Annotated in this window: 46 protein-coding genes and 1 other RNA gene (2 of these 47 cut by a window edge); 25 read left to right on the top strand and 22 right to left on the bottom strand. The window is 31.9% G+C overall.

Features of this window, described 5'->3' with window-relative positions:
- The 5 genes from ATE84_RS18170 to ATE84_RS18190 all read right to left on the bottom strand — a co-directional run.
- A protein-coding gene (locus ATE84_RS18170) for an acetate/propionate family kinase (protein WP_101449312.1) crosses the window boundary here: on the bottom strand, positions 1–615 show its 5' portion. 570 nt of this gene lie to the left of the window's left edge; the window shows 615 of its 1,185 coding nt (coding positions 1–615); its start codon is at positions 613–615; its stop codon lies off the left edge, out of view.
- Positions 616–664: 49 nt separating this feature from the next.
- A complete protein-coding gene (gene pta / locus ATE84_RS18175; RefSeq protein WP_101449313.1) occupies positions 665–2,758 on the bottom strand; it encodes a phosphate acetyltransferase in 2,094 nt (697 codons plus the stop codon).
- A 271-nt stretch (positions 2,759–3,029) separates the two neighbouring features.
- On the bottom strand, positions 3,030–3,587 hold the full coding sequence (locus ATE84_RS18180) for a porin family protein (protein ID WP_101449314.1): 558 nt from the start codon (positions 3,585–3,587) through the stop codon (positions 3,030–3,032).
- 58 nt (positions 3,588–3,645) lie between these two features.
- Entirely contained in the window at positions 3,646–4,728 is a 1,083-nt protein-coding gene (locus ATE84_RS18185) for a hypothetical protein (RefSeq protein WP_101449315.1), read from the bottom strand.
- Positions 4,728–5,123, bottom strand: coding sequence for a lipocalin family protein (locus ATE84_RS18190; RefSeq protein WP_101449316.1), 396 nt, complete (start codon positions 5,121–5,123; stop codon positions 4,728–4,730). Before ATE84_RS18190 ends, ATE84_RS18185 begins: the two co-directional genes overlap by 1 nt.
- A 193-nt stretch (positions 5,124–5,316) precedes the next feature.
- Between ATE84_RS18190 and ATE84_RS18195 the strand changes: the two genes are divergently transcribed.
- Both ATE84_RS18195 and ATE84_RS18200 read left to right on the top strand, forming a co-directional pair.
- Positions 5,317–6,189 (top strand): GyrI-like domain-containing protein, encoded by an 873-nt coding sequence (locus tag ATE84_RS18195; protein ID WP_101449317.1) that lies wholly within the window; start codon positions 5,317–5,319, stop codon positions 6,187–6,189.
- Between the two features lie 67 nt (positions 6,190–6,256).
- Positions 6,257–7,333, top strand: a complete 1,077-nt coding sequence (locus ATE84_RS18200) for a DUF418 domain-containing protein (protein ID WP_101449318.1) — start codon at positions 6,257–6,259, stop codon at positions 7,331–7,333.
- Positions 7,334–7,405: 72 nt separating this feature from the next.
- Here the strand turns inward: ATE84_RS18200 and ATE84_RS18205 are convergent, their stop codons facing one another.
- Positions 7,406–8,506, bottom strand: a complete 1,101-nt coding sequence (locus ATE84_RS18205) for a DUF2911 domain-containing protein (protein ID WP_101449319.1) — start codon at positions 8,504–8,506, stop codon at positions 7,406–7,408.
- Positions 8,507–8,642: 136 nt separating this feature from the next.
- Positions 8,643–9,875, bottom strand: a complete 1,233-nt coding sequence (locus tag ATE84_RS18210; protein WP_101449320.1) for a peroxiredoxin — start codon at positions 9,873–9,875, stop codon at positions 8,643–8,645.
- Positions 9,876–10,005: 130 nt separating this feature from the next.
- Here ATE84_RS18210 and pheT point away from each other — a divergent pair, with 130 nt between their 5' ends.
- The gene (gene pheT / locus ATE84_RS18215) at positions 10,006–12,432 is read left to right on the top strand and encodes a phenylalanine--tRNA ligase subunit beta (RefSeq protein WP_101449321.1); all 2,427 of its coding nucleotides are present in this window, start codon (positions 10,006–10,008) and stop codon (positions 12,430–12,432) included.
- A 95-nt stretch (positions 12,433–12,527) separates the two neighbouring features.
- Here the strand turns inward: pheT and ATE84_RS18220 are convergent, their stop codons facing one another.
- On the bottom strand, positions 12,528–13,817 hold the full coding sequence (locus ATE84_RS18220) for a tetratricopeptide repeat protein (protein WP_101449322.1): 1,290 nt from the start codon (positions 13,815–13,817) through the stop codon (positions 12,528–12,530).
- A gap of 28 nt (positions 13,818–13,845) precedes the next feature.
- Positions 13,846–16,389: a DNA gyrase subunit A gene (gyrA, locus tag ATE84_RS18225; RefSeq protein WP_101449323.1), complete on the bottom strand. Its 2,544-nt coding sequence runs from the start codon at positions 16,387–16,389 to the stop codon at positions 13,846–13,848.
- A 363-nt stretch (positions 16,390–16,752) separates the two neighbouring features.
- On the opposite strand from gyrA, the gene ATE84_RS18230 reads away from it, so the two are divergent.
- Positions 16,753–19,311: an ATP-dependent Clp protease ATP-binding subunit gene (locus tag ATE84_RS18230; RefSeq protein WP_101449324.1), complete on the top strand. Its 2,559-nt coding sequence runs from the start codon at positions 16,753–16,755 to the stop codon at positions 19,309–19,311.
- A gap of 280 nt (positions 19,312–19,591) precedes the next feature.
- A complete protein-coding gene (locus ATE84_RS18235; protein WP_101449325.1) occupies positions 19,592–19,969 on the top strand; it encodes a hypothetical protein in 378 nt (125 codons plus the stop codon).
- Positions 19,970–20,220: 251 nt separating this feature from the next.
- On the opposite strand, the gene rny is transcribed toward ATE84_RS18235, so the two are convergent.
- From rny to glf, 5 genes are all read right to left on the bottom strand, one after another.
- The gene (gene rny, locus ATE84_RS18240; protein WP_101449326.1) at positions 20,221–21,789 is read right to left on the bottom strand and encodes a ribonuclease Y; all 1,569 of its coding nucleotides are present in this window, start codon (positions 21,787–21,789) and stop codon (positions 20,221–20,223) included.
- A gap of 56 nt (positions 21,790–21,845) precedes the next feature.
- Positions 21,846–21,952: non-coding RNA, 6S RNA (gene ssrS / locus ATE84_RS18245), on the bottom strand.
- Between the two features lie 52 nt (positions 21,953–22,004).
- Positions 22,005–22,295: a cell division protein ZapA gene (locus tag ATE84_RS18250; protein WP_025667461.1), complete on the bottom strand. Its 291-nt coding sequence runs from the start codon at positions 22,293–22,295 to the stop codon at positions 22,005–22,007.
- A 7-nt stretch (positions 22,296–22,302) separates the two neighbouring features.
- Entirely contained in the window at positions 22,303–22,593 is a 291-nt protein-coding gene (locus tag ATE84_RS18255) for a hypothetical protein (RefSeq protein ID WP_101449327.1), read from the bottom strand.
- 89 nt (positions 22,594–22,682) lie between these two features.
- Positions 22,683–23,804 carry a UDP-galactopyranose mutase gene (gene glf, locus ATE84_RS18260; RefSeq protein WP_101449328.1) on the bottom strand — a complete coding sequence of 374 codons (1,122 nt, stop codon included), beginning with the start codon at positions 23,802–23,804 and terminating at the stop codon, positions 22,683–22,685.
- 178 nt (positions 23,805–23,982) lie between these two features.
- Between glf and ATE84_RS18265 the strand changes: the two genes are divergently transcribed.
- The 3 genes from ATE84_RS18265 (at position 23,983) to ATE84_RS18275 (ending at position 29,264) form a co-directional block, all read left to right on the top strand.
- On the top strand, positions 23,983–25,026 hold the full coding sequence (locus ATE84_RS18265; RefSeq protein WP_101449329.1) for a beta-1,6-galactofuranosyltransferase: 1,044 nt from the start codon (positions 23,983–23,985) through the stop codon (positions 25,024–25,026).
- 67 nt (positions 25,027–25,093) lie between these two features.
- A complete protein-coding gene (locus tag ATE84_RS18270; RefSeq protein WP_101449330.1) occupies positions 25,094–26,782 on the top strand; it encodes a M23 family metallopeptidase in 1,689 nt (562 codons plus the stop codon).
- Between the two features lie 13 nt (positions 26,783–26,795).
- A complete protein-coding gene (locus ATE84_RS18275) occupies positions 26,796–29,264 on the top strand; it encodes a carboxypeptidase-like regulatory domain-containing protein (RefSeq protein WP_101449331.1) in 2,469 nt (822 codons plus the stop codon).
- A 7-nt stretch (positions 29,265–29,271) separates the two neighbouring features.
- On the opposite strand, the gene ATE84_RS18280 is transcribed toward ATE84_RS18275, so the two are convergent.
- Positions 29,272–30,420, bottom strand: a complete 1,149-nt coding sequence (locus tag ATE84_RS18280) for a cysteine desulfurase family protein (RefSeq protein WP_101449332.1) — start codon at positions 30,418–30,420, stop codon at positions 29,272–29,274.
- A gap of 178 nt (positions 30,421–30,598) precedes the next feature.
- On the opposite strand from ATE84_RS18280, the gene ATE84_RS18285 reads away from it, so the two are divergent.
- Complete coding sequence (locus ATE84_RS18285) at positions 30,599–31,504, top strand: hypothetical protein (RefSeq protein ID WP_101449333.1); 906 nt, start codon at positions 30,599–30,601, stop codon at positions 31,502–31,504.
- Positions 31,505–31,520: 16 nt separating this feature from the next.
- The gene (locus ATE84_RS18290; protein ID WP_101449334.1) at positions 31,521–32,051 is read left to right on the top strand and encodes a hypothetical protein; all 531 of its coding nucleotides are present in this window, start codon (positions 31,521–31,523) and stop codon (positions 32,049–32,051) included.
- Here the strand turns inward: ATE84_RS18290 and ATE84_RS18295 are convergent, their stop codons facing one another.
- Positions 32,052–32,600 (bottom strand): DNA mismatch repair protein MutS, encoded by a 549-nt coding sequence (locus tag ATE84_RS18295; protein ID WP_101449335.1) that lies wholly within the window; start codon positions 32,598–32,600, stop codon positions 32,052–32,054. It lies immediately after the preceding gene.
- Between the two features lie 2 nt (positions 32,601–32,602).
- Complete coding sequence (locus tag ATE84_RS18300) at positions 32,603–32,815, bottom strand: hypothetical protein (protein WP_101449336.1); 213 nt, start codon at positions 32,813–32,815, stop codon at positions 32,603–32,605.
- Between the two features lie 295 nt (positions 32,816–33,110).
- Here ATE84_RS18300 and ATE84_RS18305 point away from each other — a divergent pair, with 295 nt between their 5' ends.
- From ATE84_RS18305 to ATE84_RS18320, 4 genes are all read left to right on the top strand, one after another.
- Positions 33,111–33,329: a DUF2752 domain-containing protein gene (locus tag ATE84_RS18305; protein ID WP_369828534.1), complete on the top strand. Its 219-nt coding sequence runs from the start codon at positions 33,111–33,113 to the stop codon at positions 33,327–33,329.
- 12 nt (positions 33,330–33,341) lie between these two features.
- On the top strand, positions 33,342–33,665 hold the full coding sequence (locus ATE84_RS18310; protein WP_101449338.1) for a CCC motif membrane protein: 324 nt from the start codon (positions 33,342–33,344) through the stop codon (positions 33,663–33,665).
- 86 nt (positions 33,666–33,751) lie between these two features.
- Positions 33,752–34,042 carry a DUF2752 domain-containing protein gene (locus tag ATE84_RS26815; protein WP_158237292.1) on the top strand — a complete coding sequence of 97 codons (291 nt, stop codon included), beginning with the start codon at positions 33,752–33,754 and terminating at the stop codon, positions 34,040–34,042.
- A gap of 8 nt (positions 34,043–34,050) precedes the next feature.
- A complete protein-coding gene (locus tag ATE84_RS18320) occupies positions 34,051–34,359 on the top strand; it encodes a CCC motif membrane protein (protein ID WP_101449340.1) in 309 nt (102 codons plus the stop codon).
- Between the two features lie 70 nt (positions 34,360–34,429).
- Here the strand turns inward: ATE84_RS18320 and rocD are convergent, their stop codons facing one another.
- The 3 genes from rocD to ATE84_RS18335 form a co-directional block, all read right to left on the bottom strand.
- Positions 34,430–35,674 (bottom strand): ornithine--oxo-acid transaminase, encoded by a 1,245-nt coding sequence (gene rocD / locus ATE84_RS18325; protein WP_101449341.1) that lies wholly within the window; start codon positions 35,672–35,674, stop codon positions 34,430–34,432.
- 119 nt (positions 35,675–35,793) lie between these two features.
- The gene (locus ATE84_RS18330; RefSeq protein ID WP_101449342.1) at positions 35,794–36,177 is read right to left on the bottom strand and encodes a DUF6768 family protein; all 384 of its coding nucleotides are present in this window, start codon (positions 36,175–36,177) and stop codon (positions 35,794–35,796) included.
- Positions 36,170–36,724 carry an RNA polymerase sigma factor gene (locus ATE84_RS18335; RefSeq protein WP_101449343.1) on the bottom strand — a complete coding sequence of 185 codons (555 nt, stop codon included), beginning with the start codon at positions 36,722–36,724 and terminating at the stop codon, positions 36,170–36,172. The genes ATE84_RS18330 and ATE84_RS18335 overlap by 8 nt, the downstream gene beginning before the upstream one ends.
- Before the next feature lie 116 nt (positions 36,725–36,840).
- On the opposite strand from ATE84_RS18335, the gene rlmD reads away from it, so the two are divergent.
- The 5 genes from rlmD to ATE84_RS18360 all read left to right on the top strand — a co-directional run bounded on the left by rlmD (position 36,841) and on the right by ATE84_RS18360 (position 40,986).
- Positions 36,841–38,250 (top strand): 23S rRNA (uracil(1939)-C(5))-methyltransferase RlmD, encoded by a 1,410-nt coding sequence (gene rlmD, locus ATE84_RS18340; RefSeq protein WP_101449344.1) that lies wholly within the window; start codon positions 36,841–36,843, stop codon positions 38,248–38,250.
- 410 nt (positions 38,251–38,660) lie between these two features.
- Positions 38,661–38,969 carry a hypothetical protein gene (locus tag ATE84_RS18345; protein WP_101449345.1) on the top strand — a complete coding sequence of 103 codons (309 nt, stop codon included), beginning with the start codon at positions 38,661–38,663 and terminating at the stop codon, positions 38,967–38,969.
- A gap of 44 nt (positions 38,970–39,013) precedes the next feature.
- Positions 39,014–39,421, top strand: coding sequence for a hypothetical protein (locus ATE84_RS18350; protein WP_101449346.1), 408 nt, complete (start codon positions 39,014–39,016; stop codon positions 39,419–39,421).
- 364 nt (positions 39,422–39,785) lie between these two features.
- The gene (locus ATE84_RS18355) at positions 39,786–40,310 is read left to right on the top strand and encodes a DUF6452 family protein (protein ID WP_101449347.1); all 525 of its coding nucleotides are present in this window, start codon (positions 39,786–39,788) and stop codon (positions 40,308–40,310) included.
- On the top strand, positions 40,276–40,986 hold the full coding sequence (locus tag ATE84_RS18360) for a DUF6048 family protein (RefSeq protein ID WP_101449348.1): 711 nt from the start codon (positions 40,276–40,278) through the stop codon (positions 40,984–40,986). The genes ATE84_RS18355 and ATE84_RS18360 overlap by 35 nt, the downstream gene beginning before the upstream one ends.
- Positions 40,987–41,115: 129 nt before the next feature.
- Here the strand turns inward: ATE84_RS18360 and ATE84_RS18365 are convergent, their stop codons facing one another.
- Complete coding sequence (locus tag ATE84_RS18365; protein WP_101449349.1) at positions 41,116–41,523, bottom strand: MerC domain-containing protein; 408 nt, start codon at positions 41,521–41,523, stop codon at positions 41,116–41,118.
- A 227-nt stretch (positions 41,524–41,750) separates the two neighbouring features.
- On the opposite strand from ATE84_RS18365, the gene ATE84_RS18370 reads away from it, so the two are divergent.
- Positions 41,751–42,131, top strand: coding sequence for a Fur family transcriptional regulator (locus ATE84_RS18370; RefSeq protein ID WP_101449350.1), 381 nt, complete (start codon positions 41,751–41,753; stop codon positions 42,129–42,131).
- Positions 42,132–42,134: 3 nt separating this feature from the next.
- Here ATE84_RS18370 and ATE84_RS18375 read toward each other — a convergent pair whose 3' ends face one another.
- Entirely contained in the window at positions 42,135–43,292 is a 1,158-nt protein-coding gene (locus ATE84_RS18375) for a class I SAM-dependent RNA methyltransferase (protein WP_233195841.1), read from the bottom strand.
- 106 nt (positions 43,293–43,398) lie between these two features.
- Between ATE84_RS18375 and ATE84_RS18380 the strand changes: the two genes are divergently transcribed.
- The 5 genes from ATE84_RS18380 to ATE84_RS18400 form a co-directional block, all read left to right on the top strand.
- Positions 43,399–44,130, top strand: coding sequence for a class I SAM-dependent methyltransferase (locus tag ATE84_RS18380; protein WP_101449352.1), 732 nt, complete (start codon positions 43,399–43,401; stop codon positions 44,128–44,130).
- Positions 44,130–44,807 (top strand): ZIP family metal transporter, encoded by a 678-nt coding sequence (locus tag ATE84_RS18385; protein WP_199176894.1) that lies wholly within the window; start codon positions 44,130–44,132, stop codon positions 44,805–44,807. Before ATE84_RS18380 ends, ATE84_RS18385 begins: the two co-directional genes overlap by 1 nt.
- The gene (locus tag ATE84_RS18390) at positions 44,807–45,235 is read left to right on the top strand and encodes a DUF4268 domain-containing protein (protein ID WP_101449354.1); all 429 of its coding nucleotides are present in this window, start codon (positions 44,807–44,809) and stop codon (positions 45,233–45,235) included. The genes ATE84_RS18385 and ATE84_RS18390 overlap by 1 nt, the downstream gene beginning before the upstream one ends.
- A gap of 186 nt (positions 45,236–45,421) precedes the next feature.
- Positions 45,422–46,420 carry an IS1595 family transposase gene (locus ATE84_RS18395; RefSeq protein WP_101444842.1) on the top strand — a complete coding sequence of 333 codons (999 nt, stop codon included), beginning with the start codon at positions 45,422–45,424 and terminating at the stop codon, positions 46,418–46,420.
- A 297-nt stretch (positions 46,421–46,717) separates the two neighbouring features.
- Positions 46,718–47,488 carry the 5' portion of an ATP-binding protein gene (locus ATE84_RS18400; protein WP_158237293.1) on the top strand. 1,356 nt of this gene lie beyond the right edge of the window, so 771 of the gene's 2,127 nt are visible here — the first part of the coding sequence; it begins with the start codon at positions 46,718–46,720; its stop codon lies beyond the right edge, outside the window.

The raw sequence follows: 47,488 nt of genomic DNA on the forward strand, positions 1-47,488 counted from the left end.
GTGGATTGTAATAATTCTGGATTTTTCTTTTCCTAAAAATTCTGTAGCTTTTTCTGAAACGTATTTATGACTGGTACCGTGAAAACCATATACTCTGATATTATGCTCATCCAAAAATTTATTCGGAATAGCATATTTATGAGCTTCTACAGGAATGGTTTGATGAAAAGCTGTATCAAATACGGCTACTTGTTGTGCGTCAGAAAAAATTTCTTCGGCAACCAAAATTCCTTCCAAATTTGCAGGATTATGTAATGGTGCTAACGCAGAAAGTTTTTTGATTTTTTGTTTTACTTCTTCTGTTATTTCAACTGTTTCTGCAAACGTACTTCCTCCATGAACCACTCTATGACCAACACTATGAATTTCTGATGCCGATCGAATCACTCCTACTTCATCATCCATCAAATAACTGGCAATTAATTGCAAACCATCTTTATGAGTATTCACACTCACCGTTTTTTCAATTTTGTTTACCTCAGATGCATAGGAGATTTTAGCATTTTCTAGGCCTATCCGTTCTACTAGACCTGAACAAATCACTTTTGCATCGGGCATAGTAAATAATTGAAATTTTATAGATGAACTTCCAGAGTTTAGTACAAGTATTTGCATATTTTTTTTAGAGTTTAGAGTATAAAATCAGGCATTTCTTCACTTTGTTTTATAATCCCTGAGCCTGAATTGCCGTTATAATTACAGTATTGTATACATCATCAACAGTACATCCTCTACTTAAATCATTTACAGGTTTATTCAACCCTTGTAACATTGGGCCAATGGCTAATGCTCCTGTTTCTCGTTGAATAGCTTTATAGGTATTATTTCCCGTATTTAAATCAGGAAATATCAAAACACTTGCTTGACCCGCTACTTCAGAATTTGGTAACTTACTTTGTCCCACTTCTAAATCTACTGCTGCATCATATTGTATAGGCCCTTCAATTTTTAGATCAGGGTGTTTTTCTTTTACAATAGCAGTTGCTTCCCTAACAATTTCTACATCTTCTCCTTTACCAGAGGTTCCTGATGAATATGATAACATTGCTACTTTTGGTTCAATCCCAAACGCTGCTGCAGATTCTGAAGAAGAAATTGCTATTTCTGCCAATTGTTCTGCATTAGGATTCGGATTAATTGCGCAATCACCAAAAACTGATACTCGATCTTCTAAGCACATAAAAAATACAGAAGAAACAACTTTTACTCCTGGTTTGGTCTTTATAAATTGTAAAGCTGGTCTAATTGTATGTTGTGTTGTATGCACCGCTCCCGAAACCATTCCGTCTGCGTGACCTTTATATATCATCATTGTACCAAAATAGGACACATCTGCCATCATATCTTTAGCCATATCCAGGTTAACATTTTTGTGCTTTCTTAACTCATAAAATGTTTGTACATAATCGTCATAATAAGGGGATTCTGTGGGTAAAACAATCTGTATTTTATCAAAATCTATTTGAATATCCAGCTTTGTGGCTTTGTTCTTTATTTTCTTTTCACTTCCGATTAAAGTAATATCTACAACTCCTGAAGCTAACAGTCTGGAGGTAGCTCTTAATATTCTTTCATCTGATCCTTCTGGAAGAACAATATGCTTTTTATGTTTTAGAGCACGCTTTAATAAATTATATTGAAACATTCGTGGGGTTAACCCTTCTGACTTAAATGTTATCAGTTTATCTGCTAATTGATCTTCATTAACATATTTTTCGAATATGCTAATTGAGGTGTTTATCTTTTGTAAATTATCTAGATAAATTTTGGATTTAATTGCTCCTATTTCATTGGTAATAGCAAATGTACCACTAGGCACTGATATAATAGGGAAAGACAAAGAGACACCTTCTATTAATTTTAGTATTGGTGGTTCGGGAATAATTCCTCCGGTAAGTATAATTCCAGAAATTTTCGGATAATTATTAGAAATATTTGCTTGCAATACCCCTAAAATAATATCTGCACGATCTCCCGGAGTAATTACAAGACTGTTATCCTTAAGATGAGTAAGATAGTTGCGTAATTGCATTGCTCCCACTCCAAAGTTCCCAGCCTGGTTATTAAGATATTCTTTCCCAAACAATACATTTCCTTCCAATTTATTTACAATCTCTTTGATCGTAGGATTAATTAGAGAATTGACTTTTGGAATAATAATACGGTCGACAGTATTTCCAAAGTTTTTTTCAAAACTACTTTCTAATTGTTTTTCACAACTTTGGGTAACCTTATTTGCTACCATAGCCAAAACTTCTACATCTTTACTATTAAAAGTATCATATGCCAGTTTTAAATTACTAACAATTTCATCATTTTGCTTATCAATTCCACTTGCAACAATAACAGCTGGGATACCCAGGTTTTTAGCAATAATGACATTAATATCAAACTCAATGATATTACCTTCATCAGAAAAATCAGTACCTTCTACTAGTATAAAATCGAATCTTTCTTCAAGGTTTTTGTACTTCCTTATAATCTCATCTATAATCTCTCCTGATTTACCCTGATTGTATTTTTGAAGCACTTCACTTCTTGTATACGCATAGGCTTTTTTGAAGTTAATATCTAGCTCAAAATGCGATATTACAGTATTGATATGGTTATCAACTTCTCCTTCTTTAGGGTCGTCAATAATTGGTCTAAAATACCCTACTCTGGCTACTTTACCCAGAAGCATACGCATCATACCTAAAACAACAATAGATTTACCACTATTAGGTTCTATAGTAGCAATATAAACGGCTTTACTCATGTATAACAATTTGGTTAGTGCAAAGATACGCTAATACCGTAATTTAACATAAGATCAATGTATAATAAAACTTCTTTCTATCATAGTCATACAATATTAACAATTCAATTTCCATTTCAGCAAAAAAGGTTTAGAATTACGCTAAACCTTTTATCATATCATATAACTTTTTGACATCTTAATTCATGTCTTTTTTGTTTTTAAATTCTTTATACCATAAATGATATAATATATTCTACTGCTAATTTGATCAATACAATCATTATAAATGTCATAATTTATAAGCTAAACCAGCTTGAAACACTGAATTTTTAAATGATGTAGTACTCACTTTAGTGATATCAACTAACCCCAGATTATATCTAATTCCAACTTCTAAATTATCAGTTAGTGAGTATCCTATACCCAAAGCTACTCCGTAATCGATTTTCTTAAAATTACTCTTTACAAAACCTGCTCCTTTACCACTTAACAAATATCCTACATGAGGTCCTGCTTCAAGGTTTAATTTTTTAATTGGATAGAATTTGATCATTGCCGGTAATACATTGATATAATTTAATTTAATTTTACCAGAACTAATCTTTGATTTTGCTCCTTGGGCAGAATAAAGTATTTCGGATCTAATTGCCAATTTTTCGGATAACCTATATTGAGAAAAGACTCCTCCCATTATCCCTATTTTAAAATTAGAAGATGCATTCCTAAATTCGGTTAGATTAGCCCCAGCTTTAATTCCGAATTCTATCCCTTTTTGTTTTTCCTGTGCACTTATAGTTATTATCCCCAATAACACTGTGCATAACATTAATCTAATTGTTTTCTTCATTTTGATTTATTTGTTTGTTTAAATTGAATACATTACTGTTCTGAAATCAGTTTTCAGATTAAAAATTAACTCCAAGTTCGAGCTCAAATCCAAAGTTTCTGGTATATACCTTAGAAGTTTGTATTTGCTGAAACACACCAGCTCCAATGACGATACCATAATCTTTCCATGGGATAATTTTCAACCCTTGTCTCGAACTTATTCCGATAAGGAAATTGTGTTGTTTTTTGTTGTTTGTTTTTTTTGCGATTTCAAGCCCTAAAGGCACTTCTAAACTTATATTGGCATATATTCCTGGCATTATTTTTAAATACCCGTCAAAACCACCTCCAATACTAAAGGCATCTACAGATGTGTAGTTTTTATTAAGTAGTGAACTTCGTTTTATACTGTATCTGTCATAAGATATTACAAAAGGTATGATGAATTTTTTATCACTATCTGCAAATCCTATATAACTTATCTTCCACCCTTCCTTATGCTTGCTGTATATTTTTTTATATATCAACATGTTAAACCATTTCCCTAATCGTTCTGGATGTTTGGATTTAGATTTCTCATAAAAAATATCTTCTACGTTTGTTTGTATACCTCTTGATGTAGATTCTGGTCTGTTCCTTTTTTTATAATGATTCATAAAACTTAGGGTACAATATTCTAATGCAGCTCTGATTCTTTTTTCATAGGTTTCAAATATTTTTGATTCATCAGATATAGAAAAAGTTTCTTCTTCATAATGCCGTACAGCATGAAGTTCTTTCAGTTTATCATTTTCTTTTTCATAAAATACCAAGTCTATATACACCCTGGTCGTTATATGACTTACACTACTCTGAGATTGTTGAATTTCTAAATTCTCAACTTTTATATATATTGGTTTTGTATCCTTAGTATGCAAAAAAGAAGTTTTCATAAAATCCAGAATAGCCCTTGGTGCATTTGGGTGTAACTGAAAAATGACTTTTTCTCCAAGTCTATTAGTCCCTAGTCCCAAATTTTTTTCTTTTCTGACATCAAAAACCTGTTCTATATGTATCGATAAATTTTCTGTATGAAAAGGAATTGTTTTTAAGGCTATGCTTTCCTGAGACAATACTATAGAAGACAAGAAAAACATTGATACACTCCAGATATGTTTCATTATAAATTTGATTTATAACAAATTTCTACCTCCCTAATCTCCTTAATATCAAAACACAACGCTAAAACCTCAGGTGTTAAAGTACGGATGTATGCCTTTACCTTTTCTCTTTTATCATCAGTCATCATTATATAGTTTCCATTGGTATTTAACATCCAAACACCACTCTCCTTTTTTCCTTCAGACATAGAGATAAAGGTCATATCCTTTTTAAAAAGGATATAGTCATTTTTTTCTTTTTTGGATGGTGGGTATTTCTCAACTCCAATCTTATAAGTATCCAAATACCATTTTTTTATAAGATCATCCTTATCTACGGTTTGTGCATTGACATTATAAACCGAAAAAGTGAATAGTACTACTACAAAAATTGTTATTCTTATTTTGTTGTTCATGTCTTACTTTTTAATTTTAATCAAAATTAGTAAGCATGAATAGTATGTCGTTTGTCCTGTTAAGACAAAAAAACATGACCACTATATGGGTTTAAAATTCTTGTTTTATTGCATGAGTAACATCCCTAATTGTCCTAAAAAGACAACTTTAAAACTACTATTTCGTAGTACCTTTCCTATAAAATGATAAAACATGGAAAATCCAACGCAACTGGAACGTTATAAAAAACTGATTCTCTTTATAGAAGAAAAATTTAAAAATGAGATCAGTAAAAAAGATATCGAAGACATATCGTTTTATTCTTATCGAAATATAAACAGAATATTTCTTGCACTACATCACGAGACTATAGGTCAATATATAAAAAGAATAAAATTAGAAAAGGCTGCAGAGTATCTAAAATTTTCATCTGAGAATATCTCTGATATCGCATATGAAATTGGATATAGTGACATTGCTGCTTTTAGTAAAGCCTTTAAAAAACAGTTTAATTGTTCTCCTTCCTCTTTTCGAAATTCGAACAAAATTAAACAACACATTACCCAAAAAGCCATTTTCTCATTAGAAAACACTCAGGAGCAAGTTCTTAATTATGAGCTTGAAGAAATTCCTGATTTTGATATTTTATATCTAACCTATCAAGGATCTTATGAAAATATTAGTGGTATAGAAAAAACCTGGAAACAATTAATTTCATACGCATCAAAACACGATCTATTAAAGGAAGAAACAATTATATTAGGAGAAATATTAGATGATGATGAAATCACAGACACTTTACATTGTCGGTATAATGCTGGGATTGTTTTAGAAAAGGAAATAGATTTTCCTTTAAAAGGGTTATTTAAAACGAAACACATAGCTCAACAAAAATATGCCAAATTTATACATAAAGGTAGTCATGAGAGCACTTCAGATACTTACAATTTAATCTATGGGTACTGGATAACCGAAGTACAATTAGAGTTTGAAGACAAACCTACTTTAGAGTTTTATCTTAATGATGAAGCTGATACCCCAGAAAAGGAACTCCTTACCGAGATTTATATTCCTGTAAAGCACTAATTGTCTGTATTGAACAACAAGGCTTTTAATCTACTCATCGATATTTGTTCTTAAAAAAAAGAGTGCTATGCAAAAAAGAATTATTGGAATTGATGTAGCGCGAGCATTGGCAATCTTTGGAATGATTATCGTTAATTTTAAAATGGCATTTGGAAATCATGGTACCCCATTCTTAAATACTATTTTAGGAATATTAGATGGTAAAGCAGCTGCAACCTTTGTTGTTCTGGCGGGTGTAGGGATTTCATTAATGACAAAAGGTGCATTACATCGTAATAATGCAGATGAACTAAACCGAAATAAATACAAACTTCTCAAAAGAGCTCTATTTCTTTTCTTAATAGGTATATCCTATTCTACAATATGGCAAGCAGATATTTTACACTTTTACGGGATATATATATTACTTGCAATATTCTTAATAAAAAGTAATCCAAAAACACTATTATCTATCGCTATAGGAATGATCATATTATACCCTATACTTATGATATTATGGGATTATGATAATGGATGGGACTATATAAAAATGACTTATACAAATTTATGGACTGTAAAAGGTTTTTTTAAAAACCTTTTTTTTAATGGTTTCCACCCTGTTATTCCATGGAGTGCATTTATGATTATTGGGATGTGGTTCGGCAAAATGGAATTAAGCAACACTACAATCGTTATAAAAGCATTATGGGGTAGTCTTACCATATTTATAACCGTACAAATATTATCTTATTTTTCTATTTTATTCTTTTCTATGGGAAACCAGGAAATGATTACAGAATTAACTCCAATTCTTGGAACAGATCCTATGCCACCATTACCTTTATATATGATTTCTGGGAGTAGTTTAGCTATATTTCTTATTTCATCTTGTATTCTAATTTCAAAGAAATATGAAAATACTACTTTCATACATACTTTAAAAAGCACCGGGCAACTTGCCTTAACGTTTTATATTGCGCATGTTATAATAGGAATGGGAGTTATAGAACTAGTTAGTCCCATAAAAATGGGAGAGTTTACAGTAGATTTTTCATTTTTATACGCCTTATTATTTATTATTGTGTGTCTTATTTTTTCAGTGATTAGTAAAAAACATACAAAATACGGTCCTATTGAATGGATAATGCGGAAATTGACCGATTAAGTAATATATGAAAAACATGAAGACCGTCTAATATTGTATTAGACGGTCTTTTTATTATTGTTACAGAATCCCTTAATTTATATCCTGACCTTTTTTAAGTTTTTCTAAATCACCATTAAGCCTTCCTTTAAATCGATCGGGAGCATTACCCAATGATGTATTTATTGCTTTTATAGCATTTTTATAATCCCCAGTTGCCGAATATGCTTTTGCCAATCCATAATTTGATGGCCATGCACCTTTACTATTCTTTACGTTATCCTTTAAAATAACAAGTGCTTTATCCTTTTGCCCTGAGCTTATTAAACCTGTTCCTAACCTAAAAATCTGCGAAGTACTTCCTAGTTTGGCTGCTTTATCTACAAAATTCATAGCTTCACTTGTTTTTCCTTGTTTAGACAAAATCTGTGACTTCAGAGATAAATTCGCAAAAGTCTCTTTACTAAAAAAACTACCAGATATAGATGCATCAACCCACTCTAATGCTTGATCTAATTCACCTGCATTAAATGCATAATTTGCAGCACTATCCCAGTTTGACTGTGTGAAACCTGCAGAATTACGAAGATCATTTTTAATGTCTTTCATTACCACATTTTTAACATCAACTTCTATCTTAAAAGGGATCTCTTTTTTCTCCCATCTTAATGTTGCTACTGCACTATTAGCTTCAACTTTAGGGAATAAAAAAGTTAGCATTTCGGTATGTGCTGCTTCTTTGGTCTTAACATCTACTCGCAAAGCATCTTCTTTTTCATCATAGAAATAACTTCCCCAGGATGTAGAATTGTTAGAAAATATAACAGTAGCACCACCATCTTCTTTTAGTGCAATATGAAGGCCATAAGTGCCTGCCTTAATATCTTTTCCTTCGATTTTTACATCGTGAGTAAACGCTATTGTCGAATTGCTGTTAGCTCCTGCTCTCCAGGGAGCTGCTGTAGATGTTCCAAAACCCAAGTTATTATATCCATAAGGAACTAGTTTCCCCCAGATTTCACGATCTTTTACACTTGGTCTTCCATAATCAATGGTGATATTGGTAGTTCCTACACGTTGCATTACCTGGCCACGCTGGCTTCCTTCTGGTGTTGTAAGTTGCGCATTTGTTTGAATTGAGAGCAACATCATTGTGCTCACAATACAAGTTGTAATTAAGTTGAATTGTTTCATGACTTTTTTTTGATTAATTATTATCACTTAGAGAAATCTAATTTCTGACCTAAACAATGTAAGAGGTATATCTCAATCCTAATGTTACGGTAGTGTTAAACTCAAAAATAAAGTCATAATTGATTGTTAAACCTCTCTATTCCTTTAACAGCTGATTAACAAAATCTTCAAAATCCTTTTTAAAATCTACATATTTTTGACCTGTAGCTGGCCCATTGAAACCTGTATGTATTTTACGTACTTGTCCTTTTTTATCAATAAAAATAGTAGTTGGATATGACAGTACATGATTTAGCATCGGTAGTTTTTCTTGTGCTTTCTGTTTATCTGAAGTTCCATATTGAGCTAAAAGAATAGGGTATGTAACTTTTAATTTTTGCTGCAATCGTTTTATAGATTTAAATGCTTTTTCTTCGGTCTTTGCATATTCAAAAGCTAATGCAACAAATTCGGCTCCATTGTTTTTATTCTTATTCTGATACGCTACATAATATTTGGTTTCATCCATACAATTAGGGCACCAGGTTCCCATAATTTGTACAATTACCACTTTATCTTTAAACCGTTCATCTGTAAGTGAAATTTGATTCCCTTCAACATCAGGGAAAGTAAATTTTAATGTATCATATCCTTCTTTCAGAAAAGTTAGTGAATCTTCAGAAGGTAATTTAAAGTTCTCATTTCTTTTAGCTACAAAAGGTTCTTTCCAGTGATTACCAGAATAAAAGTATCCATTTAATGAACTATCTGTAACCTTTGCATTAAATAAGAAAGCGTGAGCTCCATCAAAAGTTGATAATTGTAATTGATCATTATTTAAAACACCTTCTAAATAACGATAATCTCCTGTAGTTGTTCTAAATGTACCCGTAACTACATTTCCATTCTGTTTAAAAGTCCCTTTTGCAATATACCTATCTTCTTCATTGTCTTTACTAAAAACGGTCTCCCAATTCCCTGTAATATCATGATTTGGTTTTGAAACGATTTCAAATCGATCCTGTTCTCCATATTTTGCTGTAAAAGGCACTACTCTATCCAGACTATTTTTAATAAAACTTCCAGAGATCGTCATCGAATCTATAAATCGACCGGCTATATATCCTTCAAAAACGGGAAACTTAATTAATATAGAATCTTTATTAATTATGACTTCATCAACATCAATTGTTTCTTCGGCATTAAAAATTCTTAATGTCTGATCCTCCATTACTTCAATCAAAAAAGGAAGTTTTTTATCATCCTGAACTTCTAAAGTTGCTTTCCAGGGGCCACTTTTAAAATCAATCAAATCAGATGGTTTTTCTTTCTTACAAGAAATTATTCCGAAAAGAAAAACAATAGTAAATAGCTTAATTCCTGTTTTCATAACATTAAATTTGATTAGAATAATATCTCGCTAAATATACTATAATTTATTTGACAGATATACCATAGGAACTATTTGTATCCTCTACCCAATATACTATCTTTACCCACTGAATTTAGAAACATCACAAATGAAGATTTCATATAACTGGCTGAAGCAATTTATTAATATTGATTGGGATGCAGAAAAAACCGGAGAACTCCTTACCGACCTGGGATTAGAAGTAGAAGGAATAGAATCCTATCAAAGTGTAAAAGGAGGACTAGAAGGTGTAATAGTAGGGCAAGTTCTTAATTGCGAAAAACATCCAAATGCAGATAAGCTTAAAATCACCAAAGTGGATTTAGGAAGAGGTGAACCAGTTCAGATTGTTTGTGGCGCTCCTAATGTTGCTGCAGGACAAAAAGTTCCTGTTGCAACTATTGGCACAAAACTTTATAATGATAAAGGTGAAGAATGGGTCATAAAAAAAGGAAAAATAAGAGGAGAAGAAAGTCATGGTATGATCTGTGCCGAGGATGAATTAGGCTTAGGGAAAAGTCATGATGGAATTATGGTTTTAAGTACAGACATCACTGTGGGAACTAAAGCTGCAGACATATTTGATATTGAAAATGATTCTGTATTCGAAATTGGATTAACTCCTAATCGTGCGGATGCAATGAGTCATTGGGGTACTGCACGTGATCTTAAAGCTGGATTATTACAAAAGGATCTTAATTTAGAACTTATCACTCCATCTGTAAGCAATTTTAGAGTAGAAAACAGGTTAAATAAAATTGACATCGAAGTCAAAAATACTGAACTCGCACCTAGATATTGTGGTGTAACAATTTCTGATATTAAAGTAAGTGAGTCTCCTGCATGGTTACAACATAGATTGAAAGCGATAGGAATTGCTCCAAAAAATAATGTCGTAGATGTTACTAATTATGTTTTGCACGAGTTAGGACAACCCTTACATGCATTTGATGCACATTATATAGAGGGGAATAAAATCGAAGTAAAAACTGTTGATGCCGGTACCAAGTTTACAACTCTGGATGAAGTAGAAAGAGAATTGCACCAGGAAGATCTTATGATTTGTGATGCTGTAAAACCTCTTTGCATTGCTGGTGTATTTGGTGGAACAAATTCTGGTGTTACAGAAAGAACAACCTCCATTTTCTTAGAAAGTGCTTATTTTAATCCAATTAGTATTCGTAAAACAGCAAAACGACATGGATTAAATACCGATGCCTCTTTTAGGTTTGAAAGAGGTATTGATCCAAATATTACCGAATATGCGCTGAAAAGAGCCGCCCTATTAATACAAGAACTTGCAGGGGGAAATATTTCTAGCGAAATTATGGATCTATATCCTAAAAAGATTGAAGATTTTCAGGTGATTTTATCTTTTGAAAATACGACAAAATTAATTGGTGAAGAAGTGCCTCGAGAAACGATTAAAAGAATTCTCACTTCATTAGATATTAAAATCAACAGTGTAACTGAAACAGGAATAGGTCTTACCATTCCTGCTTATAGAAATGATGTACAAAGAGAAGTTGATGTAATAGAAGAAATTCTTAGAGTATATGGGTATAATACTATTGGTTTTACTCAAAAATTAAATGCTTCTATATCAAATATTGATAAGTTCTCTGATCATAATGTACAAAATACCATATCAAACCAACTCGTTGGTCAAGGGTTTAGTGAGATGTTAGCTAACTCTCTTACTTCTCCAGACTATATCGCCTTGAGTGAGCAACTTAAAAATGAAAATAATGTAGAAATGCTAAATCCACTTAGTAATGATTTGGCAGTAATGAGGCAATCTATGTTATTTTCGGGCCTAGAGGCAGTATCGTATAACAGCAATAGAAAACGATCAGATCTTAAATTATTTGAGTTTGGAAAAACGTATCATAATTATGAGGATAAAAGAACAGAAAATAAACATCTAAGTATTATTATTTCTGGAGATAGATCCAAAGAAACCTGGACCACGAATTCGCAAACAAGTGATTTCTTTTACCTAAAAGGAATCATACTCTCTGTTTTAGAGCGTTTGGGAATAACAAGATTGAAAACATCTCCTGTAAAGAATGACGTTTTTGCAGAAGGTCTTTCTTTGAGTATTGGTAAATCCAGATTAGTAGATTTTGGAATCCTAAAGAAGCCCGTGCTTAAACATTTTTCTATTTCTCAGGAAGTATTGTATGCTGATTTTAATTGGGATGTTATCTTAGAATATGTAAGACACAATAAAATAAAGTATACAGATATTCCAAAGTTTCCCGAAGTACGTCGTGATTTTGCTTTACTACTGGACGATTCTATAAAGTTTGAAGAAATTCACACTATTGCCAAGCAAACTGAAAAACAAATTTTAAAAGATGTAAATTTATTTGATGTGTACCAAGGTAAAAATCTACCAAAAGGGAAAAAATCGTATGCTGTAAGCTTCATTTTGCAAGACGATAATAAAACACTTACCGATAAACAAATCGATAAGATTATGAACAAGTTACAGTATAATTTTGAAAATAAATTAGGGGCCGAACTTAGATAAATAACAATATTCAATCTAGGACACTATAAATAAGATCATAAAAAAACCGGAATATATATTCCGGTTTTTTTATGATCTATTGAAAAGCTCTACTATTAGTTACCTCCTTCTAAAGCTTTAAGTTTATCTTTCATTTCACCAGCTTTAGGATCATCCAACTGATAAAATATATTCATTAAAGTACGAATAGCTTCTACATTATCAGGATTACTTTTTAGAGCCCCTTCAAGGTAAGGGACAGCTGATTTATATAATTCTGATCTCTTTTTTGTAAGTTCATCATATCTTTTATTATCTTTTGAAGATGTTCCCAATCCATTCATTTCATCTACAATCTTAGTTTCTCCACTTAAAATTATAGAAGCGATATTGATTTGAGCAGCAGTGTAATCAGGCTTTAATTCTAAAGCCTTCTTATAATACCCCATTGCTTGGTCATTATCACCAAGACGAGATGCACTAACTCCTAAATTATATAGTAAATCCGGATTTTCAGGATCGTTAGATACGATCTGTTCCATAATTTCTTTATACTTAGCAATATTTCCTAACTTATAATATACATCAGCTTCTGCCTGCATTAATGCAGAATCCCCAGGATTTTCTTTTTTAGCATCTTCAATAGCAGCTATTGCCTCTTCATCTTTTCCTTGACTCATATAAATCAAAGCAATATTTTTAGCAATCTCCCCTTTTTTGGAGTCAGATGTTTTAATTTCTGGTTTAATATATTCTCCAGTTTTTACAGAAATATCTCTTACTTGCTTTGATTGAAAAGCATCAACTTTACCAGTTTCTTTATTAGTTGCAACAAACTCCTTTTTTATTCCGCTAAAACCAAGGTCTTTTAATTCCTTATAATATTTTAGAGCAGTATCATAGTCTTTATCATTAACAGCATTACCTGCTGCATAATATAGGTATGTTGTATCAGCTTTATTAGTTGTATACCCTAAATACAATTTTTCTGATGCTGCTTTATAGTTTTTTGCATTCTGATCTTTAATTGCATTTTCAATTAAAGACTGACGTAATAATTGTAATTTTTGAGTAGCATCTGCAGTATATTTAGATCCTCCTGCTGCTTTTTCAATTTCTATTGTTTTATTATAAGCATTTGCTGCACTTTCGATTTTATCTATAGATTCACCTGCAGTAGAAGCTACAACCTGACCTTTAAAAAAATAATACTGTGCTTTCATTTTTTCATCAGCAGCGTCTAACTGTCCTTCTGCAGCTTGTAATGCTTCTGCAGCCACATCCATATTACCAGATTTTAAGGCTTTGGCAGCAGCTTTTAATGCCGGTTTAGGTGTAATTTTCTTTTGAGCAAATCCAAAAGCACCAATAGCTAGGAATAGTACTACGATAAATTTAGTCTTCATTACTTGAGTTTTTTAAAATGGGATTTAATTATTGTTTTGTTTCACTATCAATATTCGTGCCATCTGAAGCATTATCAGTATCAGTCACAGAAGGATCAACACCCTCCATATCTTCGTCCTGATCAATATCATCTTCATCGTGCATAACTTTTGCTACTGCAGCAATAGAGTCTTTACCTTTTAAATTAATAAGACGCACTCCTTGTGTTGCTCGTCCCATCACACGTAAATCTTCCACTGCTAGTCGAATAGCGATCCCTGATTTATTTATAATCATAAGATCATCTAAGTCGGTAACGTTCTTAATTGCCACCAAACTTCCTGTTTTATCCGTTACAGAAATGGTTTTAACTCCTTTACCTCCTCTATTCGTTATTCTATAATCTTCTAACTTAGAACGTTTTCCATAACCGTTTTCTGAAACTACTAAGATATTACTTTCCATTTCGTTAACAGCTACCATACCTATTACTTCATCTTTATCATCTGCAAGCCTGATTCCTCTTACTCCTGAGGCTCCACGTCCCATCGGTCTGGTTTTTTCTTCTTCAAATCGTATTGCTTTACCTGATTTTACTGCTAGCATTACCTGGCTTTTACCATCAGTTAACCTAGCTTCGAGAAGCTCGTCATTATCTTTTATAGTAATTGCATTAATACCATTTGTTCTTGGTCTGGAGTATTGTTCTAACGATGTCTTTTTGACCTGACCTTTTTTCGTTGCCATAATTACATAATGCGAATTGATATACTCTTCATCTTTAAGATCCTGAGTACAGATAAAGGCTTTCACTTTATCATCACTATGTATATTAATTAGATTCTGAATAGCTCTTCCTTTAGAAGTTTTACTTCCTTCTGGAATCTCATATACTCTCATCCAGAAACATTTTCCTTTCTGAGTAAAGAACAACATGTACTGATGATTGGTTCCTACAAATAAATGTTCAAGAAAATCTTCATTACGCGTTGTGCTTCCTTTTTGTCCAACTCCTCCTCTATTTTGTTTCTTATATTCATTAAGAGAAGTTCTTTTAATATATCCTGCATGCGAAATTGTAATAACAACTTTTTCATCAGGAATCATATCCTCGATACTCAAATCTCCTCCTGCATATTCTATTTGAGAACGACGCTCATCACCATATTTTTCCTTTACTTCTGCTAGCTCGTCCTTAATAATTTGCATTCTACGCTCCTTCTTTTCCAAAATATCCTTAAGGTCATCGATAGTCTTCATCAACTCATCATACTCCGCACGTAGTTTATCTTGCTCAAGACCGGTTAATTGACGCAAACGCATCTCTACGATTGCTTTGGCCTGTATTTCAGAAAGTTTGAAGCGCTTTATTAATTTTTCGCGTGCCTCATCTGCATTTGCGGAAGAACGAATTAAAGCAATCACTTCATCAATATTATCAGAAGCTATGATTAAACCTTCAAGTATATGAGCTCTTTCTTCTGCTTTTTTCAATTCATATTTTGTACGACGAACAACTACTTCATGTCTGTGTTCAACAAAATAATGAATCATTTCTTTTACATTCAACAACTGTGGTCTTCCGTTAACCAGTGCAATATTATTTACACTAAACGAAGATTGTAAGGCTGTATATTTATATAAAAGATTTAGTACTATATTAGGTATTGCATCACGTTTAAGAACATATACGATACGCATACCGTTTCTATCAGACTCATCACGTATTGTAGAAATCCCTTCAATCTTCTTATCATTAACAAGGTCAGCAGTTTTTTTAATCATATCTGCCTTATTCACTTGATAAGGGATCTCGGTAACAATTATACTTTCTCTACCGTTTACTTCTTCAAAACTTGCTTTAGCTCGTATAACGACTCTTCCTCTACCAGTTTTAAAAGCCTCCCTAACACCATCATAACCATAGATTGTTCCTCCTGTAGGAAAATCCGGGGCTTTAATATACTGTATTAATTCATCAATTTCGATATCGTTATTCTCAATATACGCAACTGTACCATCAACAACCTCACTTAAATTATGAGGGGGCATATTTGTTGCCATACCTACTGCAATTCCTGAAGCTCCATTTATTAATAATCCTGGGACTCTCGTTGGTAGAACTGTTGGTTCTTGTAACGTGTCATCAAAATTAAATGTATGATCTACAGTATCTTTTTCGATATCTGCCAACATGTCTTCAGATATCTTACGCATTCTTGCTTCTGTATAACGCATAGCCGCAGGACTATCTCCATCAACAGAACCAAAGTTACCCTGACCATCAACTAGCATATACCTCAAACTCCATTCCTGCGCCATACGAACCATCGTATCATATACAGACGTATCCCCATGTGGGTGATATTTACCAAGAACCTCACCTACAATTCTTGCAGATTTCTTGTGGGCACTACTTGCTTTAACACCCAGTTCATACATACCGTATAAAACACGTCTATGTACGGGCTTAAGGCCATCCCTAACATCAGGAAGTGCACGAGATACTATAACAGACATTGAATAATCAATGTAAGCAGATTTCATCTCATCTTCTATATTGATAGGTATTAGCTTTTCTCCATCAGCCATAAAAAATTATTTTATTCTAAAATTGATTAATTAAACGCGCTAATTTAAGTAAATTAAGACAGCTTTAACAGCCAATTACCTATCTAATATACGTAATTTATTAACAATAGTAAGGATATAGATGGTTAATAAGTCTGCGATCATAGGTTTTGATTATTAAAGCATTTTTTGTCTATTTACCATTAAAAGCAAAAAAGCCTTAAAACACACTATCTCAGAGCTAGTGTTTTTTAAAGCCTGAAATTGCATGACAAAATATCCTATTATCATTATATATATGTTAATGATCGATTAAAAGGAATAGTTTTTGTCAATATAATTCTAAAAATTACTATTTTAGTTATAAAGAAAGAGAATAATTTTATGGATGATAATTTTTCGCCCAGAGTTAAGGATGTTATTGCATACAGTAAAGAAGAAGCTCTTAGATTAGGGCACGACTTTATTGGCACCGAACACCTTATGCTAGGGTTGTTACGTGACGGAAGTGGTAAAGCTATTAATATTCTGGATGCATTAGATATCGATTTAACCAATTTAAGAAGAAAGGTTGAAATCCTTAGTCCGGCAAATCCTAATATAGCTGTCGCCTCAAACGAGAAAAAAAATTTACATTTAACCAGGCAAGCAGAAAGAGCATTAAAAACTACTTTTTTGGAAGCTAAACTATTTCAAAGCTCTTCTATCAATACAGCCCATCTCTTGTTATGCATCCTACGAAATGAAAACGACCCAACTACAAAGCTTTTAAATCGTTTAAAAGTAGATTACGATAATGTTAAAGACCAATTTAAGTTTATGATTGCTAACGAAGAAGAATATATAGACAACCCAAAAGCAGAATCTTTCTCTGAAGATGATGATGATTTAACAGGAGATTCATCCAAAGAAAATCCTTTTAACTCTCCTTCTGGAGGAAGTAAAGCTGGAAAAAAATCTAAAACTCCTGTTTTAGACAACTTTGGCCGTGATTTAACAGCAATGGCAGAAGAAGGAAAACTCGACCCAGTAGTAGGACGATCTAAGGAAATAGAGCGTGTATCTCAAATATTGAGTAGACGTAAAAAGAACAACCCTCTACTTATAGGAGAGCCTGGAGTTGGTAAATCTGCCATTGCAGAAGGACTTGCTCTAAGAATTGTTCAACGAAAAGTTTCTAGAATCCTATTTGACAAAAGAGTGGTCACTCTAGACCTGGCAAGCTTAGTTGCAGGAACCAAATATCGTGGACAATTCGAAGAACGAATGAAAGCAGTAATGAATGAACTAGAAAAGAACGATGATATTATTCTTTTCATAGATGAAATTCACACAATTGTTGGTGCTGGTGGTGCTACAGGAAGCTTAGATGCTTCAAATATGTTTAAACCAGCTTTAGCAAGAGGGGAAATCCAATGTATTGGAGCTACAACTTTAGATGAATATCGTCAATATATAGAAAAAGATGGTGCTTTAGAAAGACGTTTTCAGAAAGTAATTGTAGAACCTACAAATATTGAGGAAACTATAGAAATTCTTAATAATATTAAAGAAAAATATGAAGAACATCATAATGTTAGTTATACTAAAGAAGCTATCGAAGCTTGCGTAAAACTAACCAACAGATACATGACAGATCGTTTTTTACCAGATAAAGCTATTGATGCCTTAGATGAAGCAGGCTCTAGAGTACACATTACCAATATTGATGTTCCAAAAAAAGTACTTGATCTTGAGAAAAAACTTGAAGAAGTAAGAGAACTCAAAAATAGTGTAGTCAAGAAACAAAAATACGAAGAAGCTGCTAAGCTTAGAGATGATGAAAAGAATCTTGAGAAAGAACTAGGTGTAGCACAAGAACAATGGGAAAAAGAATCTAAGTTACATAAAGAAACTGTTGATGAAGAAAATGTAGCAGATGTAGTTTCTATGATGACAGGGATTCCTGTCAATCGTATTGCACAAACTGAAAGTAATAAACTAGCAGAATTACCTAATCTAATTATGGGTAAAGTTATTGGTCAGGATGAAGCAGTAACCAAAGTTGTAAAGGCGATACAACGTAACCGTGCCGGACTTAAGGACCCCAACAAACCTATTGGATCATTTATATTCTTAGGACAAACCGGAGTTGGTAAAACACAATTAGCCAAAGTATTAGCTAGAGAGCTTTTTGATAGTGAAGACACTCTTATTCGTATCGACATGAGTGAATATATGGAGAAATTTGCAGTTTCAAGACTTATTGGAGCTCCTCCCGGATATGTTGGTTATGAAGAAGGCGGGCAGCTTACTGAAAAAGTAAGAAGAAAACCATATGCTGTTGTCTTACTAGATGAAATTGAAAAAGCACACCCTGATGTCTTCAATATGATGCTTCAAGTACTAGATGATGGATATCTTACTGATAGCCTAGGACGTAAAATTGATTTTAGAAACGCTATCATTATCATGACCTCTAACATAGGGGCACGTAAACTGAAAGATTTTGGACAAGGAGTTGGTTTCGGAACTTCTGCAAAAAAAACTCAGGCAGATGATTATGCCAAGGGAGTAATAGAAAATGCATTGAAAAAGGCATTTGCTCCTGAGTTTCTAAACCGAGTAGATGATGTCGTTGTATTTAACGCATTAGAACGAGAAGATATCCATAAAATCATAGATATTGAACTTGATAAACTATACGGGCGAATTAAAGATCTTGGATATGACCTATCTTTAAGCGAAAAAGCTAAGGATTACATTACCGAAAAAGGATTTGACAGACAATATGGAGCAAGACCTTTAAAAAGAGCTATCCAAAAATATATAGAAGATGCCTTAGCAGAAGAGATCATAAATTCTCAACTCAGAGAAGGAGATAGTATATTCATGGATATGGACGATGATTCTGGTGAATTGACAATCACTATTAAAAAAGCTGAAGAATCTACAGAATCCTAAATCCTTAAAATAGAACAATTATAAAAAAGACTGTTATTTTAAAATAACAGTCTTTTTTATAATCACTAGACAGAATTCTTTATTAAAAACATTTTACGTACAACAATACTAATCATACCAACTAATAAGAATCTAATTACCAGAATTATCACAAGACATTTTAAGCCTCTTAACAGCTCCATGTCTTTTCATATGTTATACTATAACCAAAACAAGAAAAAAGTTCTATTTTCATCGTATTTTTATACTTGAAACGTTTTTAAAACCTGACAAACATCCAATGATCACTTCGTATAATTTTTATTTTTGTTATATAGAAATACATGAAGATTATGTAAAGGCAGTAATGAAAGAAGGAATTACGGTCTCACCAGAACACAATGATGTTTTATTACAAATAGTAGAAAAACATTATAAAAACATACCCTTTGTTTATATCACACACCGCATTAATTCTTATGCTGTAGACCCAACCATATATCTAGAAACAGCTAAAATCTCTAATATGGTTGGTTTTGCTGTAGTATCTGAAGATCCTAAACAAAAAATACAAATAAAGCTTGAAAAAACTTTTTTTAATAAAGAATTTAAACAATTTGACACCCTAGAATTAGCCCTGAAATGGAAAGATGATATGATCAAAAAATATAGAGATTAATCCTATAACAAATAACATCTGGAGCAACCGCTATCATCACTAAATATCCAATAGATTTTTTAACTCCATCCGTAAGTAAAGTTTGAGTTATTCAACTTAAGATTTAGCTAAATCAAAAAACAGAGTAAGATTTGTTCAATTATCAAATTTTAAATGTATTAACACTCAAATTTTCATAATAAAATTGACAAAACAACAAAGCGATACCACCCTTAGGCACTATCGCTTTACTGTATAAGATAAATAAAATATTATTTAGCAATATTTACTGCTCTTGTTTCTCGTATTACAGTCACCTTAACTTGACCAGGATACGTCATATCTGTTTGCACTTTTTGAGAAATCTCAAAAGAAAGGCTAGCTGCTTTTTCATCATTTACTTTTTCACTTTCTACAATTACACGAAGCTCTCTACCCGCCTGAATTGCATAAGCTTTTTTGACTCCATCAAAACCAAAAGCAATCCCTTCTAAATCTTTCAACCTTTGTATATAAGAATCCAATACCTGACGTCTAGCACCTGGTCTAGCACCACTAATTGCATCACACACCTGAACGATTGGAGATATTAACGATGTCATCTCTACTTCATCATGGTGAGCACCTATAGCATTACAAACTTCCTTTTTTTCACCATATTTTTCTGCCCATTGCATTCCAAGAATAGCATGTGGTACTTCCGTCTCTGTATCTGGGACTTTACCAATATCATGGAGTAACCCTGCTCTTTTTGCTAATTTAGGATTCAACCCTAATTCTGCTGCCATCACACCACATAATTTAGCAACTTCTCTTGAATGCTGTAGAAGGTTCTGACCGTAAGAAGATCTATACTTCATCCTACCAACAGTCTTAATTAGTTCTGGGTGCAATCCATGTATTCCAAGATCAATTACGGTACGCTTACCTACTTCGATTATTTCTTCATCTATTTGCTTTCTTGTTTTTCTTACTACTTCTTCTATTCGTGCAGGGTGAATCCTTCCATCTGTCACCAATTTATGAAGTGATAATCGAGCTACTTCTCTTCTTACAGAATCAAAACAAGATAAAATTATTGCTTCAGGAGTATCATCAACTATAATCTCAACGCCCGTAGCAGCTTCAATAGCTCTAATATTTCTACCTTCTCGACCAATAATTCTTCCTTTTACATCATCACTTTCAATATTAAAAACCGAAACACAATTCTCAATTGCTTCTTCTGTACCTATTCTTTGTATCGTATTAATTATTACTTTCTTAGCCTCTTGTTGCGCTGTTAATTTAGCTTCTTCAATAGTATCCTGAATAAGTGCCATAGCATCAGTCTTTGCTTGCCCTTTTAAAGATTCTACAAGCTGTTCTTTTGCTTCTTCTGCAGATAACCCAGATATAACCTCAAGTTGTTGCACCTGGCTTTTATGAAGTTTTTTAAGTTCGCTTTGTTTCTTTTCTAAATAGTCTTTGCGCTGCTCTCCTTCTTTAATTTTTTCTTCGAGCTCTATATTTAGTTTTTTATTTTTAGATAATTCATTAGAAACCTGAGATTCTTTATCTCTTGTTCGTTTTTCTGCTTCAGCTATTTTTTTATCACGGGATAGTATTACCTTTTCATGCTCAGATTTTAATTCAATAAATTTTTCTTTAGCCTGAAGTATCTTATCTTTTTTAATTGTCTCCCCTTCGTTTTTAGCATCTCTTAAAATACCTTCAGAGGATTTTTTAGCATTTTTAATAATTTCTGATGCTTTGCTGCGTTCCAGAACCTTGGCGATGATAAATCCTATCAACAGCCCTGCTATCCCAGCGATGATCAAAAATACAATATTATTATCCATAGTTTATGTTGAGTATTTATATATAAAAAAAGCCTGCACTAGTAAAGGTTTTGTATAAACTCTGTAAAAACAGGTTTAGGGCTAACAAATTGCTCAAGAATCCGCTCAAGGCGGCGCGCTTTTACAATTTAAACTCACCCTTTTTAATTAATTCTTGTTGAGTTTATCAAAATAACAACTAGTGCAGGCAGTAACCTTATTTATTTTAAAGAACGTTATGATAAATGTTCATGTAGCAAATTATTTAATTCATTTAATCTATTAGCCACATTAACCGTGTCATCATCTTTATCTATAGTTTTTTGTTCTACTTGTGCTGCAAACTGTAAAGCACACATTGCCAATACATCTTGCTTATCTCTAACTGCATAACTTTGCTCAAATTGCTTTATCATGGCTTCTATCTTTTTTGCTGCTTTTCGTAAACCTTCTTCCTGATCCGGATTAATTGTTAACGGGTATACACGATCTGCAATAGATAATTTAATTTTAAGCTTATCTGCCATATTTTACTTATTCAGAAAGTTGTGCTATACACATATCAATCTCTCTTATTAAAGCGTTTATTTTGAGCTTAGTTTCCCTTTTATATTCGTCACTGCCTAGTATTGCGTTAGCATTTTTGAGCGCACTGAATTTTTCTTCCCACTGCTTTAATTGATCTACCTGAAGTTCTGAATTAGACTCCAAATCTGATATTTTCTCTTTTAGACTTATGTTTTGTTGCTTAGTTAATTCATACTTATGTAGCAACTTACTTATTCTATTTTCAAGAGAATCAATAATTTCAATTAAATCACTCATTGTAAATTTTACACAATACTTCGTTACACAAAGTTAACATACCAATTGAGAAAACCCAATAGTTTTACAACTAATTTTAAACCCTTCCTTTATTGTGGTTTAATCCTTGATATTTCTTCTACTTTAGTCAAAGATGACGCTATTATCTGATGCATATCATAATAACGATATTCTGCCAATCTCCCCCCAAAAATCACACCTTCTGATTGTAGTGATTCTTCTTTATATTTTTTAAAGATCTCTTGATTTCTATCATTATTGATTGGATAATATGCCTCTTTACCTCTATCCCAGTTTTCGGGATATTCTTTTGTTATGATTGTTTTATTTTGTTTTCCGAATTCAAAATGTTTATGCTCAATAATTCTGGTAAATGCATAGCTTGCATCATTGTAATTTACCACAGCATTACCTTGATAATTTTCTATGTTATGAAGTTCGTGTTCGAATCGCAATGATCTATACTCTAACTGACCATGTTTATATTCAAAAAACTCATCTATCTTACCTGTATATACAATTTTATCGGCCAAATGTTCCAGATCTTTTCTATCTTCAAAAAAGTCTACACCTGTTTTAGTTTCAATACCACTTAATAATCCATCAATAATTACATTATACCCTCCTATAGGTATACCTTGATATATATCATTGAAATAATTATTGTTATATGTATACCTTACAGGAAGTCTTTTAATAATAAAAGCAGGAAGCTCTGTTGCTTTTTTACCCCATTGTTTTTCTGTATACGTTTTAATAAAGGTTTCATAAATATCTTTTCCCACAAGTGACAAGGCTTGTTCTTCGAGATTTCTAGGGGATTTTACTCCATATTGCATTACTTGTTCATCAATAACTTTTTTCGCTTCCTGAGGGGTTTTAGTTCCCCACAATTGATAAAAAGTATTCATATTAAAAGGTAAATTATACAATTTTCCTTTTGACAAAGAAAGCGGAGAATTTATATAGTTATTAAACGTAGCAAATTGATTTACATAATCCCAAATCTTTTTATCATTAGTATGAAAAATATGAGCTCCATACTTATGCACGTTAATTCCTTCTTTTTCTTCGCAATATACATTTCCACCTAAATGATCTCGTTTATCAACTACAAGGCATTTTTTACCTCGTTTAGTCATTTCGTGAGCAAAAACACTCCCAAACAATCCTGCGCCTACAATTAAATAATCATATCGTTTTTCTTTCACTAGTATATTTTTTTATTCAAAATGGTTTTTAAAAAGTTTAGTTGTCAAAACTACTATTTTTAAAAGGATTTTATACGCAATAATTACACATCAAAAAATCACAATTGATAATCTTCTTAAAATAGGGTATAAAAAATAAAATGTATGTATCTTTCCTGCGATAAATTTACATATTCATATGAAAGGATATTTCATTTCCAGAAATTACAAATCTCTTTTTAATGCTGCGGGTAAAGCAAAGACTGATTGTGAGTCTATTCTAGCCGAAATGGGGTTTAAAAACTTAGGTTTTAAACAATCTTCAATCCCTAATTCTGCAATTGGAGCTCTAAAAAACTTTTTTGGTATCACCTTCGCTTTAATACGATTGCCATACAAATCAACATTGTGCACACAATACCCACTAAATAAATATAGAAACTACGTCTTGTTTGTCGCAAAACTAAAAAGATGTAAAATAATCACTATTGTTCATGATGTCCGTTTTTTGAAAGGAAGAACTAGTGATGCTAACAAGGAATTAAAAAAGATAATTGCCTCAAATTCTATTATAGTGCATAATGATGCTATGAAGGATTGGTTTTTGGAACAAGGTGTTAAGATCCCAGTAATTGTATTAGGAATATTTGATTACATATTAAATGAAGGGCTACCAGATCAAAACAATAATGTCACAGGAGAAAAGCTTCACGAAATAGTGTATGCCGGAGGCTTTGGAGATGGTAAAAATTCATATATCTATGATCTTGACCAACTCGAAAGAAAAAATTTCAGAATGAATCTGTATGGTATGGGATTTGATTATCAAAAACTCAAAACCGAAAAAGAAAAATCAATACTTACTTACGAAGGAGCATTTCCCTCTGACGTCGTAGCTTATCATATCAAAGGATCTTTTGGTTTAGTGTGGGATGGTACATCTACAGAAGAATGTAGTGGTCAATATGGACAATACTTAAAATACAATAACCCTCATAAAACTTCATTGTATATTTTATGTGGATTACCTGTAATTGTTTGGGATAAAGCAGCTATTAGTACTTTTATAACAGATAACAATATTGGTTTCACAGTTTCTAATTTGGATGAATTAAGTGACAAACTCGAAAGTTTATCATTAGAAGAATATAAAAACATGAAAACCAATGTCGATCTGGTTAGAACAAAAATCATTTCTGGCGGATATTTAAATGACGCCATTAATCATGCATTAAAAATATAGCGCAACCTACCAAAAAAATAAGTAGTTTTATAAGCACATTTCATAAACACACATATATCCCCCTTTTATGAGAAAGATTATAGTTTTTATTTTATTAGGTTTTTCCTTTTGTTATGGGCAAAAAGACCTTCCCAAAGACTATTTCATTCCTCCTCTTGATATCCCTGTAGTAGTCTCTGGAACGTTTGGAGAATTAAGATCTAATCATTTTCATTCTGGATTAGATATGAAAACTAACGGCGAAGAAGGATTGAATATACATGCTACTGCATCTGGGAGAATAACTAGAATAAAAATTTCTCATGGAGGGTACGGTAAAGCTCTATATATTGCACACCCTAATGGATATACTAGTGTATATGCTCACTTAAAAAAGTTTTCTCCAGAAATTGAAGCCTTTGTAAAAAAAAGGCAGTATGCAAAAGAATCATATGAAATAGAGCTTTTTCCTAAATCTGGCTCATTACTTGTAAAACAAGGTGATATTATAGCATATAGTGGTAACACAGGTGGAAGTTCTGGCCCCCATCTCCATTTTGAAATTAGAGACCCCAGATCTAGACCTATGAACCCAATGAATTTTGGTATCGAAGTAAAAGACACCAAAAAACCTATCATAAATAGCCTTTGGGCATATTGCTTAGACAAGGATGCTCATATTAATGGAACACAAAAACCAGTTAGAGTAAAACTTACACCTCAAGAAGATGGTAGCTATAAAGCAGAAAACCTAAATGCATATGGTAAGATTGGCTTTGGTGTATCTACTATTGATAAGCAAGATTTAGCCAATAACAATAATGGTGTATATGAAATAACTACAGAAATTAATGGTCAGGAAAATTTAAAAATAGAAATGAATCGTTTTTCGTTTGCAGAAACACGATATGCAAATCGGATTATTGATTATTCCTATTTTAAGAAATACCGGAGTAGAATAACAAAACTTTTTGTTGAAAAAAATAACCCCTTAACTGTTTTCAAAAAGAAAATAGACAATGGTATCATTTTTATTAAAGACAGTCTTTCTTATAACTATACTATACATATTAAAGATTTTAAGAATAATACTTCTATCATTACTATTCCTCTACAAGGAAAACATGCTGAAGCAATTACAAAAACCGATATTCTTAAAACATCAGAATACGCTAAAACAACTGAGAACTATACCTATAGTTCAGGGATTTTCGATCTTCTGATTCCGAAAGGAGCGTTATACGAAAACACTTATCTTGATATATCTGTAAGTGGAGAAAAAATCAAAGTACACAATAACATGACACCACTACATAAAAACATGACTTTGGTTTTTGATGTATCCCGATATAAAGAAGAGGACAAAAAAAAGCTATACATAGGCAGAATCAATGGTTCTAAAACACCGTATTATTCGAGAACAGCCAAAAAAGGGAATCGGTTCTCAACCAGAACACGTACTTTTGGAACATACTCTTTATTTACAGACACTCAAAAGCCTACAATAATACCTATTAATGTTTCTAGCAAAAAATGGATCTCAAAGGCCACACACTTAAAAGTAAAAATTAATGATTCTGAATCCGGAATAAAAAGCTATCGAGGAACCATAAATGGAAAATTCATTTTATTAGAATATGATTACAAGACCGGAATGTTGGTTTATGACTTTAATGATAAAAATAATGTGGATTCAGAAAATAATTTTAAACTTGTTGTGTTAGATAATGTAGGAAATCGAGCAACGTTCGAAACCACTTTTTTTAGAAAACCTTAAACACTCTTACTTTTTGAAACCTAATTTTTTCTCTCTTTTGACTTTACTGATACTAATCAGTATCTCTTCTTCAGCCCAGACCGCTACGCTAAAAGGTGTAATTCTTAATGAAAATAATATACCTGTTCAAGGAGCTAACATCTCTTATAACAATTCTGGTACTCAATCAGACAAAAATGGTGTATACCAGTTAAGTATACCTTCTAATCAAGAAATTATAATAAGCATATCTCATGTTAGCTTAAAAAACATGCAGTTTGTTATCAATCTCGAAGAAAACCAAGAATATGAACTCAACCCAATATTAAAAACAGATATTGAACAAATAGGAGAAGTTATTATATCGGGTAGAGAAAGAAAAACGGTAGAAGGGATTACGACATTAGACCCCGAAACCATTAGGACAACTCCTTCTGCTAATGCTGGTGTAGAAGGGCTTCTAAAAAGCTTACCTGGTGTAAGCTCTAATAATGAATTAAGTACACAATATTCTGTTCGTGGAGGAAATTATGATGAAAATTTAGTTTACGTAAATGAGATCGAAGTATATCGCCCTTTTTTAGTAAGATCCGGACAACAGGAAGGTCTAAGCTTTGTAAATACCGACATGGTTCGTAATGTAGATTTTTCTGCGGGAGGTTTTCAGGCTAAATATGGAGACAAGCTCTCTTCAGTTTTGGACATTACCTATAAAAGACCTACAAGATTGGGAGCAACAGCAAATCTAAGTCTCCTAGGAGGTAGTGTTTCTGCAGAAGGGATTTCTAAAAACAAAAAATTAGCGGCTATTGTTGGGATACGATATAGAGACAATAGCTTACTTGTAGATGCAAAGAATACAGAGACTAACTTTCAACCAAGATTTGCCGATGTACAAACTTATCTTTCGTATAATTTCTCTGATAAATTTGAAATAGGTTTTTTAAGTAATCTAGCACTTAACACTTATGATTATGAACCATTAACAGAACAAGTCAATTTTGGAACACTGCAAACAGTGCAAGCACTAACTGTTCGTTATGATGGACAAGAAAAAGACAGGTACGAAACTTATTTCGGAGCACTAAAAGGAACCTATAGAGCTAATGACAATCTTACCTTAAAGCTAATCGCTTCTGGATATCACACACAAGAACAGGAACACTATGACATTTTTGCTGCCTATGCACTAGGAACGGTAAATACAGATATTGGTAGTGAAAACTTAGGAGAAGTAGAGTTTAGTGAAGGTATAGGTTCTCAATTAACACATGCAAGAAACGATCTTGATGCATTGATATTTAACCTCGAACACAAAGGAACTTATGTTGCAGATCAACACCAGTTTGATTGGGGTATCAAATATACCTCAGAAGATATTAGAGATCGTTTACAAGAATATGAAATTATTGATTCTGCTGGTTTTTCTATCAGACCTCCTGTATTGGATTTTGTAAATGATCAACCCTATACTCCTTTTGCCAGTCCCATTGTTCCTTTTACGAGTGTACGAGCTACAAATGACACTAAAATTGACCGTGTTTCTGGATATGCACAATATAGCATTCGCTCTAACATAAAAGAAAACGAAATTTGGGCAAACGTAGGGGTTAGAGCACATCACTGGAATATCTATGGAAATACGGTTGACAGTTCGGATTCACAAATTGTATTTAGCCCAAGAGCTCAAGTTGCAATTAAACCTAACTGGAAATCTGATATGATCTTTAGAGTTTCTGGAGGCTTATATCATCAACCTCCTTTTTATAGAGAATTACGAGATTCATTGGGAGTTGTAAGACCTGATGTTAAAGCACAACAATCTATACACATTGTACTAGGTAATGACTATAGTTTTTCTATGTGGAAAAGACCATTTAAATTAACCACAGAACTGTATTATAAAAAACTAACCGATGTAAACCCTTATACTATAGAAAATGTAAGAATACGATATCGTGCTAGAAATAATGCAAAAGCCTATGCACAAGGTTTGGATTTAAGACTTAATGGAGAATTTGTTCCGGGCACAGAAAGTTGGGTAAGTCTAGGATATCTAAAAACTGAAGAAAATATTGACAAGCGTGGATATATTTCTCGACCAACTGATCAGCGGCTAAAAATCGGAGTATTATTTCAAGATTATGTACCTTCAATTCCTAGTCTAAAAATGTATTTAAATATGGTCTACCAAACGGGAGTTCCCGGAGGCTCTCCTAGCTATGCTGACCCATACAATTTTCAGACCAGACTAAGAGATTATCGTAGAGCCGATTTAGGAATATCATATGTAGTAGTTGATCAAAACAAAAGACTAAGAGAAGGACATTTTCTTAACCTATTTAGAGAACTAAATCTTGGTTTCGAGATCTATAACATCTTTGATAATCAAAATACAATCACTAATACTTTTGTAAGAGATGCCGCTAGTCAGCGTCAATTTGCTATACCTAACTATTTAACACCACGAGTTTTTAATGTTCGATTAGGAATGAAATTTTAAGAATAGATTATTCTTCTATAAATTTCTTTAGTACATCAACAGTATAATCCACTTCTTCTTTTGTATTAAATTTTGAAAGAGAAAAACGTATTGATGGTTTTTGTAAATCCTCATCAGAAAGAATTTCGGTTAACACATGAGATCCTTTACCGCTTCCACTCTGGCAAGCACTACCCTTTGAACAAGCAATCCCGTTAATATCCAGGTGAAATAATAATATACCAGCTTTTTCTTCAGAAACAGGTAGACACACACTAATTAGCGTATATGTACTTTTTTTAGCGTCACAACAACTAGCATTAAACTTTACTCCATCGATATTGTTTTTAAGGGCATCAATAAAATATTGTTTTAGATTAACAACGTAGTTCTTTTCTTCTTCCAAATTTTCATATGACAATCGCAACGCCTCGTCCATCCCTGCAATATTGTGTACACTTTCTGTACCTGCACGATATCCTCGTTCCTGCTCTCCTCCAAAAATTAATGGTTTTAAACCCGAATTTTTACGTATATATGCAAAACCTACTCCTTTTGGCCCATGAAATTTGTGAGCACTTACCGCTGTAAAATCAATATGTAAATTACTTAAATTCACATCATAATGACCTATTGACTGAACCATATCACTGTGCAAAAGCGCTTTATGTTCATTACATAAGTTTCCAACACGCTCAATATCTAATATAGTTCCAACTTCATTATTTACATGCATTAAACTCACTAACGTCTTCTCTTTAGAATCATTAAGAAGTGATTCTAAATGTTTATAATCGATAGCACCATCAGCATTTACAGTAACATAACTTACCGTTACATCTGTGCGAGACTCTATTTCTTGTACTGTATGTAATACAGCATGATGCTCTATTCTAGATGTAATAATATGGGTAACGCCTAAATCTCTAACTGCACTATTTATAACCAAATTATCAGCTTCTGTACCACCTGAAGTAAATATAATTTCTGAGGCTTTCACCCCTAAATAACCAGCTATATTTTTACGAGTTTGTTCTATATGATTCTTAGCAGATCGGCCATAACCGTGTATTGATGACGGATTTCCATAATCTTCTTTCAATACAGAAACCATTTTAGCAATAACCTCTGGCCTTACCTCTGTGGTAGCCGCACTATCAAAATAAACTTTTTGCATAAAACAAAGTAATTAAGTTGTTGAAATAGATTTTTATTTTTTTGTAAAAAAAACTTTAATTTTTACAATATTCCCAATTTTACGACTACAAAACTAATCTAAATAAAATTATTTTCGAGTAGACACGTTATAATCTTTCAATTCTCTTACTTTTGTCAAAAAAAATACTCATTCTGACATGAAAAAGTTATTTTCATTTCTCTTTTTATTATTATTTTTTACTTCTTGTGATGATGGCGACGTAGTAATCACCAGTTTTGAATTTGATGATGTTGATTTACAAATTTGTAAAGGTGCAAAATCAAATGAATTTGTTTTTTTCAAGATTAGTAAAACTATAAACGAAGCCATTTCTTATAGTTTTATCAGCGAGACTTTTTCTGAAACTATTGTAACACCTACACCTATTTCTATCAAACTAAGCGAGGGTTCTAATACCTTAATATATAGAAATTTTAACGTACCCATAACTGCAGATTATTTTTGTTCTAATATACCGTCTAGTGAAATTACAATTGTTGAAGAACTTAATGGTGTTACAGGGACATCTGAAATTTTAACCGAAATCATTACAGAAGATGATGATGATGGTATCCCGGCAGAACAAGAAGACCTTAATGGTAATGGTAATCTGGAGGATGATGACACCGATGGTGATGGAATTCCTAATTACAAAGATCAAGATGATGATAATGATAACATCCTAACTAGTGTTGAGTTACCAAATGACATTCCTGACAATGATGATCCTCGGGATACAGATAAGGATGGTATACCTGATTACCTCGAACAAGATGATGATAATGATGGTATTTTAACTCGCAATGAAGATGCTGATAAGAATGGAAACCCAAGAGATGATAGAGATCCCGATTCTGGAAAGTTATTTTATCTGGATTCAGAATCTACCAATACCGCAGTTACAGTAGAACCAAGCCTTGATAACACTATAAAAACCACGTTTAGAACTACTTTATCAATAAATGGTCTTGTTTTTGATGGCAATAATCAAAATTTTGAAGACAAGAATTTTTCATTTGGTTTTAGAGACGTTACTATCCCTAAAACGACTAAAAAAGAGTAGCATATATCACATTATTATGAATAATTTTTTTTATTATATAATTTTTATAGCATTAATGGTTAGTTGTAGCGAAGGGGATATTATTGAAAATGATATCAGTAACTTCACAGCTCCATTAGAGAATTGTTCAAATCAAAATGAAAATACTTTTGTTTTTTTTAAAGTTGATTCTCAAATTAATCAATCTCTTTCTCTTAGTTTTACAAGTACCACTTTTGAATTAAATACTGCCCCAGAAAACCTTACTCAAACCATAGCGCTTAATAGCACCACAAATATCTTAGTACATAGGCAATTTAACACTCAAATTAATGGCGCAGTATATTTTTGTAGTAGTGTTCCTCCTAGTGGTATTACAGTCACTCAAGAATTAAAAAGCTCTAATGGAAATGCTGTAATAAAATATGTTGTAAAAAGTGATACTGCTACAGAAACTATCTATACCAGGACAATAACCCTTACTGATATAACTCTAGAAGGAGCCGGAATTTCAATACGACAAGAATTACTAGAGTTAGGTGAAGATGAGGTTACCGTTCTAAAATAATTATTTTGGGTTTTGAACAATATATACCTCTGTTGCCCCTAGCCCATATTTTCTATAGTTTCCTTCAGAAACTCTTATATTATCATATCTACCAAAAAGGTATTTGAGTTCTTCTTTTAAGATTCCTTGCCCAACCCCATGAATAAAAACTACATTCGGAATACGTTTACTAATTGCAAAATCCAACTGTCTTTTTGCTGTATCCAATTGTAATGTTATCATATCATGATTTGTCATTCCCTTTGTAGACCTAACTATTTTGTTTATGTGTAAATCAACTTCCATAGTTGGTACATCCCGTTCTTTTGGTTTAACTATAGGTCTTTTGGGTTTCTTTTTAAAAACCTCCTTTTCTTGCAAGTTTTTATCAATTTCTTCATAAGAAGGTATAATCATCTCTCCAGATTGAACTTTTACCACTTCGCGAATAAAAAAATTCATATCAAATCCATCCTCTGTTTCAATGGTTACTTCATTGGTAGAAACAGCTATAACTTTACCTGTAATTGGTTCATCCAAAACAGAAACGGTATCTCCTATTTTAATCATAATTACTCTTCTTCTTCAAGGTATGGATCAGAATCGATTTTGGTCTTCGATTTCACATTAGTATTGACAAGAAATACTCCTAACATTAAAAAAACCACTCCAACACTCTGGACATAATAGTTTTTTGTTACCGAAGAAATTTCGCTTATTATTGCAATAGCTCCAATAACTACCAACAATATACTTATGATTTTTTTGATCTTACTATAATTCATTTACCCAAAACTTTTCGTTTCTTTTATTAACCTGATAGTATTATACTATAAAAAAATATTCGAGATTGATTTCTTTTCTAATAATAACTTCAAGATATTTTCTTTCTCCTCAATCCAATACTTTTCTTTACCGTGGCAAAAGTATAAAATAATAGATTTTTGACCCTCCAAATACTTTAAATAACTTAATTATGTATATTGCGGTTAATAATTATAAAGATTTTCGCTCTTGGAGACCTATATGTTACCTTGTCTAAACAAAAAAATTTTTGGTGTTGATTGTTTAGGCTGTGGAATGCAAAGATCCATTTCCCTCCTATTTAGTGGAGATTTTGTTGCTGCGTTTTATATGTATCCTGCGATTTATCCTCTGTTACTATTACTTATCTTTTTGGGATTCAACTTTTTTATCAAATTTAAATATGACAAACTTATAAAAATGAGTCTTATGGTTACTGCCATACTTACTATCATTATAAGTTATGTAATCAAAATGAAAATTATTTTTAACTAATTAATCTAAATTATGGAAAAACAAACATTACCTAATTCTACCCTAATCTTGGTTTTTGGTATTCTATCAATTTTAGGATGCTGTTGTTATGGTGTACTAGGAATTATTCTGGCTATTGTAGCTATAGTACTTGCTAAAAAAGCTACTGCATTGTACAATGAGAACCCAGAATTATATACCGGATATCAAAATGTTAAAACAGGTAAGATACTAGCAATTGTAGGCTTAATATTAAGTATTATTTATTTAGTCTATGTTATTTTCATATTTGCAACAATAGGATATGACGGTTTATTAGAAATGCAAAGAGGAATGATGGAGCAGTACGGAGGATAATCTGTAAATAATTTAATTTTTAAAAAACTGTTCGGAATTATTTTCCGAACAGTTTTTATTTTGAATAAATTCCTTGCCACTATAATTTGGAACAATTCATTAACTATATAGAATCTAACCTATTACAATGCCCTACTAAAAAATTAATTGGTATTGATTGCTTCGGTTGTGGTTTTCAACGAAGTTTTTTATTACTTATTAATGGTAATTTCATAGAGTCATTTCTGATGTACCCTGCACTAATACCATTACTACTAATGTTTGGATACCTAATTGCTCATCTTTTTTTAAGGTTTAAAAAAGGAGCTAAAACCCTTCAATATTTTTATATTTTAAACAGTATACTTATCATTACAAATTATATTATAAAATTCTAATACACTATATGGAAAACAAACAACAATTGCCAAATGCTACGTTGGTATTAATATTCGGAATCGCATCAATAGTAACCTGTTTTTGTTATGGATTTCTAGGGTTGGTATTTGGTATCATTGCATTAGTATTAGCTAAGAAAGCTAAAGAGCTATATCTGACAAATCCTGAATTATACATAGGATATGAAAATCTAAATGCGGGTAGAATTTGTGCTATAATTGGTACTATATTAAGTTCTTTGTACCTATTAATCATTATTGGGTATATTATATTTATAGGTGCTCTAATGCCTTGGTCTGAAATATTAAATCAATAATTTTTTTGCATATAATAAAAAAGGAGGCTATGAAGCCTCCTTTTTTATATAAAATCTTGAATATAGTTTACTATTTTTCAAATTCCTTTATGGTCTTGATAATAATACTCACACAATCCAATAGTTGTTCTCTGTTCATTACTAATGGTGGAGCAAAACGAATAATATTACCATGAGTTGGCTTAGCCAAAAGACCATTTTCTTTAAGTGCTACACAAATATTCCAAGCAGTTTCACTTTCCTCATCATCATTAATCACAATAGCATTGAGCAAACCTTTACCACGAACTAAATTTGCTATTTTGGATTCCTTAATATACTTATCTAGTTCTGATCTAAACAACTGACCTAACTCTTCTGCATTTTCAGCCAATTTTTCATCTCTTACTACTTCTAATGCTGCTATAGCTACTACTGCGGCAACAGGATTACCTCCAAAAGTACTACCATGATTTCCTGGTTTTATAACACTCATTATTGTATCATTAGCCAAAACTCCCGATACAGGATATGCTCCTCCACTTAATGCTTTTCCAAGAATCAAAATATCTGGTTTAACATTTTCATGATCAACCGCTAGTAATTTTCCTGTACGGGCGATTCCTGTCTGAACTTCGTCTGCAATAAATAGTACGTTATGCTTTTCACAAAGAGCTTTGGCTTTAGCCAAAAACCCTTCAGAAGGCACATATACGCCAGCTTCTCCTTGTATAGGCTCTACTAAAAATCCTGCAATGTTCTTATTACTCTCTAGAGCTTGCTCTAAAGCAGACAGGTTATCGTATTCAATTTTTATAAATCCAGCTGTATATGGTCCAAAGTTTTTTCTGGCTACCGGATCATTCGAAAAAGAAATGATTGTAGTAGTTCTTCCATGAAAATTATTTTCACATACAATAATCTGTGCCTCATTTTCTGGAATACCTTTCTTCTCATATGCCCATTTTCTACAAAGTTTCAATGCTGTTTCTACAGCTTCTGCCCCCGTATTCATTGGTAATATTTTGTCAAAACCAAAATACTCAGTTGCAAACTTCTCGTACTCACCAAGTTTATCATTATAAAAGGCTCGCGAGGTTAACGTTAACGTCTGTGCCTGATTAACCATTGCTCCTACTATTTTTGGATGACAATGCCCTTGATTAACTGCAGAATATGCACTTAAAAAATCATAGTACTTTTTACCTTCTACATCCCAAACATACACACCTTCTCCTTTGTTTAAAACAACCGGTAATGGGTGATAATTATGAGCTCCATACTTGTCTTCTAATTCAATTGAATGCTGTGATGACTTTTTCTCTAAAATTGCCATTATTCACGTATTAAAAATAAAACTTTACAATTCCTACTTCGACATAAAGTCTGGGAGAGAAATCATCCTATTGAAGTTGGTTGCAAATTACTAAATATAAGCTTCTTTCTAAAATCTTATTATGATATTTTTCCTGCAATAGAAGATACTTGTAGTTCTAGCCTCTTAATCTCTCTTAATAATGCATTTTTATCCATTTGCATCCATGCAAATAATTTGGTCATTCCCATAATTATTATACAAATCCCCCCTCCTGCAAACCATTTTATAAGTTCGTTGGTATCATCTGTATTCAAAAATTGAATACTACAATAGATCAAAATACCAAAAGCTACTACAGTAGTAATATTCATCATTATCATAAGCCACCTGTGTTTAGTATTAAAAAGCCCTCCTAACATTTCTAGAAGATTTTGTTCATCTAGATCATCATAAAATTTTGCTTCTTCTTTGCTCAATGTTTCTTTAATCAATTGATCTATATTTTTCATTTTATTATCCATGACTTCTTTTTTTTAAAATTAATTTCAGTTTTTCTCTTGCTGTAAACAAACGTGACTTAACGGTACCCGTCGAAACGTTTATGATATCACTTATCTGTTTAATACTATATTCTTCTATGTAAAAAAGGTTAAGTACTAATTGCTGATTATAAGGCAGTTTCTTAATTGAACCTCTTAATAACGCTATGGTGTCTTGATTATCTTGCTCATCATCTTCGGTACGAGACACGTTACAATCTTTATATGTTTGTAAATGTTTCACTTCCTTTTTATGTTTTCGCAACCAATTGATAGCATTTCTGGTTACTATAGTTAATGCCCAACTCCCAAAATTATTAGAATCTCTTAAGCTATTGATTTTTAAAAAAATAGTACTCCAACTATCTTGAGCAATATCTTTTGAGATTTCCATATCTCGTGTATACCAATACGCCTGCTTACATAGTTTTGTATGCCATCTTTTAACAAGAAGAGTTACTGCTTTCTTGCTTCCTGACTGGCATTGTAATACCAACAAAGAGTCAATTGTTTTATTGGTGTTTATCATATTAGCCTTTATATTATAGACGTAGAAATATTAAATAGGTTCATTTTTTTATTTCTTTTTTCTAAGATATATTCAATATTTAATAAGTATATGCTTTCTATTGTTATTTTTGCGCTATGGCAAGGAAAAACAGAAGACAAATTTTTGAGAATATCGAAGTTATAGATGCAGGTGCAAAGGGAAAAAGTATTGGTAAAGCCCCTGACGGAAAGGTGATTTTTATTAATAATGCAGTTCCTGGAGATGTAGTAGATATCCAAACAACCAAAAAACGTAAAGCTTTTTATGAAGGTTCTGCAACTACTTTTCATAAACTATCAGACAAACGTGTTGACCCCACTTGTGAGCATTTTGGAACTTGTGGAGGCTGTAAATGGCAGTTTATGGGCTATGAGCATCAACTAGCATACAAACAAAAAGAGGTAGTAAATAACCTAACTCGATTGGGTAAAATTGAACTGCCAGAAGTAAGTTCTATACTGGGTTCTGAAGATCAATTTTTCTACAGAAATAAAATGGAATTTTCATTTAGTGATAGCCGATGGCTAACTCTTAACGAAATCCAAAGTGACACTGAAATTCAAAATAGAAACGCTTTAGGATTCCATATCCCAGGTATGTGGGATAAAATTCTAGACATCGACAAATGTCACCTACAAGAAGACCCTAGTAATGCTATTCGAAATAAAGTAAAAACCTTTGCTACAGAAAATAATCTACCTTTTTATAATGCAAGGAATCAGCATGGTTTTTTACGTACATTAATGATTAGAATTGCATCTACCGGAGAGATTATGGTTTTGCTTCAATTTTTTCATGAAGATATAGAAAAAAGAACACTATTATTAGATTATATAGTCTCAGAATTCCCTGAAATAACTTCTCTTCAGTATACAATCAACTCCAAAGGTAATGATACCATTTATGATCAAGAGATTATTTGTTACCAAGGAAAGGATTATATTGAAGAAGAAATGGAAGGATTACGGTTTAGAATTAACGCCAAATCTTTTTATCAAACAAATTCTAAACAAGCTTACGAATTATATAAAGTAACTCGAGATTTTGCTAATCTTACGGGAGAAGAATTGGTTTATGACCTATATACAGGAACCGGAACTATAGCCCAATTTGTTGCAAAAAATGCGAAGAAAGTAATTGGCGTAGAAGCTGTTCCTGAAGCTATAGAAGATGCAAAAGAAAATGCAAAACGCAACAGTATTGACAATGTAGAATTCTTCGTTGGTGATATGAAAAAAGTGTTTACCAAAGATTTTATTTCTCAACATGGTCAACCCGAAGTGGTTATTACGGATCCGCCAAGAGATGGAATGCATAAAGATGTAGTAGGGCAATTATTAAACATTTCTCCTCAAAAAATAGTATATGTAAGCTGTAATAGTGCTACACAAGCACGTGATCTTTCACTATTAGATGAGATGTATAAGGTGAGTAAAGTTCAACCCGTTGATATGTTCCCACAAACATATCATGTAGAAAATGTAGTTTTGCTTGAAAAAAGATAAGCATGTTGTGATCAATTTCATACAAAACCCCAGATTCGCAATACACTTATATTTCCTATAAATAAAAAGAGGTTTAACTCTATAATAAATAAAATCGATGAAATATGATATTATCATGTATTTCATCGATTTTTTCATTCATTACATATCTAAACATCCTATTTACACTAAATTCATCAACTCAAAATATTTTATTAGCACATAACCAATCTTTTTAACAAAAAAGTCACTAAGCACTATATTCCAACAACTTACATCGCTTACATAAATTCAAAAATATACGGTTAAACCATAAAAAGTTAACTTAAAAACCATATTTAATATCATGGGTTATTTCCTACATTTGTACTCGAAGATTGCTACTACAATAAATTTTATAGTCAAACCTAAGTTTATCAAAACTAACAGTTATGAGAAATGTAGTAAAAATACCCCTTATCTTCATTCTTCTTATTTTAATTTATTTTTTATTTACTACCGGTTCCAGTGATACTAACCAACATCAAATTAACGTAACCAAAAATCAAGTCGCGCAAGAAGCTATAAAGCAATACAATATTGTTAAACGAAACGGTCCTGGAATGGAGGCATCATTACATGCAGGATTCGTTGCAGAAGCATTCCTTAAAGTTGGGGATTCAGAAAATCATTCTAAATGGACAAAAATAAAAGAACAAGAGGAACGGAATGCAAAAAATGCTAACGTTAACTTACCATAATTTTTCGCTCACAAATCATTTCATTACCTACAAGGCTTACAACAATGATATTATACTTTAAAAAAGAAGAGTTTATAATAAAACTCTTCATAATACCAACTATATGTATTACGATAGTATTAGGAGCTATTTTATACACCTTACACCCTAATGACAGTAGTCAAATTACTACTTCTAAAAAAAGTAATGAAAACACATTTTATTTTCACAAATCCGAGGCATTAACCGCATCATATTCTATAATAAATAGAAGATTACGATCATCAACTATTATTTCTTTTGGAGAAAGTGATAAAGATGTTAGGATCGTTAACGATTCTACATTTACGGTAATTAATTATGTGGATTGGATAAATCATGAAGGAGAAAATAAAAGAAACTATTACAGTTGTACAGTAATTTTTAGCCATAACTGTAAAGCAAAAGCCCGAAATTTAGTTTTTATGGAATAATAACACCCGCTAGATTATGGCAACTTGATGTAGCAATCTTCTACATTTTCTATTGCGGTGGCCGGGGGCTGTAAAAGGTTCCCGGTTTTTAAAACAAAATCAAAACCTTTAAAACTATCATCTATAATCCAAATCTGACTTATGTAGTAACACTCTAACTTTATCTCAGTCCTTTATTTTTGAGAAATAACCTGTATGAATTGGTTTATCTTTTTTATTTTTGGACACGCAAATAGGAATTTGAAACTTATTTTGCGTTAATATTTTTACATTTATCTAATCGTACTTTTATCCTTATAATATAACGGGTAGTTACAAAAAAACCATATACATTAAAATATGGTTGAGATAGAAAAAATACTATATGAGAGTATACAAATATTTATTATTTATAGTAATAGGAGTCTTGGTTCTATATTCAAACTTAAGTTGTGAACGAGATGATATATGTGCAGAAGGTACTCCTACTACGCCTTTTCTAGTCATAAAATTTATTGACTTTGACACAAGTACTGAGGTAAAAACTCCATCAGAACTGCAGGTAAAAGCGGTTGGTATAGAAAACCCTTTTACTTTAGGTACAGTAACAGACTCTATCCTAATACCGCTAAGAAATGATGTATCGATCACTGATTATGAATTTACTATAAATTCTAACACCACTAATAATAGTGAAACTGATCCTCTTCCTAATAAAGATATTATAAGCTTTCAATACACACCTGAAGAAGAATATGTAAGTAGTGCTTGTGGATTTAAGGTCAATTATAAAGGCCTTACTGTATCTCCACCAGAAGTAGGAGATGATGGAACCTGGATCAAAAATATAACAATACAAAGAGAGAACGTTACCGATGAAGCAACTGCGCACGTATTTATTTTTCATTAGCATCTTGATTACAGGCCATTTCTATGGGCAAGAAGAATCAAAAGTTAGTACAAGAGATACTCTTCCTCCTGCAGAAAAGTATGGTTTTAGAGCAGGAGTTGACCTAGGTCGATTAATCCGAACAGCAGTTGATGATAATTATTCTGGATTCGAAATTATTGGAGATTACAGATTTTATAAGAAGTTCTATCTCGCTGCCGAAATAGGTAATGAATCCTTATTAAGAGATGAAGAAAACATTAATACAGAAGGCTCTGGAAGTTATGCCAGAATTGGTATCGATTATAACATATATGATAATTGGTATGGAATGCAAAACAGTATCTATGTAGGATTACGCTATGGTTTTTCTACTTTTGATCAAACATTGAATGATTACTCTATTTTTACGAGCACAAATTATTTTGGGCCTAATCGAATAACAGAAAGCGTCAAATCTGATGGTTTAAATGCTAGCTGGATTGAATTAGTTCTTGGTATTAAAGTTGAGCTTATAAATAACCTATATCTGGGAGCCAATGTATCTCTTAGAAATCTTGTAAGTGAAAAAAAACCTGATAGATTTGATAACTTATATATCCCGGGATTTGGGCGTACTAACGATTTTAGTAATATCGGTGTTGGCTATGGATATTCTATAAGTTATCTGATTCCATTTTTTAAGAAAAGAAAATAATAGTGATAATCAATCCTCCCTATTTATCTATGTAATTTCATAAGAGTCTGGCTTCAAAATAGTTTTAAGACAAATCATTATATGATATAGTTAGTTTTATTAGGTATAGATAACAATAATTCTATTCTATCAGAGATGTATTTGCTTAATCTTACAACTTTTATACGCTCTCGTAAATTTCCAATTATAATAATGTGCAATTATCAAAAACCCTGTTGCTAAAAAATGTAATATCCTTTCTATAAAATGATTTTCTATTAAAAATCCAATGGTAAAAAGAACTAATGTCGTTAGATACAAAAAAACTGGTAATGGTTTACCATGATATTTTTTATATCCATTATATATTGCAAACATTGCAATCATCAGGCTAGCTCCTATTAAAAAAACCTCATAGAATTCATCGGTTAGAAAAACAAGGCCCATCAAAGGAAAAAAAGCTATAACAATTGGTAAAAATATACAATGAAGCATACACAAAAATGATGCTAAAAACCCTATAAAATCCAAATTTACGCGTATTGTTTTATGTATCATAAAAATATAAAATTGACTAATTGCAATAAACCTTATCTTGATTATTTAGAATAATAACTACTTAACTCTTCTCGATTGTTAGCTTTACTATTAAATACTTTTTTTTATCATAACTAAAAAAATGGTAAAGTAGCAAGCATATTTTTTTGTAGTTTTAAGTATTAAATTTCACTAAAGCAATAATGTTGCAATAATACGAAAAATTAGTTTTTAGTTATATTTTGAGAATGAAAAAAACCAGGAATACACAAAAACAGGATTTTGTTATTGACATACTTACCAATGCAAAGCATACAATGTCGGTAGAAGCCATTTTGAAAGAAATGCCTATAAAAGTTAATAAAACCACCATATATAGAATCTTAGAGCGGTTTACAGAAAAAGGGAAAGTACATTTTGTAACTGGTGAAGATGGCAAAGCATATTATGCGCTTTGTAATGATTGTGATATCAAACATGAAATGCACAATCATATTCATTTTCAATGCAAATCTTGTAAAAAAGTAACTTGTTTGCCTCATAAAATAGAGGTTCCAGAACTTAAAAACTTTGAAATACAAGAAATTCAATTCCTAATGATAGGGATTTGTGATTCGTGTATAAACTAGAAATTAATTTTGATACTTTGCTTTTTTACTTCCTGCATACATTTCATATTTAACTAACCTAGCTTCTAACTTTCCATTAAATACTTTTATTTTTCTGGATGGTCGAAGTCCTACATGTTTTAATGCTTCAAGATTTGCTGTAATAAACCAGGCATTGGTTCCTGGATAATTTTGCTTAAGGGTATCTCCTATTTGAGAATAAAACTCTTCTATATTTACTTCTAACCGTTCGTCATACGGAGGGTTAAATACAATATGAAGCGGTCCTTCGACTTCTTTTTCAGATTCAAAGAAATCTCCTTCTTTTACTTTTATAAAATCAGTAAGGTTGGCGTTTTCTATATTAACATTTGCTTTTCTAACGGCAGAATATTCCTTATCAATTCCGATTATTGAATGATGGAAATCTCTGGTTTTGTTTAAGCAAGCTTCTTCTATTTTTTCAAATAGATCTAAATCCCAATCCAGCCATTTTTCGAAAGCAAATTCTTTACGGTTTATATTTGCAGGAATATTACAAGCAATCATAGCTGCTTCGATAGCCATAGTACCACTCCCACACATAGGGTCTAGAAAGTCACTTTGCCCATCCCAACCAGAAAGCAATAACAAGCCAGCTGCCAGAACTTCATTAATCGGTGCAATATTAGTCGCTGTACGGTATCCTCTATGATGTAATGAACCGCCAGAACTATCTAATGATACTGTGCATAGGTCACGTTGGATATGAATATCAATCGAAAGATCAGGATGTTCTGTATCTACATTTGGTCTCTCCCCCGTTTTTTCTCTAAACTGATCTACAATTGCATCTTTTGTCTTTAATGCAATAAACTTAGAGTGGCTAAAAATGGTAGAATTAACTGTAGCAGAAACAGCAAAAGTATCTTCTAAACTTAAATACTCTTGCCATTGTATACTTTGAACAAAATCGTAAATATCTTTTTCGTTTCTTACTTTCTTGGAAATAATTGGTTTTAAAATTTTTACTGCAGTTCTTAAACATAGATTTGCCTTATACATAAAACCTGTATCGCCATAAAAGCTAACCATGCGATTTCCAATTTCTACTTTTTGAGCACCTATTTTTCTAAGCTCATTTGCAAGAACTTCTTCAAAACCAAAAAGGGTTTTGGCAACCATTTTAAACGAATTACTCACTATCTTTATTTTCGACACGAAGGTATTTAAATTTTTAAGTGTAAAGGTTTAAAACTTTAAACGACTTCTATAATTAAACCGTAAAAATACACTAATTTTGCGCCCTATGCTAAAAGATTCAACAATGTGGTATGCATCATGGTTTGACACACCATACTATCATATCTTATATAAAGATAGAAATCACACTGAGGCTAAAGACTTTATGGATAATATCACTAAGTATCTAAGCTTAGAAGCTGGTGAAAAAATTTTGGATTTAGCTTGCGGTAAAGGTCGACATAGTATCTATTTAAATACATTAGGTTATGATGTGACTGGTGTAGATCTCTCTAAAAATAGTATTGAGTATGCTTCGCAATTTGAGAATGAAACATTAAAGTTTAAGGTTCACGATATGTGCCAACCGTATTCTGAGAAATTCTCTGCTGTTTTTAATCTTTTTACCAGCTTTGGCTACTTTGACAAAGAAGAAGATAATCTAAATACGATTAAAGCAATTAAATCAGATTTAAATGAAAAAGGATTTGGCGTTATTGATTTTATGAATGTTGATTATATCATTAATAATCTAGTTGCCGAAGAAACAAAAGAAGTTAATAACATCTCATTTAATATTAAGAGATATTGTCAAGACGGATATATCTTTAAAGAAATCAGATTTAGAGATAATGATGAAGACTTTTTATTTACCGAACGTGTTAAGAGCATTACACTAAATGATTTTGAAAATTATTTTGAAAATGCCAATATAAATTTGTTGGATATTTTTGGCAATTACCAACTTCAGAAATTTGATAAAACTACTTCGCCAAGACTCATATTAATTTTTAAATAGTGTACAACTATATATTATCCATAACCGCTGTATTTATAGGAGCTTTATTAGTTTTTATTTTTAAAACTTCTAATCAAAAGAGTTTAAAACTACTTTTAGCTTTTAGTGGTGCTTTTCTTCTTGCGATCACCATTTTTGATTTATTACCAGAGGTATTTGAAGATAACCCCTTTGCAAAACGCACTGGTGTTTGGATTATGATCGGTATTCTTCTTCAAAAAGTGCTAGAATATTTCTCTAAAGGAGCAGAACATGGACACATACACCTTAATAAAGAGACTCGACAGATTCCAAAATTACTATTCATTAGTTTAGGTTTGCATGCTATACTCGAAGGGTTTCCGATACATCATACAGATGGAATTCTGTTAGGTATAATTATACATAAAATTCCGATTGCAATGATTTTGACTACTTTTTTATTAAATACCAAAATCAAAAAGTCTGTCATTATTATATCATTGACTCTCTTTGCGCTAATGACTCCTCTGGGGACTTTTATTGCTGAAAATTTCACTATGGTACAGAGTTATTATAAAGAAATTACGGCATTGGTTATTGGTATATTTCTGCATGTATCTACTACTATTCTGTTTGAAAGCAATGAAGGCCATAAATTTAATATAACGAAGCTTATGGTTATTCTTATAGCTACTATTACAGCATATCTTATATAATGTTTAGCAAATCAGAATCAAAACAAATACGTCAGGAATTCTGGACCAATTTTGGTAAAGAATACCCTCGTAAATGGCTTTTGTATAATACCAAAATTAAAGATGTAACTCTCAAATTTACATTTACTACAAAAAAAGCTCAAGTATCTATTGATATCGAACCCACTGATGAGATAATCAAGGCATATTATTATGATAAATTCATTAGTTTAAAAAAGATTCTCACATCTGAATTCATAGAGGATATTATCTATAATAAGTTCTATGAACTTGATAACGGTAAAATTGTATCTCGCATATATGTAGAGATCGATAATGTAAGTATTCATAATAGAAAGACTTGGACAGAAACTATGATCTTTTTATCAAAAAACATGGCCAAACTTGAAGAATTCTTCTTGGAATATAAAGAATATATTAGTGACTAAATTTGGCTACTAAAAGTATATGATAATCAATTTATCCGGCGCACAGTCTTTCTTAAGAATTACTATATCCCACTAAAAAATTAAAGCCAGCTAGATTTCATCATTCATATAGCATATCTCTTTTTAATTAAAATGGCTAAGTTCTAATTAGAATATGTTTTATCTTTACTTTATAAAAACGGAGAAATGATACCAGAAGATTTTAGAGATTTTTTCATTAGTTCATCGGCTTTGGTTCAATCAGAAATTGTTTCCACATTATTGGAGATCTCTACTGAGGGTTCAGCCCTGATTGATAGCAATCAGAGTAAAGCCATAAGCTGTCCTCATTGTAAGTGCAATAAAATTAAGGCTAATGGTAAGCTCAAAGGAGTACAGCGCTATGTTTGTAATACTTGTCATAAAAACTTTAGTGAAACTACCGGTAAGTTCTGGTACAACCTCAAGAAGAAAGACAAAGTTAATCGTTATTTATTCTGTTTACTCTCTGGATATAGTATTCGCAAGAGTGCCAAAGAAACAGGGATTTCTATTCAGACTTCTTTTGATTGGAGGCACAAATTACTTGTCTCCTTTGGGAGCGTAAGTGTGGATGAATTCCAAGGAATCCTAGAGAGTGATGATCTTTTCTTTGCTTACTCTGAAAAAGGGAATCGAAATTTGGATCGTCCTGCTAGAAAACGTGGCGCAAAGGCAAGTAAAGCTGGTCTCAGTAATGAAAAAGTAGCTGTGATAGCCAGTTGTGACCGATCAGGGAACAAAGATTTCAAAGTAGCTACCAGAGGTCGCATTAGTAAAAGTGACTTGGAGACTATATTACAAGGGAAGTTGGCTAAAGTAGAAACCCTTTGTAGCGACAGTCACAGAAGCTATACTGCATTTGCAAAAGACAAGAAGGTAGCACACAAAAAATTTAATGCTTCGAAGGGTCAAAGAGCTGTTGACAAAATATATCACGTACAAAATGTGAATAATATGGATATGCGTCTAAGGAAATTTATGGAGCCCTTCAATGGAGTGGCAACAAAATACCTTCAGAATTATCTGAATTGGTTTTTAGTCTTAGAAAAAATAAAAAATTCAACCAGTAAAATGGCAACCGTAGCAGCTATAGCCTTTGCTTCCAATACTGCCTGGATGGAATTTAAAAACATAGTAGTAAATAATATGCTTTTTAGAACTTAGCCATTAAAATCTGATATACAGACGGATAGACATAATTATAGCCTATCTAAGAATCTAAACAGGTCATTTGAACAAAAAGTAAGTTTAGGACTACATTACAAAATAAATAAATAATAAATTTCATTGTTTAATCATGATTTTATGCATTTAAACCGATTATTTGTTGATTTTTTAATATATTTAGAGACCCCTAATCTATGCTAAACAATGAAGACTGTCAAAATTAAGAAGTATTACATATGTTTACTATGTATAAATTTGCTTTATTCCATTGCCTACACCCAACAATATGAAGAAATGTCATTTTCGGAAATAGAAAATGTAATTATCCATACTGAAGATCATTTAAATTCGACAATAAGAAGAGCCAATGGCATCATGATTATTGAAACAATAATTGATATTTCTGAAAAATTTAATCCTAAACAAGAATATTATTTAAAAGGATACTCATACAATTTACTTGGTAAAATTCACTTTTCTACTAAAGATTATAAAGAAGCACTTAGAAACTATAAAATTGCAGAATTATTCTTAAAAGAACTTGAAGGATTTTCTGAACTAGCTATAGATATAAATAATAATATCGCCTTGGTATACATAAACGGATTTAATAAGCCCAAAAAAGCACTTAAAAGAATAAAACATATCTATGAAAAATCTGATAATTTAAATAAAAACTCCCAACACATTTTGGCGTTAAACTTGGCAGATATTTATATAAAAACAAAAAACTACAATAAAGCTTATCATCTATTAGAAAAATGCAAGAAGTATTTTGTTAACCAACAACAACACTCTTCAAAATTGGCCACTACATATAGCAGTTACGGTGAATATTATTATCATAACAAAAGATATAATACTGCTATAAAATATTATGAGTTAGCTGCTACCATTGCAGAAAAAAATCAATTGTTTAGGCAAGCAATGACTATTTACAAACAGTATGAAAATTTATTAGTTAAAATCGGTAAAGAGGATAAGGCATATTCAATTCTAAAAAAATATACTAAACACCATCAAACAGCACTAGACATAGAAAAATTAGAAGCCGAACAATATAAA

It is taken from the genome of Aquimarina sp. MAR_2010_214, assembly GCF_002846555.1.
Classification (GTDB): Bacteria; Bacteroidota; Bacteroidia; order Flavobacteriales; family Flavobacteriaceae; genus Aquimarina.

Excerpts from the sequence above, each read along its gene's own strand:
- pta (WP_101449313.1), bottom strand. The coding sequence starts at position 2,758 with ATGAGTAAAGCCGTTTATATTGCTACTATAGAACCTAATAGTGGTAAA.
- ATE84_RS18180 (WP_101449314.1), bottom strand. The coding sequence starts at position 3,587 with ATGAAGAAAACAATTAGATTAATGTTATGCACAGTGTTATTGGGGATA.
- ATE84_RS18185 (WP_101449315.1), bottom strand. The coding sequence starts at position 4,728 with ATGAAACATATCTGGAGTGTATCAATGTTTTTCTTGTCTTCTATAGTA.
- ATE84_RS18190 (WP_101449316.1), bottom strand. The coding sequence starts at position 5,123 with ATGAACAACAAAATAAGAATAACAATTTTTGTAGTAGTACTATTCACT.
- ATE84_RS18195 (WP_101449317.1), top strand. The coding sequence starts at position 5,317 with ATGGAAAATCCAACGCAACTGGAACGTTATAAAAAACTGATTCTCTTT.
- ATE84_RS18200 (WP_101449318.1), top strand. The coding sequence starts at position 6,257 with ATGCAAAAAAGAATTATTGGAATTGATGTAGCGCGAGCATTGGCAATC.
- ATE84_RS18205 (WP_101449319.1), bottom strand. The coding sequence starts at position 8,506 with ATGAAACAATTCAACTTAATTACAACTTGTATTGTGAGCACAATGATG.
- ATE84_RS18210 (WP_101449320.1), bottom strand. The coding sequence starts at position 9,875 with ATGAAAACAGGAATTAAGCTATTTACTATTGTTTTTCTTTTCGGAATA.
- pheT (WP_101449321.1), top strand. The coding sequence starts at position 10,006 with ATGAAGATTTCATATAACTGGCTGAAGCAATTTATTAATATTGATTGG.
- ATE84_RS18220 (WP_101449322.1), bottom strand. The coding sequence starts at position 13,817 with ATGAAGACTAAATTTATCGTAGTACTATTCCTAGCTATTGGTGCTTTT.
- gyrA (WP_101449323.1), bottom strand. The coding sequence starts at position 16,389 with ATGGCTGATGGAGAAAAGCTAATACCTATCAATATAGAAGATGAGATG.
- ATE84_RS18230 (WP_101449324.1), top strand. The coding sequence starts at position 16,753 with ATGGATGATAATTTTTCGCCCAGAGTTAAGGATGTTATTGCATACAGT.
- ATE84_RS18235 (WP_101449325.1), top strand. The coding sequence starts at position 19,592 with ATGATCACTTCGTATAATTTTTATTTTTGTTATATAGAAATACATGAA.
- rny (WP_101449326.1), bottom strand. The coding sequence starts at position 21,789 with ATGGATAATAATATTGTATTTTTGATCATCGCTGGGATAGCAGGGCTG.
- ATE84_RS18250 (WP_025667461.1), bottom strand. The coding sequence starts at position 22,295 with ATGGCAGATAAGCTTAAAATTAAATTATCTATTGCAGATCGTGTATAC.
- ATE84_RS18255 (WP_101449327.1), bottom strand. The coding sequence starts at position 22,593 with ATGAGTGATTTAATTGAAATTATTGATTCTCTTGAAAATAGAATAAGT.
- ATE84_RS18265 (WP_101449329.1), top strand. The coding sequence starts at position 23,983 with ATGAAAGGATATTTCATTTCCAGAAATTACAAATCTCTTTTTAATGCT.
- ATE84_RS18270 (WP_101449330.1), top strand. The coding sequence starts at position 25,094 with ATGAGAAAGATTATAGTTTTTATTTTATTAGGTTTTTCCTTTTGTTAT.
- ATE84_RS18280 (WP_101449332.1), bottom strand. The coding sequence starts at position 30,420 with ATGCAAAAAGTTTATTTTGATAGTGCGGCTACCACAGAGGTAAGGCCA.
- ATE84_RS18285 (WP_101449333.1), top strand. The coding sequence starts at position 30,599 with ATGAAAAAGTTATTTTCATTTCTCTTTTTATTATTATTTTTTACTTCT.
- ATE84_RS18290 (WP_101449334.1), top strand. The coding sequence starts at position 31,521 with ATGAATAATTTTTTTTATTATATAATTTTTATAGCATTAATGGTTAGT.
- ATE84_RS18295 (WP_101449335.1), bottom strand. The coding sequence starts at position 32,600 with ATGATTAAAATAGGAGATACCGTTTCTGTTTTGGATGAACCAATTACA.
- ATE84_RS18300 (WP_101449336.1), bottom strand. The coding sequence starts at position 32,815 with ATGAATTATAGTAAGATCAAAAAAATCATAAGTATATTGTTGGTAGTT.
- ATE84_RS18305 (WP_369828534.1), top strand. The coding sequence starts at position 33,111 with ATGCAAAGATCCATTTCCCTCCTATTTAGTGGAGATTTTGTTGCTGCG.
- ATE84_RS18310 (WP_101449338.1), top strand. The coding sequence starts at position 33,342 with ATGGAAAAACAAACATTACCTAATTCTACCCTAATCTTGGTTTTTGGT.
- ATE84_RS18320 (WP_101449340.1), top strand. The coding sequence starts at position 34,051 with ATGGAAAACAAACAACAATTGCCAAATGCTACGTTGGTATTAATATTC.
- rocD (WP_101449341.1), bottom strand. The coding sequence starts at position 35,674 with ATGGCAATTTTAGAGAAAAAGTCATCACAGCATTCAATTGAATTAGAA.
- ATE84_RS18330 (WP_101449342.1), bottom strand. The coding sequence starts at position 36,177 with ATGGATAATAAAATGAAAAATATAGATCAATTGATTAAAGAAACATTG.
- ATE84_RS18335 (WP_101449343.1), bottom strand. The coding sequence starts at position 36,724 with ATGATAAACACCAATAAAACAATTGACTCTTTGTTGGTATTACAATGC.
- rlmD (WP_101449344.1), top strand. The coding sequence starts at position 36,841 with ATGGCAAGGAAAAACAGAAGACAAATTTTTGAGAATATCGAAGTTATA.
- ATE84_RS18345 (WP_101449345.1), top strand. The coding sequence starts at position 38,661 with ATGAGAAATGTAGTAAAAATACCCCTTATCTTCATTCTTCTTATTTTA.
- ATE84_RS18350 (WP_101449346.1), top strand. The coding sequence starts at position 39,014 with ATGATATTATACTTTAAAAAAGAAGAGTTTATAATAAAACTCTTCATA.
- ATE84_RS18355 (WP_101449347.1), top strand. The coding sequence starts at position 39,786 with ATGAGAGTATACAAATATTTATTATTTATAGTAATAGGAGTCTTGGTT.
- ATE84_RS18360 (WP_101449348.1), top strand. The coding sequence starts at position 40,276 with ATGAAGCAACTGCGCACGTATTTATTTTTCATTAGCATCTTGATTACA.
- ATE84_RS18365 (WP_101449349.1), bottom strand. The coding sequence starts at position 41,523 with ATGATACATAAAACAATACGCGTAAATTTGGATTTTATAGGGTTTTTA.
- ATE84_RS18370 (WP_101449350.1), top strand. The coding sequence starts at position 41,751 with ATGAAAAAAACCAGGAATACACAAAAACAGGATTTTGTTATTGACATA.
- ATE84_RS18380 (WP_101449352.1), top strand. The coding sequence starts at position 43,399 with ATGCTAAAAGATTCAACAATGTGGTATGCATCATGGTTTGACACACCA.
- ATE84_RS18390 (WP_101449354.1), top strand. The coding sequence starts at position 44,807 with ATGTTTAGCAAATCAGAATCAAAACAAATACGTCAGGAATTCTGGACC.
- ATE84_RS18395 (WP_101444842.1), top strand. The coding sequence starts at position 45,422 with ATGATACCAGAAGATTTTAGAGATTTTTTCATTAGTTCATCGGCTTTG.